We start from the raw sequence: 56,175 nt of genomic DNA on the forward strand, positions 1-56,175 counted from the left end.
ATGCTTTCGCAAACCGATGTGATCGTGATTGGCGCGGGCGTGGTCGGGCTTTCGGCCGCCCTTGCGCTGCAGGCCCGTGGTCTGCGCGTGACGGTTCTGGACCGCGAAGGTCCGGCCGCAGGTGCATCGGCGGGAAATGCGGGGGCGTTCGCCTTTACCGACATTCTGCCTTTGGCCTCGCCCGGGATTCTGAAAAAGGCGCCGAAATGGCTGCTCGATCCACTGGGGCCGCTGAGCGTTCCGCCCGCTTATGCGCTGCAGATCGTGCCCTGGATGTACCGGTTCTGGCGGTCCTGCTCGGCCGGAAGGGTCAGCCATTCCACTTCGGCCCAGACCAGCCTGATGGAGCTGTCGAAAGCCGAGCTCGAGCCATTCCTGCAGGCAACCGGAACCGCGCCAATGCTGCGCAAGGAAGGGAACCTGCAGGTCTATGAAAGCGAGGCCGAATTTCAGGCCTCGATGCCGGGCTGGCGGGCCCGCGAGCGCCACGGGATCGAGTTCCGGCATATGGACGCGGCCGAGATGGCGCAGATCCAGCCGGGCCTTGCGCCGCAATTCGTCAAGGGAACCTTTACCCCTGGCTGGTTTTCGATCGCCGATCCCAGGCTTTACACCCTCGCTCTGGCCGAGCGGTTTGCCGCGAATGGCGGAGTGATGGGGAAAGCAGAGGTTTCCGCGCTGCGCCCGGTGGCGGATGGCATTGAAATCGACGGGGTTTACCGCGCTGGTCATGTCGTATTGGCGGCTGGAGCCTTTTCGCATCACATCGCGCGATCGCTGGGCGAGAACATCCCCCTGGAAACCGAACGGGGCTATAATACCACGCTGCCGACCGACGCGTTCGACCTGCGCACCCAGATCACTTTCGGCGGCCACGGCTTCGTCGTCACGCGCCTGACCAGCGGTATCCGCGTTGGCGGCGCGGTTGAGTTGGGCGGGTTGAAGCTTCCGCCGAATTTCCGCCGCGCCCAGGCCATGCTGACCAAGGCCAAAGCTTTCCTTCCGGCCTTGCGCACCGAGGGTGGGCGGCAATGGATGGGCTTCCGCCCGTCGATGCCGGACAGCCTGCCGGTGATCGGACGGTCGCGGGCGACGCCGCGTGTGATCCATGCGTTCGGGCATGGCCATCTGGGCCTGACGCAGTCATCGGGAACCGCACGGCTTGTCGCGGATCTCGTGACCGGGCAAAGCCCGGCCATCGACCTTACCCCATTCTCGTCTCAAAGGTTCTGAGCCATGACGACCCATACATTTTCCTGCATCGACGGCCATACCTGCGGCAATCCCGTCCGGCTCGTCTCGGGCGGCGGGCCGCGCCTCGAAGGGGCCAACATGCTTGAGCGCCGCGCCCATTTCCTGCGCGAATTCGACTGGGTCAGGACCGGGCTGATGTATGAGCCGCGCGGCCATGACATGATGTCGGGCTCGATCCTCTATCCGCCGACCCGCCCCGATTGCGACGTGGCGGTCCTGTTCATCGAGACCTCGGGCTGCCTGCCGATGTGCGGCCACGGCACCATTGGCACCATCACCATGGCGATCGAGAACGGCCTGATCCAGCCGCGCGAACCCGGCAAGCTGTCGATCGACGCCCCCGCCGGCAAGGTCGACATCACCTATCGTCAGGAGGGCCGCTTCGTCGAGGAGGTCCGCCTGACCAATGTGCCGGGCTTCCTCTACGCCGAGGGCCTGACCGCCGAGGTCGAGGGCCTGGGCGAAATCGTCGTGGACGTGGCATATGGCGGCAATTTCTACGCCATCGTCGAGCCGCAGAAGAATTTCCGCGACATGGCCGATCACTCTGCGACTGAGCTGGTCGGCTGGTCGCCGAAGCTGCGCGCGGCGCTGAACGCGAAATACGAATTCACCCATCCCGAGCATCCCGAGATCAACGGGCTGTCCCATATCCAATGGACAGGTGCTGCGACCGTCGAGGGGGCGCACGCCCGCAACGCGGTCTTCTACGGCGAGAAGGCCATCGACCGCTCGCCCTGCGGCACCGGCACCTCGGCGCGGATGGCGCAGCTTGCCGCCAAGGGCAAGCTGAAGGCGGGCGACGAGTTCTGGCACGAGTCTATCATTGGCTCGATCTTCAAGGGTCGGGTGGAGGCTGAAACCACCGTCGCAGGCCGCCCCGCCATCGTCCCCTCGATCGCGGGCTGGGCCCGGATGACCGGATACAACACCATCTTCATCGACGAACGTGACCCCTTCGCACATGGTTTCGTCGTGAAATGATGACCGATCGCGCCCACCGCATCCTTGACGGCACAGCCCAGGGCCCGGTGCTGGCCCTGTCCGAGCCGCTGAGCTTCTGGGGCGGGGTAGATCCGGAAACCGGGCGCATTATTGATGCCCATCACCCGCAGCATGGCGCCCTACTGACGGGACGGATTGTCCTGATGCCGACCAGCCGCGGCTCGTGCTCGGGTTCGGGCGTGATCCTTGATCTGGTCCTGTCGGGCAAAGGCCCGGCAGCGATCATCTTTTCGGATGCCGAGGATGTCGCGACGCTTGGCGCACTGATTGCGGATCGGCTGTTTTCGCGCAAGCTTCCCGTGCTGCGCGTGTCCTTCGAGATCATGGCCCGGCTTGCCGGTCAAGCCAGCCTGCGCATTGATCGGGACGCGATCCGCAGCGACATGCCGGATCTGCCGATTGACGCCGCGGCCCACGATGGGTTGGAACTGAGCGACGGCGATCAGGCTATCCTTGCCGGTCGCGATGGCGAGGCCGCTGCCCTGTCCATGCAGATCATATGCGAGGTGGCCCGGCTGCAAGGCGCGAGGCGTCTGACGGATATCAGCCGAGGTCATATCGACGGTTGCATCTATGCCCATCCGGCCAACCTGATCTTCGCCGAAAGAATGGCAGATCTGGGCGCCAAGGTTCGCGTTCCGACCACGATCAATGCAATTTCGGTCGACCGGCAGAACTGGCAGCGACAAGGTGTACCGCCCGGTTTCGGCGGCCCGGCCTCTCGGCTGGCCGATGCCTATGTGCGCATGGGATGCCGGCCGACATTCACTTGTGCCCCCTATATTCTGGACGACAGGCCCCAGCGTGACGAAGCCATCGCCTGGGCAGAGTCCAACGCAGTCATATTCGCGAATAGCGTTCTGGGAGCGCGGACGCCGAAGCATCCCGATTTTCTTGACCTGTGCATGGCCGTGACCGGTCGAGCGCCGCTATCCGGGGTCTACCTGGACGAAGGCCGCAAGGCGCGTCGTATTGTCGAGGTGGAGTTGCCCGCAGGTGTCGATGACGCTTTCTGGCCGATGCTGGGCTATCTCTCGGGGCTCAAATCTCCCGATCGCATTCCCCTGTTACGTGGCGTGGCCGAGGCGAAGCCGGCGCAGGACGATCTCAAGGCACTTTGCGCGGCTTTCGGGACCACGTCCGCCGCACCCATGCTGCATGTAGCGGACGTCACGCCCGAGGCGGATGACGCAGCTGCCGCCGATGCCGATCACGTGCGGATCACGCGGGCAGAGCTTGCCCAGGCCTGGCAGCGCCTGAACGACGGTCCTGAAGAAATCGACCTGATCGCGATCGGCAGCCCGCACGCGTCGCTGGCGGAATGCCGGGCGCTCGCCAAAGGCGTTCAAGGGCAGAAGGTCGCGATCCGTGTCATAGTGACCGTCGGCAGGCAGGTCGTCACATCGGCACGGTCCGACGGCACCCTTGCAGCATTGGAGGCATCAGGGGTCACGGTGATCCCTGACCTGTGCTGGTGTTCGATCACCGAGCCGGTCTTCCCTGTCGAATCTCGATCAGTAATGACGAATTCCGGGAAATATGCGCATTACGGTCCGGGCCTGTCGGGTCGGTCAGTGCGCCTTGGCAGCCTTCGCGATTGCATCCGGGCTGCGTTGACAGGTCATGCGCCCCACACTCTGCCTTGCTGGCTAGAGCAGGGCCCCAAAACTTCGCAGAACTGAGCCGTCCATGCCGCTAACTTGAGCGATTGCATGCGCGGCGATGCAGGAGCGAATTTTTTGTCGACACATAAAATAATATGAATATTCTATGAACACAGTCACAATATACAGGGAGCCTGTAATGAAAGGTATCTTGCTCAAGACCGCGCTCGCGGGTGGTCTCTCGGCCATGGCTTTCGGCGCTTCGGCACAGGAAGCCACCTGGCGCGTTCCGACCTCGGTTCCCGAGGGATCGCCCTATTACGAGAATTTTCTCGTGCGCTTTGCCGATAACGTCGAACTTCTGACCGATGGCCGCGTAGAGATCGAACCATTTGGCGCGGGCGTCCTTGTCCCGGCGCTGCAGGTTTATGACGGCGTCAAGGACGGCATCGTCGAAGCCGGTCACTCGACCCCCAGTTACCTGGTCAACCAGAACCCTGAAAATGCCGTCTTCTCGGGCTTCCCCGGCGGAATGGGCCCAGAGGCCTATACCACCTGGATCTATGAGGCCGGCGGGCAGGAAGCCCTGCAGAAGCTGCGTTCGGAAGAGGGGCTGAAGTCGCTCATCGTCGGCATCGGTTCGTCCGAGATCATGGCCCATGCGAACAAGCCGATTCAGAACGCCGAGGATCTCAAGGGCCTGAAATATCGCACCTCCGGTCCATGGGCCGAGGTCATGAAGGATTATTTCGGCGCGGTTCCGACCGTTGTTCCGCCGGGCGAGATCTACACCCTGCTCGAACGCAAGGGCGTCGACGCCATCGAATGGGGTCCGCCCTCGGGCAACCTGCCCGAAGGTTTCCACGAAGCCGCGCCCTATATCGTCGTGCCGGGCGTTCACCAGCCGACCTTCCTTTGGGAAGTCGTCGTCAAGCAGGAAACCTGGGACGCGCTGGCCGACGACCTGAAGCCGAAACTGGAGGCGGCGGCCGAACTCACCACCCTTCAGGCCCTGACCCATTTCTACGATCAGGACATCAAGGCGATGGAATCCTTCCGTCAATCGAAGGCAGAGATCATCAGCCTTGACCCGGCCTTCGTCGAGGAACTGTCGGAGGCGGGTCGCGACTGGATCAGCAAGACCGCTGCGAAAGAGGCCGCCGAAGGCCGCGGCGAGATGCAGGAAGTTCTGACCGGTTATACCGAGTTCCAGAACCGCTGGTCTGCGGAAAGCGGCTATCTGATCCGCAACCAGGACTGAGGCTGAAACGCGAATGACAAAGACCATTCTCTCGGCGGTCGATCGAATCTCTGCGGGTCTTGGACGCATCGCCGAGGTCGTGGTCCTGATCCTTATCGCTGCAATGCTTTACGAAGTGGTGGCGCGCTATGTCTTTGGCGCGCCTACCCTCTGGGCCTTCGACATCGCCTATATGAGCACGGGCGTGCTGTTCGTGCTCGGCGCGGCGCAGGCCCTGCGCGAAGATGCGCATGTGCGCATCGACGTGCTGTCCTCTCGCTTTCCGGCCCGTGTTCGCGGCTGGATCGACGGGATCGCCTTTCTTTTCATCCTGTGCCCCATTTTCGGCAAGCTTGCGCTGATCGCCGGCCAACGCGCCTGGCGTGCCTTCACGACCCATGAAGTCGAACATGTCAGCCCCTGGGCACCGGTCATGTGGCCCTTTTATTCGCTGCTGACGATCGGGCTGATCGCGCTGGCCCTGCAACTTGCCGCCGAGGGCATTCGCGCGTTTACGGCGCCCCGCCAGGACGACGAATTCCGTCTGGAGAACTGACATGTTGACCGCATCCTTGATGTTCCCGGCGCTGTTCGCGCTGATCCTGCTGGGTTTGCCCATTTCGTTTTCGCTGGCTATCGTTTCGGTCGGGGCTGGCCTGATGGCCTTTGGCCCGGCGGCCTTCAATCAGCTTTACGGCTCGTTCTATTCGGCCTCGACCAACTTCATCCTTTCGGCGATCCCGATGTTCATCCTGATGGGTGCGCTGCTCGAACGCTCCGGCGTGGCCGAGCGCCTGTTTCGGGTGATGAGCATGTGGCTGGGCAAGCTGCCCGGAGGCATCGCGCTGGCGACGATCGCCATGGGTGGCATCTTTGCCGCTGCTGCCGGCGTCGTCGGCGCGGTCGAAGTGATGATCGGCATGATGGCCATTCCCGCCATGCAGCGGCTTGGCTATGACAACCGGCTGATCGCGGGCACGATCTGCGCGGGCGGTTCGCTGGGCACGATGATCCCGCCTTCGGTCATCGCGGTCATGTACGCATCGCTCGCGCAGATCTCGGTTGGCAAGCTGCTGGCCGGAATGATCCTGCCGGGTCTGCTCATGGTGGGGCTGTTCCTGGCCTATATCGTGCTTCACGGCATGATCCGGCCTGCACCGGTCCCGCAGGAAGCGGTCGAAGACGAAGTTCCGCTGGGCGAGAAGCTTCGGCTTACCTTCACGACGCTGCTGCCGGTCTGCGCGCTGATCTTCGCGGTGCTGGGCTCGATCCTGGGCGGCATCGCCTCGCCGACCGAGGCGGCCGCGGTTGGTGCGGCGGGTGCCCTGCTGCTTTGCATCTGTTATGGCAAGTTCCGCCCCCTTGTACTTCGGGAATCGCTGTCGATTACCGTGCGAATTTCGGCGATGATCCTTCTGATCGTTGCGGCAGGCACGATGTTCATGGGCGTGTTCGCGGCAAATGGTGGGGCCAAGCTGATCCGCAACGTGATCGAAGGCGCGGGCCTTGGCCCGACGGGCATGATCGTGTTCTTCCTGTTGGTGGTGTTCCTTCTGGGCTTCGTGCTGGACTGGACGGCGAACGTGCTGATCTGCGTTCCGCTTTTCACGCCCTTCATCCGTTCGTCCGGCATCGACCCGATCTGGTTTGCGACGCTCGTGATCATCGTGATCCAGACCAGCTACCTGACCCCCCCAATGGCCTCTGCGATCTTCTATCTGAAATCCATTGCGCCAAAGAACATGACCTATGGCCAGATGTGCCGAGGCGTACTGCCCTTCGTGGGGTTGCAATTGCTGACGCTGCTGATCGTGATCTGTTTCCCGATCCTGGTGACATGGCTGCCCGAACGTATCGTCGGCGTCTGACCCGAGAGAGGAAAAAATGCGCAGCTGCAAGACCGTTCACGTCATTTCGGCCCATGCCGAGGGAGAGGTCGGAGACGTCATCGTGGGCGGCGTGCTGCCGCCCCCGGGCGAGACCATCTGGGAACAAAGCCGCTGGATCGCACAGGACGAAGGCCTGCGAAACTTCGTCCTGAACGAGCCGCGCGGAGGCGTGTTTCGACACGTCAACCTGCTGGTGCCCCCAAAACACCCCGAGGCGGATGCCGCCTTCATCATCATGGAGCCAGAGGACACGCCGCCAATGTCGGGGTCGAACTCGATCTGCGTGTCGACTGTCCTGCTGGACGCTGGGCTGATCCCGATACAGGAACCCGAGACGCATCTTGTCCTCGAGGCTCCGGGGGGGTTGGTTCGCGTGCGGGCCGAATGCCGCAACGGCAAGGCCGAGCGGATCTTCGTCCAGAACCTGCCCAGCTTTGCCGGTCCGCTCGACCAGACGCTCGACGTCGAGGGGTTGGGCAGGCTGACGGTGGACACCGCCTTTGGCGGCGACAGTTTCGTCATCGTCGATGCCGAGGCCATGGGCTTTCGCCTGACTTCTGACGAAGCGCATGACATCGCGCGGCTCGGCGTGAAAATCACCGATGCCGCCAACCAGCAGCTGGCCTTTCATCATCCGACCCTGCCCGACTGGCAGCACTTTTCCTTTTGTCTCTTCGCCGGCCCCGTCGAACGCGGACCGCAAGGCCTGCGCGCGGGCGCAGCGGTCGCGATCCAGCCGGGCAAGGTCGATCGTTCGCCGACCGGCACTGCGCTTTCGGCCCGGATGGCGGTGCTGCATGCCCGCGGCCAGATGACCGAAAGCGACACCCTGACGGTCACGTCGGTGATCGGCTCGACCTTTTCGGGGCGAATACTGGGCACCACAAGCGTTGGCGGAACGGCGGCGATCCTGCCCGAAATTTCGGGACGTGGCTGGATTACCGGCATTCACCAGCACATGCTCGATCCGTCGGACCCCTGGCCACAGGGGTATCGCGTGTCCGATAGCTGGGGCGCAAAGTAAGTTTTGTTGAACGAAGCGGTCTGCAGCCATATACATCCTGTCGACTGGAAGGTGCCAAATGAGCAAGAAATCCGTGCCCCCCGCGACTGAACGCAAACGCGGCGAGGGCGTGAAATACGTCTACGAAATACTGCGGGATGATATTCTGGACCTGGTGCTGCCCCCGGGCAGCCCCATCGACGAAATCCAACTGGCAGAGCGCCTTTCGATGTCCCGCACGCCAATCCGCGAGGCTTTGGTGCGGCTGGCGGGCGAAGGATTGGTGACCACGCTGCCAAACCGCTCGACGGTGGTTTCGAATATCGACTTTCTGAACCTGCACAATTTCTTCGATGCGATCACCCTCATGTATCGCATCACCACTCGCCTTGCGGCCGAAAACCGGACCGAGGATGATCTGCAGAATATCCGTGCACATCAGTCGCGCTTCGCCAATGCGGTGGCTGCGCAGGATGCGCTTTCCATGATCGCGAGCAATCGCGAGTTCCATGCCGCAATCGCTGAAGCCGGGCGCAACCCCTACTATACCAGCCTTTTCTGCCGCCTTCTCGACGAGGGGCGGCGATTGCTGCGGCTTTACTATTCCTCGTTCGACGATCGTTTGCCCGAGGAATATGTAAGCGAACATGACGACATGATTGCCGCCATCGAGACGCGGGACATTCAGGCCGCGGACCGGCTGGCAAGCCAGCATGCCGACCAGATCGTCCACCAGATCCAGAAGCTCATTTCACGGGATCGGCGGCAGCAGGTCGCCTTGTAGCGAAACTCCGCCCTACCCTGCCGATGACCCGCCCGTAGCATCTGCGCGGCGGGTTTTTCTTTGGTTTTGCTGAGCAAAATTTGTCGACAACGAAAATACAATTGGTATTGTGTAAGTCGACCAGATCGAATCACGACAACCGGATTTTGGACCGGCACGGCAATCACAGGAGACTCGAATGAACGCCCAGATCTTTTCCGGCTGCATGCCGGCGCTGATGACCCCCTGCAAAGAAGATCGGACGCCCGATTTTGACGCCCTGGTGCGCAAGGGGCAGGAACTGATCGCAGCGGGCATGTCTGCCGTGATCTATTGCGGTTCCATGGGCGACTGGCCACTGATCACCGATGAAGAACGCATGGAAGGCGTCGCGCGCCTGGTCGGGGCGGGCGTCCCGGTCATCGTCGGCACCGGCGCGATCAATACCGCAAAAGCTGTCGCCCTGGCCGCGCACGCTCAGAAGGTCGGCGCGCAGGGCTTGATGGTGATCCCGCGCGTGCTGTCGCGCGGCCCCTCGGTCACCGCTCAGAAAGCGCATTTCAAGGCCATCCTCGCGGCCGCGCCCGACCTGCCGGCAGTGATCTATAACAGCCCCTATTACGGTTTCGCCACCCGGGCGGATCTGTTCTTTGCGCTTCGCGCCGAGCACCCGAACCTGATCGGCTTCAAGGAGTTCGGCGGCAAGGACGACATGCGCTACGCGGCCGAATTCATCACCAGCCGCGATGAAAGCGTGACGCTTATGGTCGGGGTCGATACCTGCGTCTTCCACGGCTTCGTGAACTGCGGTGCGACCGGCGCGATCACCGGCATTGGGTGCGTCCTGCCCAAGGAGGTCCTGCACCTGACGGCACTTTGCCGCGCGGCGGCCAATGGCGATGCAGTCGCTCGCAGGCAGGCTCTTGAACTGGAGGAAGCGCTGGCGGTCCTGTCCTCATTCGACGAGGGGCCCGACCTTGTGCTCTACTTCAAGCATATGATGGTCCTGAAGGGGAACCCGGAATACAAGCTCCACTTCGTCGAGACGGACGAACTGACCGACAGCCAGCGCGGCTATGTGGAAGCCCAGCTCAAACTTTTCGATGCCTGGTATGCCGATTGGTCGAAAGGTGTGGCCAAAGCGGCCTGACCAGAAAAGACGACGGCGCTGCAATCCGCAGCGCCGCTGGACCCGTTGTTCCCCCTGGCGACGATCGACGGATCATGCCCTTTCAATGCCCCCGACGCCAGCGCGCGGCGGGGGAGACGATCACCGCTTTCGCTTGCCGACAACACTTCTGAGGGCACGAATGGTGTCCGAGCATTCCAGCAGCTTTTCGGCCTTGCGGGACGACATTATCACGCGCGCGCGATGGCGGGCCTCGGGCCAGCGCTTCAGGATCTTCTCGATGCGCATGGGGTAAAGCATCAGTTCGACCTTCGATCCCGCCTGCTCGGCGATGATCCGGAACTTGATCCGCCGATCCACACGACCAAGCAGGCCCGCCTCTTCATAGGCTTCGCGTCGGGCCGAGGCAGGACCGGACATGCCGGGGATCTTGCGCCCCTTGGGAAAAATCCAGCGCTTGCTGCGCCGGCTCGTCACGAGAACGACATCGTCCTGCTTCTTGCCCGGCAGATAGCAGATGACCCCATAGCGCTTCTTCATCGTCTCATCAGCTCCACAAGCGCATCGGCACCCATAACCGCAAGGGCCTTGTTGCGATAGCGCTTGTCCAATGTCACATCCTTGCCAAACCACGCAGGCGGGCTGAATGCCTCGGCAGCGCTTTCGGACGAAAATTCGACCTCGACGGTCAGCAACGGAGCAAGCACGCCTGAGTAGATATCAAGATCGAAAGCCAGACCACCGGGAAGCCTGCCCTTGCAGCGGGTCTTCTCGACGCGACGCCCCGCCGTTTCGGGCCACAGCGCCTCGAACTGCTCAGCCGTGATCGTCACTTCCCGTTCGGTCCGGACCAGCCCTTCGCCGCCCTTGATCGAAAGGAAGTAATCTTCGCCCGACTGGCGGAGCCTCACCTCTGTCGTGTCCTGAAGCGCGGTAATATAGCCTTGCCGGATTTCCACGCGCGGCACCCCGTTCAGATCCGGCAGGTCATCCAGAAGGAACTTGCGCTCTATTTCAAGCGGCCGATCGGTCACTTCTCGTCTCCGTCCATGCAATCGACCAATTGCCGATAGACTTCATCATAGGCCTTCGCCGCCGGGCGCGACTGGGCATAGCTCGCGACGGGGGCGCGATGCGTTCCCATCCGCTCGACATCGGCCGAGAACGGAACCTCGGCCGAAATGAACCGCTTGGGATAGGTTTCACGCATGCGCGCCATGGTTTCTGCATGCAGGGTCTTCTGTTTCTGGACCATCGAGAAGAAGGCGATGATCTTCTTCTTGTCGCCATCCCCCTGATCCTTGATGAAGTCCAGAAGCTGTTCGAAGGTTCGTTCGGAAAGGGTCGTGGGGATGACCGGGACGACAATGTGATCGGCCGCCTCGAACACATTCTCTGCCAAGGTCGATATGTTCGGCGGACAGTCGAGAATGACGATGTCGTAATCATCTCTCACGGCCTTCAGGGATTTCCCCAGCCTTTGCCGACTATGCTTCATGCGCGACAGAAACACGTCGAAATCACGAAAGGTCATGTTGGCAGGGAGAATGTCCAGATTGTCGAAATCGCTGCCACGGATCGCCTTGGCGAAGCGCTCGACATCCTTGAAGAAGGCTTCGTCCAGCAGCTTCTTCGAAGGTTTCATACGGAAGTAGAAACCCGATGCCCCTTGCGGATCAAGATCGCAAAGAAGCACCCGCGCGCCCCCTTTTGCAAAGGAATAGGCAAGGTTTACCGCGGCGGCCGTCTTACCCACACCGCCCTTGTTGCTGTAGCATGCGATGATTTTCACATCACGCTCCTTTCCCGCGGAACAGAGTGAGGAACTGCCGCCTGATGGCAGGACTGTCGAAATGCGCGAAACTCGAGACGACGCGCGCCCGCTCCTGCATCTGGCGCTGGTGCAGCAGCGCGATCAGGGCGCCGATGCTCGTCGCCATCACCCGTTCGTCCCGTTCGCCCTTGGACGGATGGTGGGAAAGGAAATACTGCAGCGAACCCTGCTGGACAGAGTAGTCGTTGAACAGCCCCAGGTTTTCCTGAAGTTCCTTCAGCGGTGTCAGGATCGCCTTCATCTCGCCGCGCGGGAAAAGCGGTGCGAAAAGCTCCATGAGATAGCGGAGCTTCTTGCAGTTGATCCGCAGTTCATGAACCTCCTCGTCGGGTGTCTCGTCGTCAATCGCGGCCGCGATCTTGCAGACCTTGCGATAGCGCTTCCAGATCAGGCCGCAGGCATAATCAAGGGCCGGATGGTCCGCGTCCAATCCGCGGGCAGGCCCTGAACCGGGCGGGAACAGGTTTTCCAGCTCGGCCATTCCGGCCCGATAATGCGGACTTTCTAGCAAGCGCGCGATCTTGCGATGCTCTTGTCGCCGCTCGCGCTTGAAGATGTCGAACATCAGCGCCAAACCGCCATGCAGTGTCTCTGGCAAAAGATCGTAATAGGTGTCGCGCCCCAGCAGATAGACATCAAGATCGCGCAGACGCCCGGTCGGCGCCATCAGCTCGGAAAAGCGGGCTTTCAGTTTCTCGGTCTGCTCAACCTCGTAGACGCCCCTGAACAGGCTGATCACCGAACGGATCTTGCGCAGCGCCACACGGTAGTCATGCAGGAATTCACTGTCGTGATCCGCAATGATCCCCGCCTCGTTTTGGCGCGCGACGCTCAGATAGACCCGGATGATGTCATTGGCCGCATCATATGCGCCTTGATCCGGTGCGATGATGGTTTCCGGCTTGGGGTCGTAGGGTTCGTGCTTCGGGAACAACATCCCCACGAGATCCCCGAGCAGGTGGCTGCCCTGCGCCTCGGCGCCCCGCAAATGGTCGGCAAGCGACGCCAGAGCCTTGTCATATCCCCTGAGCCCATGAAGCGAAGCCAGGGTCACGTCACGACCTTCGCCGGCGGGACGCAAGTGGCTGAGATCGGCGCGGGCATGGGTCTTGCCCTCGTCATCGATCAGCGCGATCTGCGAATGGCTGAGCGTGCCTGACCCGACCACGAGCAGGCTGCGCAATGGAGAGGTTCCGTTGAGCGCCCGCTTCACCGGACCATCCGCCAGGTCGGCGACAAAATTCGCTTCGCGCCGCGCCGGCTGTGTCAGGGTTTCGTCCCTGCGATGCAGAATCAGCATCTGGCCCGCCTCGATCAGGATCTGCCCCGACTTCTGGATCGACTCGTCATGACAATCGAGCAATGCAAAGGGCACCGCGTCCCTTCGCTCGCTGAGCTTCGTTGCCAGTTTTCCGATACGATCGTCCGTCTCCGGCATGCCTTCCAGAATGATCACGTCATTCACTGCCTTTTTCACGATTCCCTCTTGGCCGGTTTCTTGAGGTAACCTTCGATCAGCTTCTCAATGATCTTCTGCACACTCGTATCTTCTTCGATCGCCCGGAGTTTCAGCGCCTTGAGCGTCTTGCGGTCAAGGCGGAGCGAGGTGTTCGCCTTGCCTTCCTTCGAGTCTCCGGAACCTGTCTTCTTTGGTTTGGGCATCTCTCACCAAAGTCCAATAATGACGTCATGATGTCATCATTCTCGGGCATGTCAAGGATGCGGGGCGGGTTGCCGAAAACTGGTGGAAGCAAGCCCGGATGATTGCGCGAAATCGTCTGACAAGCTGGGATTGCGCAAAGACAGGCCCTTCCATCCGATCCTCATCACCATTGATCAAGGCCACAGGGTCGCCTGCGGGTCACAATTAAGCCGTGGCGAGGTTCAACAAAACCTTTGCAATCAAGCTAAATCAGAGCCCCACCCAACGGTGGCCAGAAACTCGCTCGGCTCCCGCCTGGGCAGGCCCTGGGCAGGATTCGACCTTCCGGCGAATGCCATTGCGCGGGCGACCGATCCCGGCCGGCTCGTTTTTCTGGAACGACGTCTCCATGCGGCCAGGAGGGATCTATCCGAGCGTGTATCCAGATCCAATTCAGCACGGTCATTGAGCGTTCGCCGCGCGATTCTGAACGGGCGTCTGACACCGGGTCACTCGGGCCCCGAAACATCGCCGACCATGTGCGGCAATATCGGGACAAGGGCCCGTTCGCGACCTGAAAGCCGCGGCCATGACCCTAATGGCTGACGATGTGCCGTGTAGCATTTGCGATGGCCTGCATTTGCGCTATCGGTTTACGTATCACTATACCGCAGGTGGATGATGTCCCGAACTGGTAGATACCCCCCCGGACTGACAGCGCTTTTCCTGGTCGAGATGTGGGAGCGCTTTAGCTATTACGGGATGCGCGCCATCCTGGTTCTATACCTGATCGACGCGGTGGCCGATGGCGGGCTCGGGCTTGCCACGGCGGAAGCGGTCGCCATCTACGGGATCTACACCTCGGCGGTCTATATCCTGGCCTTGCCCGGCGGCTGGGTAGCCGACCGCTTCTGGGGGGCGCGGCGTGCCATTCTCGTGGGCGCCGTCATCATCATCGTCGGCCATGTACTTCTGGCCATCGCAGGCTCTGCGGTCGCGGTCTTCATGTCCGGGCTCGCCTGTATTGCGATCGGGACAGGCCTGCTCAAACCCAACATCTCGAGCATGGTGGGCGAGCTTTATGACAAGGACGACATCGGCGGCCGGGATGCGGGCTTTTCGTTCTTCTACATGGGGATCAATGTCGGCGCCATTCTTGGCGGTTTCGTGGCGGGCTATCTGGGCGAAAGTTGGGGATGGCACTGGGGATTCGGGGCGGCGGCGGTCGCGATGCTGGCGGGTCTGCTCAACTTCATCCACGCTGGGCGCGGCGCGCTGCAAGGCAAGGGCGCGCGGCCGCCCATTCATCACCACCCCGATGCCGCGTCCGCGAGTTTCGATCACCGCGCGACAGCCGCGCTTGTCGGCGCGGCGGCAGTCCTGATTCTCGGTCTCATGCTGAGCGGCTGGCTGAACCTGTCCAGCGCCGAAGGAATCGCGGGTGCAATGGGCGTCCTGATCGCGACCGTTGCGATCGGATTCTTCCTGAACATCTTCCTGGCTGGCGACCTCACGGCCGATGAAAAGCGACGCATGGTGGTGCTGGGCATTCTGTTCCTGGCGGCGGCGGTCTTCTGGTCGCGCTTCGAACAGGCCGGCTCATCGCTGTCGATTTTCGCCGCCGACCTGACCGATCGACAGATCGGCATGTTCGAAGTTCCCGCATCATGGTTCCAGAACCTGAACCCGGCGTTCATCATTCTCCTGACGCCTCTTTTCGCCGCCTTCTGGCTGATGGCTCAGCGACGCGGGTGGGACATTTCGGTCTTCGTCAAGTTCGGTCTGGCCCTGATTCTGGTTGGCGTCGGGTTCCTGCTTCTGGTTCCGGCCGCCAAGATCGCGGCAACAGGAACGAAGGTGTCCTTCCTGTTCCTGTTCGGGACCTTCCTGATCCATACCTGCGCCGAATTGCTGCTGAGCCCGGTCGGCCTCAGCACATTCTCCCGGCTCGCGCCCGAGCGGTTCGTCAGCCAGATGATGGGGTTCTGGTTTCTAGCGGCATCGCTGGGCAGCCTGATCGCGGGTCTCTTGGCTTCGGGCATGGACACTTCGACGCCAAGCAGCCTGCCGGCGCTATTCAACCGCCTGTTCTGGGGCAGCGTAGCCCCGGGCGTGCTGCTGATCCTTATCGCACGCCCCTTGAGCCGATGGGCAATGCTGAAGAACGAGGCTTCGGAACCGGGCAAGAACGCCAGGTGACACGCGCTTTTGCGCGCGACGCATTTCCCGTTGAACAGCAGTTTCCCTGATCCACGCGAAATGCTGACTGGATGTTTTGGAACCCGGTTTAGCTCGGGCCGATTATCTTCACGTCTCGTGCCCAATGCGCGATCTTGCTGTTATACGGATCCCGCTCCTGCTTCATTCTATAGTTCTTTCGTCTGATATCTGACCCCCGATTGGATGAATTTCGAACAAGTTGTTGCGTTTTCAAATCTACGATTACAGACTTCTCGGAAAAGAGAGCCATAAATCGGCCATCATCGTCTGGGAGGACAACGAATGACTGACAGCAATGATTCAGCGCGATTTTCGCGCCGCTCTTTTCTGCGCAAAAGTGCAGTCGGTGGATCCGCAGCAGCTGCCACCGCACTTTCGGCACCGGCCGTTCTGGCGCAATCCGCTCTTGTTATGAAAATGCAGACATCCTGGCCGGCATCGGACATCTGGATGGATTTTGCGCGCCAATATGTGACCCGGGTAGAGGAAATGTCGGGCGGTCGCCTCAAGATCGACCTGCTGCCCGCCGGAGCGGTAGTGGGCGCGTTCCAGGTCATGGACGCGGTCAGCGACGGGGTGATCGACGCGGCCCATTCGGTCAGCGCCTACTGGTACGGCAAGCACAAGGCGGCGTCCTTCTTCGGTACCGGCCCGGTCTTTGGCGGAAATGCCCAGACCATGCTTGGTTGGTTCTACCAGGGTGGCGGCAAGGAGCTTTACGACGAACTCACCCAGGAAGTCCTTGGACTGAACGTCTACGGCCTGATGGGCATGCCCATGCCCGCCCAACCTTTCGGCTGGTTCAAGCAGGAGGTGAATACGGTCGCCGACCTGCAGGGCTTCAAGTATCGCACGGTCGGCCTGGCCGCGGACCTCTTGCAGGGCATGGGGATGTCGGTAGCGCAACTGCCCGGAGGCGAGATCGTGCCCGCGATGGAGCGCGGCGTCATCGACGCGTTCGAGTTCAACAACCCTTCGTCGGACAGTCGGTTCGGCGCCCAGGACGTGGCAAAGAACTATTACCTGTCATCCTATCACCAAGCCTCGGAAGCCTTCGAGTTTCTGTTCAACCGGGACTTCATGGATGATCTGCCGCCCGATCTGCAGGCCATCCTCCGCTACGGCGTCGAGGCATCGGCAACCGCAAACCTTGCCCTCGCGATGAAGGAATACTCGACTGATCTGCAAAAGCTCCAGGATGAGGCCGGGGTGACGGTCCACCGCACGCCCAAGGAAATCCTGAACGGGCAGATCGAGGCCTGGGACAATGTCATCGCCTCTCTCGAAGAGGACGAGTTCAACAAGAAGGTCATGGACAGCCAGCGCGCCTGGGTTGAAAAGGTCGGCTATTACGAACTCATGGGCGGGGCCGATCTGTCCATGGCCTATGAACATTACTTCCCGGGCAAGTTGAAGCTCTGACGAGAGATGGGGCGCCGCGACAGGCGCCCCTGCCCTGCCCTGCCCGGGCAATGCTTCGGGCGAGTCTCGTGCAACGGAGTTGCTATGGTCCGTTTCATCCATTTTGCAGACCACTTGTCCGCGTGGTTCGGCAAGACCTTCGGTTGGCTCATCATCCTGATGACCTTCGGCATGAGCTATGAGGTGCTCGTGCGCTACTTCTTCAATTCGCCCACCCCCTGGGCGCTCGATCTGAGCTTCATCGCCTATGGAACCATTTTCATGATGGGCGGCGCATATACCCTGTCACGCGGCGGCCATGTCAGGGGTGATTTCCTTTACCGGACGTGGTCGCCACGCGTTCAGGCCAGTGTCGATCTGGCGCTCTATTTCCTTTTCTTCTTTCCCGGCATTCTCGCGCTGATCTTTGCGGGTTGGAAATATGCCGCGCGATCATGGCGATATGCCGAGGTATCGGTCAACAGTCCGGCCGGTGTTCCCATCTATCAGTTCAAGACGGTGATCGTCGCCGCGGGTGTGCTTTTGCTGATCCAGGGGATTGCACAAGTATGTCGTTGCCTGATTTGCATCCGGGACGGAAGCTGGATGGAGGTCGAGGCCGATGTCGAAGAAACCGAAGAACTTCTGATCAAGCAGGCTGCGCATCACTCGCATCCGGAATGAACCTTCCCTTTACGCCCGGCACGGAGTTTCAACCTTGACTGACCCCCAGATCGCCATCCTGATGCTGGCGATATTCATCGGCCTTGTCTTTCTGGGCTTTCCGATTGCCTTCACCTTGATGGCTCTGGGGATTGCCTTCGGATATTACGCCTATTTCGATCCAAGCCGGATGTGGCGCGCCTTCAACAGGCTGGACGATACGGCAAGCTGGTGGGACAGCACCTCGCTCTGGCTCGAAGGGCTCTACAACAATCGAATATTCGACCTCTTCGTGAACCAGACCTACACAGTCATCTCGAATGAGGTGCTGACGGCGATTCCACTCTTCCTGTTCATGGGTTATGTGGTCGAACGCGCCAACATCGTCGACAAGCTCTTTTCCACACTGGCTTTGGCCACGCGCAACATCCCCGGATCGATGGGCGTTGCAGCGCTTCTGACCTGCGCGTTGTTCGCCACGGCAACCGGCATCGTCGGCGCGGTCGTGACGCTGATGGGCCTTCTGGCGCTGCCCCAGATGTTGAAAAGCCGATACGACAACTCCTTCGCCAGCGGAATCATCTGCGCGGGCGGAACGCTCGGCATCCTGATCCCGCCGTCGATCATGCTCATCGTCTACGCGGCGGCATCGGGCGTTTCGATCGTCAGGCTTTATGCCGCGGCGCTTCTGCCGGGCTTCACGCTGGTGGGGCTCTATCTCATCTACATCTTCGGACGGGCGCTGATAAATCCCAAGCTCGCCCCCAAGCCCTCGAAGGACGAACTTCCCGAAGTGCCACTGGCACAGATGCTCTGGATGCTCGTGACAAGCTTCCTGCCGCTGGCGCTTCTGATCCTTTCGGTCCTGGGATCGATCCTGTTCGGTCTCGCGACCCCGACAGAGGCTGCCTCGATCGGCGCGCTTGGCGGCATGGTCCTTGCCATCGCCTATCGCGCGATGACCTTTCAACGGCTTCGGGAATCCGTCTATCTGACCGTTCGAACGACGGCCATGGTGTGCTGGCTTTTCGTGGGGTCATACACCTTTTCGGCCGTGTTCAGCTACCTGGGCGGGGAAACCGTCATTGCCGAATTCGTTCAGGGGCTCGATCTGACCCCGATCCAGTTCCTTCTCATTGCGCAGCTGATCATCTTCCTGCTGGGTTGGCCGCTGGAATGGTCCGAGATCATCATCATCTTCGTCCCGATCTTCTTGCCGCTGCTGCCCATCTTCGGCATCGACCCGCTGTTCTTTGGCGTGTTGGTGGCGCTGAACCTGCAGACCAGCTTCCTGACACCCCCGATGGCCATGAGCGCCTATTACCTGAAGGGGATCGCCCCGCCTCAGATCAGGCTGACGGAAATCTTCAGGGGCGTGCTGCCCTATTGCGCGATGGTGCTGATCGCGATGGTCCTGATGTATCAGTTCCCCGAGATCGTCTTTGCCCTTCCCGACGCCTTCTACGGGTCTCGGTGATCAATTGAACGGAGTAAGATGATGAACATCCTGCTTGCCGGCCTCGCCTTCGCGTTCCTTGCCGCCTTTACGGCCGTCCTGCTGGTGCACCTGCCCCGGCCGGACCTGATCTGCCTGGTCGTCATCACCCTGGCGCTCGCGGCCTGGGACATCTTTCTTTCCCTCAGGGATAGCAGGAACAACCCGCCACCGAGGACAGACTGACCGGGGCCGCATCGCGCGTCTCGGTTGCGCGAAACCTTGGACGGAGCAAGGCGAAGTCCTTCTTGTCGGCTGTCACCATCGGCCCCGCGATCCCGACAGCCTTCGCCGCGCCCTCTATCAGGCGATGAATATCACCGTTTTTCTCGATTTGCCTGTCGCGTCGAACTGAAAAGGTCAGCGGCGCAGGGCGTTCATAATTGTAGAACATTCCCCTTTCTGAGCGGGAAAAACAACGCACCGTTCGCCAAAGCAGCTGGAATGATCGCCGATTCAAGTGCCTTACATTCCAAATGTTGAACAAAAATCCGGCGCGCGATATGCCTTCCTTCGCGATCTTGATCGCCACTCTTGCCGGAAGAACATGACGCAGTCCGGCATTACTAGGACTTATTGTTGAACAAGTTGGACATTCGGGAACGCTGATGCACCCCGGTTCTGCGCCCGCCCTGCCGCCCTCCGTCGCGACCCGTTTGCGGACCGTGATCCTAAACGGAGAATTGGCGCCTGGAACCTTCCTGCGCGAGGTCGAATGGGCCAAGCGCTTGAACGTGTCGCGCAACACCCTGCGCGAGGCGATGCGGGATCTGATCGCCCAGGGGCTGGTCGAACACCGCCCGCATCATGGTGTGGCCATTCGCAGCCTCATGGAAATCGAGATCCGCGAGATCTACGCCATCCGCATGACATTGGAATTGCGAGGGGTTTGCCACAGCGCCTACGCCTCGGTTGATCAGATGAACACGTTGATCGCACAGGTCGGCGCCATGCAGGAGGCCGCCAGGATCGACGACTGGAATGAAGTCGCGACCGCCTCGCTGCGCTTTCACCGGCAGATCGTCTCCTTCATCGGCAGCCCCCGACTGAACGATCTTTTCACTTCGGTCGCGACGCAGGCACGTCTTGCGTTCTCATACGCTCCCGACATGCGCCGCTTCCAGGAACCATGGATCGCGCGCGACAGCCAGACGACCCGGCGCCAGAGTCGCCCGAACTTGCAGGAGAAACCGAATGAAACCCCTGGCCATCAATCCGGCGCCGCGGGATGCGCAGGCCCGCAGAGCGGTCGCTCCGGTGATCTGCTACCCGGTCGAGACATTGCCACGGCCCGACCTGCCCGCCTATCGCGCCCTTCGCGACGATCTTGAGCTGGTCACAACGCTGATCGTGCCGCCTCGCGATGCACGATGCTGGACGATCCCCGCCGGACATTTCTGCCGGATCGTCAGCCATGAGGGGCCGCAGGTCGGTGACCTCAACCTTTTCAATACCCATAACCTTGATGAGCGGCTCTTTACCGGCAAGACCCGCGCCTTGAACGGGACGCATGTCGGCCCGGGCGACCAGCTTTTCTCGAATTTCCCCTATCTGCGACCGATGGCGACGATCACCCATGATACGCTTGACTGGTACGGGTTCGACGAATTCGGAGGGGCCGTGCATGACGTGATCGGGACGCGCTGCGATCCCTATACGCACAATCTGCTGAGTGATGGCGGCCAGTACCATCACTGCTGCCATTCCAACCTGACCCGGGCCTTGGCGCAGCATTGCGACATGACCCCAGAACAGGCCGAGCGCCACGTTCATGATGTCCTGAATGTCTTCATGTGCACGGGTTTCACACGCGACACCGGTCAGTATTTCATGAAGGCAAGCCCTGTCCGTCCCGGCGACTATCTCGAATTCTTCGCCGAATTCGAGCTGCTGGGATGCCTTTCGACCTGCCCCGGCGGGGATTGCTCAACCGGGCATTCATCGGACGCAGCCGCTTGCTATCCGTTGGTCGTCGAAGTGATGAAGCCGACGCGGATGCCCTCGGGTTGGACGGCTCCGCAGGTCAATGGATATGATCGGTGCCACGGGATCTGACGCTCCCTGCGGGTTTTCGCAGCCCTCAGCGCCGGACGGTCAAGCACCACCGGCGCTGCAAGACAGTGCCGCCCGAGCTTTTTGGCCAACGCTTGGCGCGTCTTTCGGTTTACGAAAGCCCAAGGGTCCCCTAACATTCTCGGGCTCATCTGACGGAGACCCGAGCATTGGTCAGCTCGCCCGAAGCCAGTGAACCCCGCCGCTATGCCCCTGCCGCCAGGCTGCTCCACTGGCTGACGGTTCTTCTGGTGTTCTCCACGATCCCCGCCGGGCTTGTGATGGTTCAGGAAGGGCTGCCGCGTCCCCTGCAGGACAGCCTTTTCCTTTATCACAAGAATATCGGACCGGTCATCCTGATCCTTGTTGTGCTTCGGCTGCTGCTGCGACTGGTCCTCAAGACGCCGCCGCTGCCTGAAACCCTGCCGCGCCTGCAAGCACTTGCCGCGATCAGCGTGCATTGGCTGCTGTATCTCAGCCTTCTCGTGATGGCCCTCTCGGGCATCGTACGCGTCCAGGCCGGCGGCTATCCGATCGAATTCTGGGACCCGCTGATCGGCGGGATGATTGCGAAAAACGAAGCCCTTGCCAAGACCGCAATGACCATCCATGCCCAGTGCCGATACGTTCTCATTGCGCTTATCTTTGTCCATGTCGGGGCGGCAGCCTTGCACGGGCTCATCAAGCGCGACGGCGTTATAAGGCGGATGTGGCCACCGATCTGATCCCCCTGCCCGATATGGGGGATCAAGCCTTTCATGGCGGAACTTCCCCACGGGGACGAACATTTGATTGTGCCGAACAGCTTCGGGATGCGACATGACAGACTTGCAGTTGAAGGCCGGCCAAAACTGCTGGCGGGTCGAAAACGCCGATAGGTTCGCCTTCATCATCGACGGCCAGGACTATTTCCGCGCCCTGCGCGAATCCCTGATGCAGGCAAAGCGGCTCATCCTCATGATCGGTTGGGATTTCGATTTCGAAATCGAGATGCTGCCCGGCGAAAGCGACGAAAACGGGAATGCGCCCGACGGGATGCCGAACAGGGTCGGCGAATTTCTCGATGCCTTGGTCGATCGTCGCGAAGGGCTCGACATCTACCTGCTGAAATGGAGCGGAGGAGCGCTTGTCGCGCCCGGCGGGGCGCTTCCCGCCATCCGTGTCAAGTTCCTCTCACCCGATCAGATCCACCTGGCCTTCGACGGCTGTCATCCGATCGGGGCCTGCCACCATCAGAAGATCGTCGTGATCGACGACTCGCTGGCGTTTTGCGGTGGCATCGACGTCACCGACGGTCGCTGGGACCGCCCCGCTCATCGCCATGCCGATCCGCTGCGGCTGTCTCGAGCGGGCGAGATCTCCCAGCCCTGGCATGACGCGTCGGCCATCATGTCCGGCCCGGTCGCAGCATCGCTCAGCGAACTTGCCCGAACCCGCTGGAAGCGCGCGCAGGGGCGCGAGGTCGATGAATCATTCGAACCCGGTTCTTCGATCTGGCCTGAAAGCGTGCCTCCTGCCCTTGAGGATGTTCGCATTGCCATCGCCCGGACCGAGCCTCCGGAAAACGATCGCCCCATCGTCACGGAGATTGAACAACTCTATCTCGACAGCATCGCGGCGGCGCGTGACATCATCTATCTCGAGTCGCAATATTTTTGCGCCGAAAGCGTGACACAGGCGATCCTGGATAGGCTGCAGGAACCGGACGGGCCCGAGGTCGTCATCATCAATCCCGACGCCGCGCAGAAATATGTCGAAGATCAGGCCATGCATGTCACACGATCGCGCATGGTGCGAACGCTGCGTGCCCATGACCCTCATGACCGGTTCCGCATTGTCCACCCTGTCAATGACGCCGAGGAATCGATCTATGTTCACGCCAAGATCGCGATCATTGACGACCATCTGCTGCGAGTGGGCTCCAGCAATATCGACCAAAGATCGATGGGATTCGACACAGAGTGCGATGTAGCCATCGTGGGCGATGGAACAGATACACGTGCTTACATCCGCAAGATCAGGCTCAAACTCCTGTCAGAGCATCTTGGCCTTTCCCCCGACGAGGTCACGCACTCCATCGAGCGCTTCGGAAGCCTGGTGGCAGCGATCGACAATCTGGGTTCCGGGCCGGGACGTGGGCTGCGGCCCTTGCCTCTCAGAGAAAAGGACTGGCTTGGCGAAATCCTGTCCTCGACGCGGCTGTTCGATCCGCGCTACCGCGCAAGTGCCCGCGCAAGGATCGGCATTACGTCCCGCCATGTCTTTGTCGGGGCGGGTGTTCTGGCCGCAGGCGCGCTTCTCTGGCGCCTCAATCGGCGAAGAACGCGCGACTAGGAAGAAATCACCCGCAACCGCAACACCGATGCATCGCAGCGCCGGACCGTGCTGCGCAGCCGTTCCAGAAGATGCGTCTCGACATAGGTCGCGTGAAACCGGCTGGGCGCAAGCAGGGTAAGACACCCCTCTTGATGGCCCGCCTCTACCAGGGCGGCAAGCCAGCCTTCGTAAAGCGATCTATCCTCCTCGGCCAATATCCGGCAGGCTTCCGACCAGACCCCCTGCCCTTGCGGGACGGGGGCGGGCGAACGATGAAGCGGGACGACATTGCTTCTCTCGGTTTCGGTTTGCCCGCTCAGCCGGGACACGAGGTCCGGTCCGACATGATCCCATTCGGGGCGGGTATCGCTCAGGATGCGTTCAAGGTTGAGCCCGTGCACAGAGACCCGCCCGCGCGCGCCTTGCTGGCGGATCTCGACCCAGCCCATCGCCCGCAGCTTTGCCATTTCGCGTTTCACCGTCCGCTCGTCGACACACCAAAGCCGCGAGATTTCTCGCTGACCAACCGTAAGCTCGTCACGTTGCCAGTTGTACCGGCTGGTGATCAGGGACATCAATCGCAGGATAAGGCGCTGGCGATGCTTGTCGCCCGCCAGGGCGTGGGCCATCATGGCCGAAAGCAGATCATATTTCTTCGTCGCGGCATCACGCCCGACTGCACGGATCACCTGCATACCTGTCCCTGCCCGGCTTTCCCGGGTTCTGTCTCATGCCTCGCCGATCAATCTCGGCCTGCTCCTGTGACGAGACGATCTTGCCGTCGTCCAAACGCTTTTCATCGCCACTCGGCTATTTGCGTCCTGCAATTCGATTCTGTCAAGCGGGTAGCGTCCGGCGCGTCAAATCTGCCTCAAAACCATTTGAATAAACGGTAACAATGGTAAAGCGGGACATTCAGTATGTCCCCCCCATATGGCAGAAATGTCCCCCAATCGGTCTGGAACGCGATTTGCGACGTCCCCCATTTCAACGCCGGGGCCATCCAATCCGCAGTGCCGCGGCAAGAGCCCGATTCGCAGCGATTTCCCCGTAAAATCACCATTTCGAAAGAAATTTCCGTTTCAATGAAATACGGTTTTGTCAGAAAGGCAAATCCAGCGTAAAACAGAAACACGACAAAATTTGCGTCCAGATAAAACAGGCAAGACATGTATACGCATGAAGACCTCGCGAAGCTGCAGGCTCAATCGCTGAAGATGCAGGGATGGATCCGGCGGCAGACCTTCAGCCCCGCGAATGAAAAGACCTTGCGGCGCTTCTCGAGTTGGGAGGTGTCGGAGCTGATCTTCCGGATCAACCAGTCGACCTTCCGCGGCAAGCTCGCGGCGGACCCGAACCTTCCCCTCGGGGAAGTTGAAGAGGACGGTCGCCAGCGCTGGTTCTCGCTTGATGAGATCAACGAACTGCGCCGCCGGATCAAGGTGAACCGCAAGTCGCTGATGCCGCCCCGCCCCGAAGGCAAGCGGGCGTTCCGGGCTGCGATCGCCAACTTCAAGGGGGGCGCCGGCAAGTCGACCGTCGCCTTGCACTTTGCCCATGCCGCTGCCCTGGATGGCTACCGTGTGCTTGTCGTTGATTTCGACCCGCAGGCGACGCTGTCCCATTCGATGGGCCTGACCGATGTGGGTGAGGATCATACGGTCTGGGGGATCATGGCGCGTGATCTCGAGCGTGAGACCGATCGGATGAATGCCGCGATCTCGGGTGCGGAAAGCGGCACCGCCCTGCCCCGGCGCAAACTTCCCGCCTCGATCCGCGACATGGGACTTGGCACGTTGCGGCCGGCCGACTTCATCAAGCCGACGGCCTGGCCGACGATCGACATCGTCCCGAGCTGCGCCAATGCCGCCTTTGTCGAGTTCGCGAGCGCGCAGTACCGCCACCTCAACCCCGAATGGACGTTCTTTGGTGCGGTGTCCCGCTTCCTCGACAGCCTCGCCGATGATGCCTATGACCTCATCCTGTTCGATTGCCCGCCGGCCATCGGCTATCAGTCGATGAACGCGGTCTTTGCCGCCGATATGCTCTACATTCCCTCCGGACCCGGTTATTGGGAATATGATTCGACCACGAGTTTCATCGGCCAGCTTTCCGAGGCGCTCGAAGATCTGTCGCATGGGTTCGAAACCTTCCCCACGGGGAAGATCCGCCTGCCGAAAGCCTTTGCCGAGATCCGCTTCCTGATGACCCGCTACGAGCCATCGAACGATCTGCACCAGGCAATGCTGAACGCCTTCCGGCAGGTCTTCGCGGATCACATGACCGAACATCCGATCGAATTGACGCGGGCAGTCGAGCAATCGGGCCGCTTCCTTTCGTCGATCTACGAGATTGATTACCGCGAGATGACACGGGGAACGTGGCGGCGGGCGCGTGCGACCTTCGATCAGGCTTATGAAGAATTCCGCAACCACGCCATCGCCGCATGGCACAAACTGGAGGACGCGGCATGAGCCGGAAGCGTCGGATGTTCGACATCGAGATTCCGGATGAGCCGGAGACTACCTTCCCCGTGGGGAAGGCCGAAGCCGACGAACCGGCAGCGGCCAAGGAAGGCCGCCGCGGACCGATGGCAACGGCGATCAGCGAGACGGTCGAATCCAGTCGCGAAAGAGCCCGGATCGAGGCCGAGATCCGGGCCGAGAATGATGCGCTCGCGACGGAACATGTGAGGCTGAAGCGTGCCGGTCTGGTGACGGACCTGATCCCGCTGGACGCGATCGATACGCAAAAGCTGATCCGAGACCGCGCGCATGGCGCCGATTTCGAACTGGCGGAACTGATCGAGTCGATCCGCGAGATCGGCTTGTCGAACCCGATCCGGGTCGAGCCGACGGGGCAGGGGCGTTACGAGTTGATCCAGGGCTGGCGCAGGCTTTCGGCCTATCGCGCGCTGCTTGCGGAAACGGGCGACGCCGAGACCTGGGGTCGGATTCCGGCGGGCATCGCGGCCAAGGGGGACGAGCTTGAGCGGCTCTATCGCCGCATGGTCGACGAGAACATGGTGCGCAAGGACATCTCGTTCGCCGAGATGGCGCAACTTGCGCTGCATTATGCGATGGACCCGCTGACGGAGGAACATGACCCCGAAAAGGCGGTGGCGATCCTGTTCAAGTCGGCAGGCTACCAGAAGCGCAGCTATATTCGCAGCTTCATCCGTGTGGTGGAATCGCTGGGCGAAACGCTGCTTTACGCGCCCGAGATCTCACGTGCGCTGGGGCTCGCGCTTGCTCAGAAGCTCGACGAGATACCGGGGCTGGCGGCCGCGATCCGGACCGAGCTCAAGGATTGGGACACGCGCAGCATCAAGGATGAGCTTGAAGTCCTGCGCCGCTTTGCCGGCCAGTCGATCGGGCAGGGTGAGGACGCGGCTGTCGTCGAAGCAGCGAAGCCAAAGCCAACGCCGGCACCTGCTGCAAAGGCACGGACCACGTTCCAGATCCAGCGTCCCCAGGGAAGCGCGAAATGCACGGCGGCCAATGGTCGGTTGGAGATCCGGTTGCCACGCGATTTCTCGGCGATCGACAGGCGGAAGCTTGAGGCGGCGGTCAGCGCCATGCTTGAGCGGCTGGAGTGATCTTCCCCACGGGGAAGGTCCCGCAGACCACCTGCTTCAAGTTAACCGCATTAATGGGATATTATGCGGATTAAATGAGGGCAGCCCCTAGACTGGTGAAGACGATCTGTGTGCATGTGATGACGCCTTGATACCCGTTCCTGCGGTTATCCCGGGGAATGACAGCAAGGTCAGGGGTGATGTGGCAGGAGGTAAGGTGTTCGAGTCTCGTCCGTCGAGCCAGACCTGCCAAGGCGGGAAATTCCTGACGCGGATTTTGCATCGCCCGATACGCTGGCTCCGCTCTGCCGCGCTCGCGCGCCCGGGCCTCGCTATTCCACGCAACGGGAAGAGCTGGGCCATGGCACGACGAAAGTGACCGGAGGGCGGTGTTTCTTCCATGGAGCGGACGGCGAGCCATGTTGCCTGGGGGTGGCTTGCAGCGAGGCCTGAAACGACATCGCGGCCCCCAGGCGGCGGGCCGTGACGCGCGCCAGTTTCCGAGCACTCGCCGATGGCAACGGCCTCGTTCATATTCAGGCCTGAGGCCAGAGAGGATTGGCGCAGAGCAGCCGACATCGTATGTCGCCCGCGCGAGGGTTGCGCGCCAGCGGGTCATGCAGCCGCCCCGCCCGGGGGCGCGGCGCGATCAGGCGAAGGCCATAGAAGAGCGGGCCTGCCGAGAAGGAGTGGCGGATGGTGCGCGCCCCTGATTTCCGGGGCGATCGCGAAGCCGGATCTGGGGCAGGGGGAACCGACGGGCGGGCCAGGCCGACCGAGGCGCTTGCCTTGCACCGGGCGCGCGCCGATACTCGGGGTGGTTTTCACACGCAATTAGGCAGCCATGGCGCGACACCGTCACATCCGCCGACCTCTTGCGTCCGCGCGGGTTCTGGTCGGGCATCGACGCTCGATCGGAACGGATTTCGCGTTGGCGACGATCCTTGCCTTCATCGCAGGCGCAGCAAATGCCGGAGGCTTCTTCGCGCTGGGGAAATACACGTCTCACATGACGGGTTACCTGTCGCAATTCGCCGACAACCTTGCCTCGGGCAGCTTGCTGCTAGCGGGCTCGGCATTGCTGGCGATCCTGTCCTTCGTAAGCGGGGCAGCCGCCAGCAGCCTGATGATCAATTGGGGGCGCAGCCGGCGAAGCAGGGAGCGCTACGCCTATCCGCTGGCGGTCCAGGGCGTGCTTCTGGCCAGCTTCTCGACCGGCGGGATGCTGGAGAGCGGGCTGTGGCGCCTGTCCGCGCTGGCCGGTCTGTGTTTCATCATGGGGATGCAGAACGCCACGATCACCAAGATCTCATATGCTCGCGTGCGGACGACCCATGCCACGGGCATGGTCACCGATATCGGCATAGAGATCGGCCGCGCGATCTGCGGCAGGGTGTTTCCGGGATCGGGCATTGCGGCCAATCGCGACAAGCTGCGCATTCTGTTGACCTTGGTGCTGGCCTTCCTGATCGGGGGCATCACCGGGGCTCTTGGTTATGCCGTGATGGGGTTCGGCTTTTCGCTGCCGCTTGCCGGGCTGCTTTTTGCACTTTCCCTGCCGGTCCTTGTGCCGCGCAGGTCGGGCATCAGGACGGCTTGAACCCTTTCGAAACCGGCCGGCGCGGCGGGCGGGGCCGATGAGGGGCCGGGTTTTTCTTTTTCTGTCATTCGATTCGCCCCTAAGCTAACCCCGGTTAGGCAGCTTCGCAGTTGGGGAATGGCTTTGTGAGTGGCGACGAGCTTGATGCGACCGATCCCCTGCACGCCGAGGTCAAGCGTCTTGCGGATGCGCTTGACGATGCGCTTGAGAAGGTCGAGAAAAGCGAGGAGGGAGCGGACTGGAAACGGCGTTCGCGACTGCTGCGGCTTGAGGCCCAATACCTTCTTTCAAACCAGCCCAAGCCCCGGACGCAGCCAAAATCGAGGGGCCAGCGGCTGTGGTCGGGGATCACGGGGGCATTTTCAGCGCTGTTCGGGTTTCTGCTGCGGCTCGCGCCGGTTTTGCCCCCGCTGGTCGTTGCGGCTTTCGGTTTCATGCTGACAGGAACGACCAGGGAGTTTCTTGAACTGCGCAAGGTCGAGTTGGAAGAACAGAAGCTTGATCTTGCGACGATTCAGGCGATCGACGATCATCTGGAAAAACTGCGGGCCAGCAATATCGGCCAGGACGAAGCGGACCAGATCGCAAGCCGCATCGCCTATTTCGGCACGCGCGCCATCGTGCCGCTGGTGGCAGAGTTGCGCACGATCAGGACCGAGGTCGATCCGCGCGCGAAGGCCATTGCCGGGGCGCTTGAAGTTTCCGCGCTCTACCCCGGCCAGCGCGACCGCATCTGTGCTATTCTGAAGGAAGCCGGCTCGGAAAGCATGAGGGGGGTTCTTTCCGAAGCAGGGCAAAAGGTGGGCAGCCAGATCTTTGCCAGGATCGGCTGCGACGGATGATCGGAGGCCCGTCATGCGAAATGCAGAGCCTTTGCTGGAATGCCGGCCGTTGGGTCGGATGACGATCGTGCTTGCCGTTTGCACGAGCCTGGGGGGCCTGTGGGGCGGCGAAGCGCAAGCACGGGTCAGCGACTGCATGGATGCACGGGACGCGGTGCCCGGCACCGGGCCGGGTGATGTTGTCTTCAAATTGATGCTGGACGAACTGGCCGGGACCGCCAGCGCAGGTGATGCCGAGATTGTTCATCGGGCGCTGCGGACCAAGCTTCAGGACAATTTCGACAAGGCCCAGCTTGAACTCGGGCGTTTCCATGTCGTGCTTTGCCTGGGCCGTTCGCCGTTACAGGTCAACGACATCATGCCGGGCGTCAGGGATTTCGCGGATCACGGCGTGGTGATTGAAACTTGGGGCTTCTTCGACAGCGAGGAAGCGACGCTGGACCACGCGCTTGTCCCACCCCTTGCCGAGGTTTCGGGGATCTGGCCATCAAGCGTGAAACATCTCAGCATGTCCTATCCCTACGATGGCAGCGGGGAGTTGAGCTTTCTCAAGTCGCTCGTTCATTCTTCGCCCGAGATCCGCATGCTGGCGGCGCTCGGGGCGGCAAGCGCCTCCTACGAGGCTGCCGATTACGACAACGCGCGCGCCTATTTCTGCCGAACGCTTCTGATGCTGCGGCAATATCAGGATGCAGCAAGCATGCGGATAGATCCGGTGCACCGGCAGGTCCTGGACAGCTTTCTCGAGGAAATGACAACGGTGAGGGTGATCGAGGAGGCGCGTGCCGCGCGGGCCGCCGGGACCTATGACGGCATGCTGGGTTCCCCGATCATCCCGCAAGGGACGACCTGCGAGGGGGTGCGCCCATGAGGAAGCGCAATCGTGGCAACTGGCGCAGACTGGCCCTGGCTGCCGTGACGGCCCCCGCGATCCTGGTCGCGACCGTGGTGACAGAGGCACGGGCCGGGATGGTGGCACCATGTATCGAGCCGCTCATCTTTCAGAATGCGGATGTCAATCTGGTGCTCTTGCCATATGCCCTCAACTCTCCCGATCTTCGGCTGCGCCAGGACAGTTTCGCGCTTTGGGAAAACGAGGGGGCAGGGGCGCTGGCATCGCTGATCCAGTTCGAGACGCTTTATTCGCTGCGCTATCCCGCCTCTTTGGCGGTGGTACAGCTTTTCGCGGAAGGCGGTGACTGTCCGCTGGAGGACGTGAAACGCAAGGTCGCGGATCAGCTCGGACCCGGCAAGGGCGCGGTATTTCTGTGGGGCGGGCTTGTCGAGCATGGGGGCGAGATCTTTATCCAGAGCTATGTGGAGTTCTTCCGCAAGGATCGGGCCGATCTGTTGCATCTTCAGATGCCTGCGCCGGTCGGGGCCGCCAGATACGAAGGCGGAATTCCCCAGCGCGGAATCGGCTTTCCGCCGAAGATCCTGACGGCGGAAGATGTTGGGGCAATCCGACAAAGCGCCGAGACGAGCCGAATGCTGTCCAGTTCACCCGGGGGTCCGCCCGAGATCCGCCTGCCGGAAGCGCCTTTCGAGCCTTTTGCCTTCACCGTCCTTGAAATCAATCCCAATGGATGGATGCGGATCAAGGCAGCGGCCAGCGAGGAGCATTTCCGTGAGCCCGGATCGATGGCGTTCGAAGGGTGGCTGTCCGCGCGTCCCGGTGGATCGCTGCGCGGGCTCTTGCCAGAGCTTGATTTCGTGGATGGTGCAATCGGCTTCCTCGTCGGTCAGATCATCGAGGAAGAGCGGACGAAGGAGCACTGGGCGGGCGATTGGGTGAGCCGGTATTACCGGGCGAGAAATGCAGGTTCCGCCGCGCTGGGGCATTATGTCGACGCGGTGCGTTCGGATGGCGGAGAGGTCGATATCGACGTCGCGAGTTCGGTTTCGCTGGCCGAGACGATGCGCGCCGCCATGGCGCTGAACGGCCCCCCGGTCGAGCCTGCCGGGTCCGAAGCCCCCGCCAAGCCGACAGCGGCCACGCTGATCGAAGCCGCCATCGACGATCTCAGGGATGCGAACCGGTTGGTGCCCTACCAGGCCGCAACCCGAAATCTGCTGGCGATCGGGCTCTCTGCCTTGGCAGCGGTTGAGGGTGACGAAGAACTGGCCAAGGACGCCGTGGCGGAGTGGTCTACGGCGCTTTCCCTTGCGCCGAACGATCGCGCGATCGCGGGAAATGTCGCCACCTACTATCTCTCTGCGAAAGAGGCCGGGCGGCCCGATCTGGTCGGGCTTACCGCTACCGAAATCGATGATTGGCTGACATTCCTGCCGCGCTGAAGGCGGGCGCTGATGGTTTTTGCAGTTAAGCCGGATCAGCGTGCTCCAGCACATGCGCAGAACACGGAAATCGGGTTCAACAACGGGGCATCAGCAGGCGCGACAGGCCAAAAACGACCGCGACGAGAGACACTCTGACCTTTGTCCCGGCCCGACCGGCGCAGGACACTTGCGGCCGCATCGCCCACGGGGCAATCGTCTTGATCGGAAGGCGGCAGCGATCTTCCATGGACCATCAGCAAGGAAATCCGAATGCCCGTGCTTGAAAACGATCTGATCCGGGTCGAAATTGCCGAAGAAGGTGCCGAGCTGCGCTCGATCCGGACGGGTCCGGACAAGTGCGAATGGCTTTGGCACGGGGATCCCGCATGGTGGAGCGGACGCGCACCCTTGCTGTTCCCGGTGGTCGGTCAAAGCCCGCAAGGGCAGGTCACGATAGCCGGGCAGAGCTTTCCGATGAAGCCGCACGGATTTGCGCGCAACAGCCGATTTCGCGTCGTCTCGACCGATGCCCACCGTGCCGAGATGGAACTGCTGGCCGATGATGACACGCGCGCGTCCTTTCCCTTTTCCTTCCGCCTTTCCATTTCATTCGAACTGGACGGCTGCGGGCTTCGATGCCTCGCGCGGGTCGCCAATCTTGGCGCGGACCCGATGCCGTTCCAGTTCGGCTATCATCCGGCCTTTTGCTGGCCGCTTCCGGGTGCCGCAGGCGCGCCGCATCGCCTGATCTTCGAGGATGGTCAACCGTTGCGGATGGTGCATCCCGGCCCGGATGGCCTGCTGATTGATGATCAGCATCCAGTTCCAGCCGAAGCGGGGGTGATCGAACTCGACCCCCGGCTTTTCGCCAATGGTGCGTTGGTCTTTCCCGAAGCGGCGGGCCGCGCCTTCACATATGAGGGCGGGGAGGCCCGGATGCGGATGACGACGGCGGGTCTGCCCAATTTCGCGCTGTGGCAGAAGATGGGCGCACCGTTTCTGTGCCTTGAACCTTGGCAGGGCATGGCGCCGTTTCCTGCGCAGGGCGCGGCGATCGAGACGCGAAACTACAGTCTTAATCTGCTGCCCCAGGAAGAACGCCAGTTCGCGATGAACCTTGCCTTTCATGCCGCCGGTGGCTGAACAGTTTGACGCGCCCCTAGCTCATGTCTTCGAGCGTGGTCTTCAGGAATTCGCGCGTGCGTTCCTGCGACGGCGCGGTGAAAAGCCGCTCGGGCGAACCCTCCTCGACGATGCGGCCGCGATCGAAGAACAGGACGCGGTCCGAGATTTCGCGCGCGAAACGCATCTCATGCGTGACGAGCAGCATCGTGAGATCGTGCTCCTCGGCCAGTCGCCCGATCACGTTGAGCACCTCGCCGACCAGTTCCGGGTCCAGGGCCGAGGTCGGCTCGTCGAACAGCAGGATGCTGGGACGCATCGCCAATGCGCGCGCGATCCCGACCCGTTGCTGCTGGCCGCCGGACAGCTGATGGGGGTATTTCCGGGCATGTTCGCTTAGGCCGACCAATTCCAGAAGCTCGTCGGCGCGTTCGCGGGCCTCGGCTTTTGACAGACCAAGAACCTTGACCGGGGCCTCGGTGATATTGCGCAGGACCGTCATGTGGGGGAAAAGATTGAACTGCTGAAAAACCATGCCCAGCTGCCCGCGCATGTGGTGCAGATGCGCCTCTCCTGCCGGTTCGAGGCCGTTCGGCCCCCGCTCGTGCCAAAGCGGCTCGCCGCCGACATAGACCACGCCGCCGTCTATGCCTTCGAGCGTCATCAGGATGCGCAGCACGGTCGACTTGCCCGAGCCGGAGGGGCCGATGATGGTGACCTTTTCGCCCTTGTTGATCTGGAAGCTCAATTGGTCGAGCACGGTGTGATCGCCATAGGTCTTGACGACCTTGTCGAAGGTGATGATGGGCTCGTTCATTTCAGCGGTATCCCCTGTTTGGGAAGTCGGGTGTCAAGCCAGCGCACCCCGGCCGAGGCGACCAGTGTCAGGATCAGGTAGATCCCCCCGACCATCGAAAGCGGGACGAGGTAATCGAAGGTCCTGTCGCCGACGATCCGGGCGACGTTGAGCAGTTCGAGCACGGTGACGACCGACAGCACCGGCACGTCCTTCATGATCGAGACAAGGTAATTGCCCATGGCGGGAACGATCCGGGGGATCGCCTGCGGGATGATGACATGGGTGAAGGTGCGGGCCGGGGGCAGGTTCAAGGCGCGGGCGGCTTCGCGCTGGTCTCGGCCGACCGCCTCGAGCCCGGCGCGATAGACCTCGGACGTATAGGCGCTGTACTGGATGCCAAGCGCCAGGGCCCCGGTCAGGAAGGCGGGCAGGACGATGCCGTATTCGGGCAAAACATAGTAGAGGAAGAACAGCTGGACCAGCAGCGGAGTGTCCCGGATGAATTCCGTGATTGCATTGGCCGGCCAGGATATGAGGCGCGATGGCGCGCCCTTGAGCACGGCGAAGACCAGCCCCAGGACCAGCGCGACGAAGAAGCCGAGAAAGGTTGCCTGCACCGTCACCCAAAGCCCGACCAGCAGAATCGGGAGGATCGAGATGGCAAGCGTCAGCGCATTCGTCGTGTCCCATTCGAAACCGAAAAGCATGGTTCAGCCCCTGGCCGGGCGCCATCGGCCGACCCGGCGTTCCAAGAGACGCATGATCGCGGTCAGAACCAGCGCCATGCCGAAATACATGAAGAGAAGCATCGTATAGATCACCGTGCTGTCCTGCGTGAAATTGCGGATCTGCTCGGCCCTGAACGTCATGTCGCCGAGACTGATAAGCGATACGAGCGCGGTGTCCTTCAGGTTCTGGACCGCGAGATTGCCGAATGCGGGCATCATCTCGGGCACGGCCTGCGGAATTGTCACACCCAGAAGTGCCTGGCGCCGATTGAAATTCAGGGCAATCGCTGCCTCGTGCTGTCCGGGATGCACCGCCTGGATCGCGCCGCGCACGACCTCGGCGCCATAGGCGCCGATATTCAGTCCCAGCGCCAGGATGCCGGCCAGGACAGGGGGCAGGCGCAGGTCAAGCCCGATGGCCTGCCCGGCCAGCGGCAGGGCGAAATACAGCCAGAAAAGCTGCACCAGCAGCGACGTGCCACGAAACAGTTCGATATAAGCGACAGAAAGGCCGCGCAGGAATGGATTGCGCGCCAGTTTCCCGACGCCAAACAGAAAGGCCAGAACCGCCCCCAGCAGCGTCGAAAAGACGGTGAGCTGGACGGTGACCCATGCCCCCTCGAGTAGAGGGGGCAGGTATTCGGTCCAATGCGGGATCATCCGGCGTTACCGCGAGCCATTCACGCGCCGCAAAGCTCGGAGGTGTCGTGCGCGCCGGAACCCTGGACATCAGCCTCGGTGAAACCGTAGCCGGTGAGCGTCTCGGCCCATTCGGGGGATGACTTGACCTCGGCGAGTGCCTCGTTCACCGCGTCGCGCAGGTCCTCGTTCCCGCTGGCAAAGGCGAAGCCGCCCCAGCTGCGGACCTCTTCACCCTCGATCACCGGGTCGGAAAACTCGCTGGCGACCTCGACATCATCGCTTTGCCCGGCCAGGCCCGAGGCCGTCAGGCCCGTGGCCGCATAGGCGTCGGCCCGACCCGTCGCCACGGTCGAGATGGCATCGGCGTTCGAGGCGATCATGACCATGTTCGATTCCGGCACGCCAAGCGCCTGCATCATTTCCAGCTGGTCGGCGCCCGACATGATCGCGACCTTCAGATCCTTGTTTTCGGCGAAGTCGCCATAGGCGTGGATGTCCTTGGGGTTGCCCGCAGCGACAAGAAGCCCTTCGCCATAGGATGTGTTCGGTTCGGAAAACAGGACCTGCTTGCAGCGGTCCGGAAGGATCGCCATTTCGGCGGCAACCATGTCGAAGCGGTCGGCCTGAAGCCCGGGGATCAGCGACGAGAAATTCGTGGTGATCCATTCGATCTTCTCGACGCCCAACTTGGCGGCGATCAGTTTCGCCACATCCGGACCCGCGCCGGCGGCCTTGCCGTTCATGTCCATGTAGCCATAGGGGATCTCGTTCGCGACGGCGATCCGGATCGTGCCGCTTTCCCGGATACCGTCCAGGTCGGCGGCATTCAGGGTCGAGGCCATGCCCGCAAGGGCAAGCGCGAAGCTGTAGGTGAACTTGATCATCTTTTCTCTCCTGTTGGTTCTTAGGCCACCGCGCGCATGGACGATTCCGCGCGGACCGGGGCTTCAATCAGGCCGCGATGCATGGCGACAATCGCGGCATCGTGGTCCTCGTCCCTGACGACGACCTGCAGATCGACCCTGCGCATCAGGTCATGGATGCCGAGCGGTTCGATCCCCGCGGCATTCAGGACCGATACGGTTTTCGACAGGACCGAGGCGGTTCCAAGATCGCGGCCGATGGCCGAGACAAGCGCCACTTTCCGAAGCGAAACAGCGGCGTCGGGAAAGCGATCGGACAGGTCTTTCTCGACCCGGCGGATCGCTTTCAGAGATCCCTTTACGAAATGCGTGATGGTGTTCGCGTTCGAGGTCTTGGAAATGATCCAGACCTTGTGGCGCTGCATCGCATCCAGGATGGCCGCATCATATCCCTTGACCCCCACCATGTCGGGATCGTGGAATTCGAGGGCGATGACATTGCGGATGCCGGTCACGATCTCGACCTGCGACGTCCGGGCGGCAAGGTCCGACCGGATCAGCGTTCCTTCATGTTCGGGCTCGAAGGCGTTCTTGACCCGCAAGGGAATACCGGCCTGACGCAGGGTCTTGGCCGCACCGGGGTGGATCGCCTCCATCCCGAGGTTCGAAAGCTGGTCGGCCACATCGTAATTCGTCTCGCCGATCACGCGAACGGCATCTGTCCCGACGATGCGCGGATCTGCCGAGGACAGGTGGAATTCCTTGTGGATGATCGCCTCACCCGCGCCGGTGACGGCCGCGATACGGGCCAAAGTGATTTCGCTGTAGCCGCGATCATAGCTGCGCATCAGCACTTCGCGGCAACGTGCATATCCGGTGACGATCGGCAGCTCTCGCGTCAGGTCGATGCCGTCGAAGGCGGCACGAATGACATCCTCCAGATCATCGCAGCCGGCCTCCTGCCAGCCCGACAGATCCACGAGACGCGCATTGACGCCCTTGCCTTGCAGCAGAAGGACCGTGTTGAAGGCAGAATGTGCCTCTCCGACCGAGGCCAGCATTTCGCGCACGGTCATCAGATATTCGTCGAGCTGGAAATGCCCGAAGGAACACAGGCGGGACAGGTCGATCAGGCAGGAACGCACGGCCTCGACGCGTTCGGTCGCGAACCGGTCGGCTGCCGCGCGCGCCGTGGCGCTGCCAAAGATCCGGGCGTTGAGGGCCATCATGCTTTCGCACAAATTGTCCAGCGTCTCTTGCCAGACGTCTCCGTCCTCGCCTGAAGCAAAATTGGCATAGACACCGGGTGCGCCGGATTTCTTGTGCTCCAGCAGCATGTCGGTAACACCGGCATAGGCCGAGACGACGAAGATGCGCCGGTAGAGATCTGCACCCCTGCGCGGGCCGATCAGCACGGTGTCCAGCAGTTCCTTGCTGCGCGACATCGAAGTGCCGCCGATCTTTTCGACCGTGTGTAGTTCAGTCATAGGTTCTCCATGCGCGCCCCGTGGTCAGGGGCGCGTCCCGGGTTTGCCGTTGAGGTCGATCAGACGAGCGAACCGTCTTCGATAGCGATCGGAGCTTGCGGATCGCGCTCGCTCAGAAAGGCCGGACGCGGCTTTGCGGCGGCAAAAGGTTCCGTGACCCGGTTCGACCACGCATTATAGACGAAGAACGCATTCGAGCGGGGAAACGGCGTGATGTTGCCGTTCGAGCCATGTATCGTGTTGCAGTCGAACAGGATCACGGTGCCCGTCGGGCCCGATGCGTAATCGATGCCGAACTGCTCGGCCAGCCGTGCCAGGCTTTCGGGCTTGGGCACGCCGACTTCCTGCTTTTTCAGCGAGGTGGCGTGGTTGTTCTCGGGCGTCGCGCCCTCGCAGGCCACAAAGCTGCGATGCGAACCGGGCATGAGCATCAGCGGGCCGTTCAGCGCGCTGTTGTCGGTGAGCAGGATCGAGGCCGAGATGGCACGCATCCGCGGCATCCCGTCCTCGGCATGCCAGGTCTCGAAATCCGAGTGCCAGTAGAACTCCTTGCCCGTGAAGCCGGGTTTGTAGTTCAGGCGGGACTGGTGAAGATAGAGGTCGTCGTCGAGCAGGTAACGCACGCGACCTGCGACGCGCTTGTCACGCGACAGGCGATCGAACAGCGCGCTGTGCCCGTCAAGACGGAAGATTGTACGCACCTCGTCGGAATTCGGCTCTGTGATCACGTCCTCGGCCGGAAGGTTTCGCCCCCCCGTGCGCAGCCGCGCGGATTCGTCGCGCAACGAGGCGATCTCGTCCGACGAAAAGAGATCGCGCAGGACAAGATACCCGTTCCTGTCGAAGAATTCGAATTCCTCGCGGCTCAGCCGGGCATTTTCGGACCATTCCTGCCAGGTGACGGGGTCTTGACGTTCCAGCCAGCGCTCAGTCGTCAGGCGGGTCGGGTAATCGTCCCGATTGGCGGTTTTCGTGTCGAGCATGATTGCGCCTTTCTTCGATCTGTTTCGTGTTCAGGCAAGTTCTTCGGCGACGGGGGCGTATGAGCCGTCCTCGCGATGTACTTCCTGGCCGGTCACTGGCGGGTTGAAGCAGCAGGCCAGAACCAGTTCCGAGGCGGCGTTGAGACGGTGTTTGTCGTGCTGGTCGAGCGCATACATCACGCCCGGAGTGATCGGGTAAACCTTGCCCGTCGTGAGGTCTTCGATGCTGCCCTCACCCGAGACGCAATAGACGCTTTCGAAATGATGCTTGTAGTGGAAGACATGCGAAGTCCCTGGCGCGATGCGGGTGATGTGGAAGCTGAAGCCCATGTTATCGCCCGCAAGCAGCAGACGCGTACTGTCCCAGCCGTCGGCCTTGACGAGGCGATCGGTCTTGCGGGCTTCGTTCAGGTCTCTGACGATCATGTTGTTCTCCTTCTTATTCGGCAGCGATGCGCCAGTGGTCCATCTGGGAGCGTACGGCGGTCTCAAGCGTGTCGAGGCCGGCTGCGAACTGGGCGCGGGGAATGGTCAGGGGGGCGAGTACCTTGACGATTTCGTCATGGCTGCCCGAAGTTTCGATGATGAGGCCGTCGGAGAAACACGCGCGGCAGATGGCGGCGGCCGCCTCTCCGCTGCCGGTGTCGATGCCCATCATCATTCCGCGACCTCGCAGCGAAAGGCCATTTGTCTCGGCCATGGCGCGCAGACGCTGCTCGAGATAGGCGGCATTGCCTGCGATTTTCCGGGCAAAGCCTTCGTCGGCCCAGAATTTCTCGAGCGCGGCGCGCGCGGTCACGAACGCATGGTTGTTGCCCCGGAACGTGCCGTTATGTTCGGCGGGCGACCAGATGTCGTGTTCGGGACGCAGCAGGGTCACGGCCAGAGGAAGTCCCATGCCTGACAGCGATTTGGCCATCGTGATGATATCGGGCGAAAGGCCCATCCCCTCGAACGAGAAAAACCCGCCGGTGCGGCCGCAGCCGGCCTGGATGTCGTCGATGATGAACAGCGCGCCGTGCTTGCGGGCGATTGTCTCGATCCGGCGCAGCCATTCGGGAGAGGCAGCATTCAATCCACCTTCGCCCTGGACCGTCTCGACGATGATGGCGGCCGGCGCGTCGAAACCGCTGGAAGGGTCCGAGAGCTGGCGGTCAAGCATTTCGGTCGTGTCGATGTCAGCGCCGAAATAGCCATCGAAGGCCGCGCGCGCGACGCCGCCCAGCGGGATTGCAGCGCCGCCGCGATGCTTGCCGTTGCCGGTCGCGGCAAGTGCGCCCAGCGTCACCCCGTGGAAACCGTTCGTGAAGGCCACGACACTATGGCGGCCGGTCACCTTGCGCGCGAGTTTCAGCGCGGCTTCGACGGCGTTTGCGCCGGTCGGGCCGGTGAATTGCACGCGATAATCCATGTCGCGCGGCTGCAGGATGATGCGTTCGAAAGCGGCCAGGAACTGTTCCTTGGCATCCGTGAACATGTCGAGCCCATGCGCGATGCCATCGCGCGACACATAGTCGATCAAGGCTTGCTTCAGGTCCTGATCGTTGTGGCCGTAATTCAGCGACGAACAGCCGGACAGGAAGTCCGTATAGGATCTGCCGTTCTGGTCATAGATCGTGGCGCCCTGAGCGCGGTCGAACATTTTCGGGAAGCTGCGGGAATAGGACCGCACCTCACTTTCGACGCGTTCGAAAGTGCTTGTTTTCATATCCATTTGGGTTCTCCCAGATTGTCTTCAGGCCGCGCGCAGCCGTTCGCGTTCGGCAGGGTCGAAGGGACCGATGCTCACCAGATGTTCGCTGGCGTGGCGATTGTCGAAATGGTGCTGACAGTCGAAGTGCAGCCCTGAACCGAGCGGGGCTCCGAGCACACGCGCCATGGCCTTGAACAGGCCCCACGAGGCCGCGTTGTCCGGCGTGATCGTGCATTCGAGGCGATTGACGTTCCTGCAGGCGCTCCTGTTCAGGGCCTCGGTGATGAGGTGACGGGCAAGACCCAGCCCGCGCGCTTGCGGCGAGACGCAGATCTGCCAGACGAAATAGGTGTCGGGCTGTTCGGGCGGGATGTAACCGGACAACCAGCCGACCGGCTTTCCGTCCATTTCGGCCAGCACGCAGGTTTGCGCGAAATGGCTGCACTGAAGAAGGTTGCAGTAAAGCGAATTCTCGTCAAGGGAACCGGAATCCGCGATCAGCTGCCAGACTGCGGACCCATCCGACTTGCCAGGGGTGCGCAAGGCGATCCCCGAAGGGCGAACATGTTGGCTGACTGTGGTCACAAACTCTCTCTGCTCGTTTCTTTGCGCCATATGGTTAGTTTGAACGAACTAAGTGTCAACTAAATTTCGCCAATCACAATGAGAGTTCCGGTTAAACAACTGAATATAAGTAAATAATTTTTGCAAAAATGCTATGAATTCCATGCCTGAAGTAAGAAATTTCTGGGCGCGTGGAATCTGGAATTCGCGATTTAGTTTGATAAAACTTGGCAATTGTGCGGCGGTTTCCGTCTTGGGTTCGACCCGCGCCAAAGATATGCTTCGCCCATGGATCAAGGCACGGACATCGCGTTGGAAGACAGAACGAAGTTGGCACTGACCGCATTGCGGCAGATCCTGCGCAGCACCGAGAACAACAGCAAGGCGGTGATGCGCGAAACCGGGCTGACGCCGTCGCAACTGGTCTTCATGCATCTGCTGGAAGAAGCCGGCGAGCAGACGGCAGGCTTCATCGCGGGGCGAATGGGGATCACCCAGGCGACGATGACCGTCCTCATTCACAAGCTTGAAAACCTGGGCATCGTGCGCCGCCGCAAGGGCGAACATGATCGACGGCAGTCATGGCTGTCATTGACAGACCATGGCCGCGCGCTGCTCGCCATCGCCCCGGACGGATCGAACGCACGGTTCCATCAGCAATTCGCGGCGCTCGATGGTTGGGAGCAGTTGATGTTGATCTCGGCGCTGGAACGCGTGGCGGCCATGCTGGCCTTGCCGGTGGTCGATGAGGGGCAGCCGATCGAGCCACCGCCAATCTGACCCTGACAAAGCCATTGGTCGGCAGGGAGGGAAGCCAGGGGAGGCTGTAGCTACTCCAGGTCCCGGTCCTCGACCCCGTGGTATCCAAGATCCAGTGCGGCGCCACGTTTGCTCCATTCGCGGCTGCAGATCAGATTGGGGCAGGAACTTGCCAGCGGGCAGGGTTTTCCGTCTGCAGCGGGGCATTGAATCGTTGTGGGACGGGATTTGAACAGGGAGAATTTCATTCTTGCCTCCAATCAGGCAGGCCTGCGCCAGCGCGACGCAGAAGGAACGGCGCCATCGTGATCGACGGGTACATCGCTCGGTGAAGGGGTCCCGAACCGATAGATGCCGCTGGGAATTCGGTGCGGATCGCGCGCTCGAGCAAAATGAGATGAAGCAGCCCCCTGCGCGTGGTCCGAGACATGCGCGGCGGTTCGAAGCCCGAACGTCGCGATGTGCCCTGGGGCTTGTGCGGCCACGACAGCAGTCGTTTCATGTGATGAAGGGTTTCGTCGTTCATGGCTATGACGCTGCGTTGGGTGCTTCTGATGACCCTTTGTCGCAGAGAGACGTCATCCGGCCGTGAAACTGCCGTTCCGTCCCCGTTAAAAAGGCGTGAAAACGTCATCGGGCAGAGGAAAACCGATTTCACGGTCGGGTCGGACGCTTGCAATCGACGCGATCTCACGCGCAGCGATTTCGAATACAGCTGTGCCGGCGGAACCAGTCAGCTGTTCACGAACAAATGTGTGCGGCGCATTCCTTTCTGTCTGGACTGGGGCTCAGGGGCAACAGCAGAGGTGGGTGATCAGGTCGCTCGAACCCGATCACCAAGTGTCAGGGTGAACGCCTGGACAGGTCGGGCCAATAGACCTTCCGGGCAGTCAGGGGATGTGGGGCTTCCGACGCCGGAGATCAGCTAATTCATGCCCCTAACCGACGGTGCCCGTCAGGCGGAACCAGCACATTCGCCGCCCCGCAGAATGGGGACAAGGCAGTTCCTGGGTTACGCCGGACGTTCCTTCGATGGTCGATCCGGCCCGAATGTTCCGACCCCAAGGTGCATTGCGCCGTCACTTGACCATTAATACAGCCAGCAGACGCATATCGGCGGTTTACCGCCTACGGAAAGGTTTGCTAGGCTTGGGGTACCGATAGGCCGCCAAGCAAGACAAACAGAGCAGAGCGGCGGAAAACTCGAAAAATGTGCCGAATTCGGCCCACAGGCGACTGCGCGTCGCTGTGGGAAAGTGTGGCCGTGCCTCGGCACCAATGAGGCAGCGCAGGTGAAACGTCTAAGTGGTTTCTGGGGTCTTCTGTTCGCGTACTGGCTATCAGAACGCTGGCGAGAGGCTTGGCTGCTGACCGTGATCATCCTGTCGATGACCACTCTGCTCAGCAAGGCAAGCGTCTGGGTGGCCCTTGCAAGCGCCGATTTCCTTGCGTCGCTGGCAAATTTCCATGACCCCGAGGCCAGCGTTCATCCTGCCCGCGCCGTGCTTGTAGCGGCCTCGATCTATCTTGCGATCTTTCTTGGCCGCGCGGGAGGCGTTGCGCTCAGACATTTCCTTTCGGCGACGCTGCACCGACGCGCACGCGGATGGATGGTCGGCCAGTTCAACAATGCAATCCTTGCCGATGAACGCGTCGCGCTTGATCTGATGAGCGACCGCTCCGAGGCCGGGGATGGTCCCCGGATGCCTGATGCCATCGACCAGCGTGTCGACGAATGTTCTGCGGGTCTTTATGGCGGCGTCATCGGGCTTGCCATGGGGCTGTGGGGTGCCGTCACCTCGATCTATTTCGTCTTTGCAGCGCTGCTCGACCGAAGCCAGCCTGTGCCGTTCCTCGACCGCTGGGGGGAACAGGCAAACGCGGCGCTGTCACTTTGGCTAGATCCAGGGTTCGGGGGGCGGATTGATCTGGTGCCCGGTCCCTATGGCTCGGCGCTGCTCTGCCTGCTGCTTGTCCTTGTCTATGTCCCGACGATCACCTTCGTCGCCTGGAAGCTGGGTCGTATCCTTGAAAGGCTCAGCATCCAGAGACAGCGCCGCGACGGAGCCTGGCGCGGCGAATGGGGTGTCATGCTGAACCGGGTGAGCCAATTGGCGGCCGGTCGGGGCGAGCGTGCGCAAAGCCGGATCAACACCCGGCTTTACGGGGATCTTGATCAGACCTGGGGCAAGCAGAACTGGCTGGCCGCCGCGATGCTGCTTTTCACGAATGCTTACAACTTCCTGTCTGCCCGCCTGCTGGCCTATCTGCCGGCACTGCCGTCCTATATGGCGGGGAACCTGAATTTTCGCGATTTCGTGGCCAATAGCGAATTGACGGCCGAGCTGATCGCAGACATGTCCTGGTTCATCAATGTCATGCCTGCCATTGCCACGCTGAAAGCCAATGCCGTGCGGCTGACCGAACTGGCCGTCGCCGTCGAACGCGTGCGCGAACGCCAGGAGTTCTATGCCGAAACCGGCGTGAGCCGTTTCGAACGCGTGCGCAGCCAGAAAGGCCCGCTGCTCGCGCTCGAGGACCTGCAGCTTCACCATCGCGGACATCACACACAGGCTTTCCTGACGGTCGCGCGGCTGCGGCTTTATCCCGGCGACAGGGTCTATCTGAACGGGGAAAACGGTTGTGGCAAAAGCAGCCTTCTCAAGGCCGTGGCGGGCATCTGGCCCTATGGCAGCGGGCAGGTTGCGCTGCGCGACGGCGCGCGGCTGTTCTTCGCGGGGCAAGAGCCCGATCTGCCCGATCGTCTGTCACTGAAGGCCCTTGTCACCTATCCGGATCACCCCGAGCAGCATTCCGATATCGCGGCAGCCGCTGCGCTTTCGCGCGTGGGTCTGGGCAGCTTCATCAATTGCCTCGATGATGATCTGCATCAGGGGAAGAACTGGCGCAATGTCCTGTCCGGCGGGCAGAAGCAGCGGCTTGTTCTTGCACGCATCCTCTTGGCCAAGCCAGAGGTGCTGTTGCTTGATGAAGCCACTGCTGCGCTTGATGTCGACGCGGTCGTGGACTTCCACCTGACGCTGTGCGAGTGCTTGCCCAATACTGCAGTCCTGGCAGTGCTGCACGGCGAATCCGCGCCTTGTTCCCCGGATGGCGAGCCGTTCTATTCATCCGCGCTCGAAATCCGAAGCGGCGTCGGGCAACTCCGCCCGGTCCTGCGGGCCGGTTTCGACGCCGCCCTTCACGCGGCCGAGTGAATGCGACGCTGCAAGGGAAGGTGAATGGAAAAGCACGACGTTGTCGAACGTCTGATCTCCGGCATGACGCTCGGCGAAAAGATCGGGCAGCTCAACCTCTTGCCGGCAGGCGAGGGGCTGGTCACCGGGGCCGCGCAGCCGACATCGCTGTCAAAGCGGCTTGATGCGGGTCAGGTTGGTGCGATTTTCGGCACCAAGTCGCTTGCGACCGCCCGCGCCATGCAGGAACGCGCGCTTGCCGGATCGCGACTTGGGATCCCGCTTTTCTTCGCAGAAGACGTGATCCATGGGCATCGCACGGTCTTTCCCCTGAACATCGCATTGGCCTGCAGCTGGGATATGCAGCTGATCGAGGACACCGCTGCCTTTGCCGCGGCCGAGGCTTCTGCTGAAGGTTTGCATCAGGTCTACGCCCCGATGATCGACATCAGCCGCGACCCCCGCTGGGGACGCGTGGCCGAAGGTCCCGGTGAAGATCCATTGCTGGCGTCCCGGATTGCAGCTGCCGCCACGCGTGGGTTTCAGGGGGCGGGTCTTGGCAGCCCGGGCCGTGTCTTGGCCTGCCTCAAGCATTTCGTGGGATATGGTGCGCCGCAGAGCGGCCGAGATTACGACAATACGAGCCTTGCCTGGGAAGACCTGCTTGAAACCTACCTGCCTCCCTTCGTTGCTGGCACCAAAGCCGGGGCGGCAAGCGTCATGGTGGCCTTCAACGCGGTGAACAAGGTCCCGATGCATGCGCACCATCAGCTTGTGGAAGGTTGGCTGCGTGGCCGGCATGGCTTCGATGGCCTGGTGATTTCCGACTATACCGGCGTGCAGGAGCTTGTGGCGCACGGGCTGGGCTCGGCCGCCATCTCGGTGGCCCGCGCGATTCACGCGGGGATCGACATGGACATGGTGGGGGAAGACTACCTGCGTGAACTTCCCACGCTTGTCCGCGATGGGCTGCACGCGCCCGAGGCAGGCGTTTCCCTTGGCCCGGATCGGATGATGGATCTCGTGGACAAGGCTTGTCGCCGCGTCCTGACCTGCAAGGCAAGATTGGGCCTGCTTGACGATCCGTTCCGGGGGATGCACGCCACGCAGAAGCCGCCCTCCCGCATGGAAGGGCGCAAGCTGGCACGCGAAGCTGCGGCGCGTTCGGCGGTGCTTTTGAAAAATGAAGGGTTGCTGCCGCTGTCGCGCGACGCAACGGTTGCGTTGATCGGGCCCTTCTCGGCCGATCGGGCCAACATGCTGGGTACATGGGCCGTTTCGGGGCGGGCCGAGGATGTGATGCCGCTGCACGAAGCCGTCGCGGCCCTGACGGGGCGGCCCGCCGCCGTCGCTTGGGGGGCGAACATCGTCGAGGAAGGCTGGCTGGAACAGCGACTGAACGTGCATGGTGTGACGGTGACGCGCAATCCCAGAGATGAGGCCGAATTGCTGGCCGAGGCCGTTGCGACCGCCCGTTCGGCGGACGTGATCATCGCGGCGGTGGGCGAGGCCAAGGAACATGCGGGGGAATCGTCATCCCGGCTCGCGCCGGATCTGCCTGCGCCGCAGCGGCGATTGATCGCGGCTCTTGCGGGCACGGGCAAGCCGCTTTTGGTCGTGGTCTTTGCGGGTCGCCCGCTTGCCCTGGGCGACGTCGCGAAGCATGCCAATGGCCTGCTTTATGCGTGGCATGGTGGCGTTGCCGGGCCCGAGGGCGTGGCCGATCTGATCTTCGGAGCTGCCGATCCCACAGGCCGCCTTGCCGTATCATTGCCCGCGCATGCAGGCGAGACGCCATTGACCTATGCCTGCGATCCGACGGGGCGGCCTTTTCCCGGCCGCTTCGCAAAGTTCCGGACAGGCTGGCTGGACCTGCCCGATGATGCCCCGCAATTTCCTTTTGGTTTCGGCCTTGGCTATGGTCAGGTGCGCTACGCGGCGCCCCGCCTGTCGCTTGACGAGGCGAGGGCGGACCAGACGATCGAGTTATGCGTCACGGTCGAGAATACCGGTTCCCGCAAAGCGATCGAGACCGTCCAGCTTTACGCCAGCGACCCGGTCGCGCGCGTCACGCGCCCGGGTCGGAAGCTGATCGATTTCGCTCAGGTGGCGCTTGGGCCGGGGGAAAGCCGCGAAGTCAGGTTCCAGATCAGCGCGGATCAGTTCCGCTATCCGATCGCCCCGTCGCTTGAGCTTGCGGAATGGGTGCGCGATCCGGGAATGATCGAATTGCATGTCGGCGCGAACAGCCGGGATACTCAGATGGCAGAGCTGAAATGGCTGAACTGATCCGGGGTCTGGACGACGCTCAATTGCGCGATCGTGTGGCTCAGGCCACGGCGCTGTACTTCCTCGACTGGAGCCACCCGATCAGCGGCATGGCCCGAGAACGCAGTGCAGGCGCCTTCGGCTACGATGTCGAAGAAACGGTATGTACGGGTGGGACAGGGTTCGGCCTGCTAGTCCAGATCGTGGCCGCAGATCGCGGATGGCGGCCAAGGCGCGAGATCCTTGACCGCACCGAACGCCTGGTGACATTCCTTGAAACCGCCGACCGGTTCGACGGTGTGTACCCGCATTTCATGAGCGGTTCGAGCGGCCGCGTCCTGCCCTTCATGGCCGGGGACGATGGCGGTGACCTTGTCGAGACCGCGTTCCTGATGCTTGGCCTGCTGGCGGCGGCCGCCTATTTCAACGAGGAAGCGTCGCTTGTCGCGCGGATCCAGACGCTGTTTGACGAGGTGAACTGGGCCGCCCATTTGCGCGACGACGGCGCGGTCATGTGGCATCGTCATCCGCACCGTCCATGGAAACCGAACGCCTTGCCGATCCGGGGCTGGAACGAGGCATTCCCTGTCTTCGTCCTGTCTGCCGGATCGCAAAGCCATCCGATCCCGCCAAGCTCATATCATCGAAGCTGGGCAAAGGCCGAGGCCTTCCGAAACGGTCGGACATATGGTGGGACAGAATTGCCGCTTGGGCCCGATTGGGGCGGGCCGCTGTTTCTCTCGCAATATCCGTTTCTCGGGATTGACCCACGAGGGCTGCGCGATCGCTATGCCGATTACGGGATGCAGGCCCGTTCGCATGCGCTGGTCAATCGTCACCACTGCCTGCTCAATCCGCATGGCTGGCCGGGATATGGCCCAAATCTCTGGGGGCTCACCGCCAGTGACGATCCGACCGGCTATGTCGCGCATTCGCCATTGTCGGACACGGGGGTCATCACCCCGACCGCGGCGCTCGGATCATTTCCCTTCGTGCCGGGTGAGGCGATGTCCGTGCTGCGTCACCTGCATGATGACCTGGGCGATCGGATATGGGGCGAGGCGGGCTTTGTGGACGCCTTCAGCATGGCACAGGACTGGACGGCCGAAAGCAGGCTTGCGATCGATCAGGCGCCCATCGTCATTGCGCTTGAAAACCATCGTTCGGGGCTGCTGTGGCGACTGGTTTCGGCCCGTCCCGAGGTGCAGCGGGGGCTTTCTGCCCTTGGCTTCACGGCACCCTATCTGGCAGCGCCCATCGCCTGAATCGCCGCGTCGCGCGCTGCGGCGGCCTCCAGGAAGGCGGCTGCCGACCAGGTCAGATCAAGGCATGATGTCGGTGCACCCGTGCGTCGATGAAACTGCTCGGGCAGTGGGCCCGCCTTTCCTGCCACCATTTCCTCGATCAAGTGCATTTGTTCCTCGGCCCGGGCGAAGGCATCGGGATCGCGCGTCAGGGTGCTGATGCGATAATGCAGTTCCGCGAAGCCCAAGGTCGTCGGATACCAGGGATTGCCATCGAAATAGACATCCTCGGCCCAGCGTCCGATAGCCGGTGCACGCCTCGCTTCGTTGATCGGATAGAGCCGTGCGAAGCGTTTCTCAAGTGCGGCAATCGTCGCGAGGGAGCGCGAGCTGGTCATGGCGAACGGTCCGTCCTTGCGGCGGGCATGCAGGATCGCGAGGCAGGTGGCGCTGTCCAGATGGCCCGCGGGGGCCTCGATGCTTTCGCGCCAGCCGCCTGTTGCAGCATCCTCTGCCGCTTGCATCAGGCTGGCGATCCGATCGGTCGCGTGCCGCATCACCTCTGCTTTTGCACCCTCGCGGCGGCTGCCCCGTTCCAATGCGTCCCATTGGACGATCAGGGTGAAAGTGGTCCGGCGCGCCGGTGCTTCTTCCCAGGGACCGATAGAGGGACGACCCGCGACCTTGAGGAGATGCGCAAGGTCCCTTGCGATCAGGTCTTCGCCACCCGGACAATCGGCATCGGGCAATTCGGCAAGCACCGATATCAGGGCCGAGGCCCGAAGCGCAGGGCCATCGTCCTGTGGTCGTCCCCATTTTTCGGGGTCGGGTGATCCGTCTGCCGCCACGCGCGGTTCGCCCTGCCAGTCATCCCCCGTCAAGGCGGCGAGCTCGGCATCGGGACGAAGAAACCGGAGATGGCTCTGCCGGGTCGTACCGCGCAAGGGATTGACCGACGGGCCAGTCCGGCCGGGGTCGGAGATGAAGAGCGAGAACCTGACGAAATCGGCGATGAAGCCCAGCCAGAACGGACGTGAACCCGGCTCTGCTTGTAGTGCCAGAGGGATGGCCCGAAGGATGATCGCCGAATCGCGGATCCAGTGGTGGAAATAATCCGGCTCGGGGTCCCAATTCGCGATGCGGGGCGAAGCGAGAATCGAGCCCGCAGCAGGTCTGACCGTCCAGCCAAAGCCGTCGCGGTGGCGGGCCAGATGCGTCGCGGAACAGGCATTGCGCATGGCACCCGCAGAGGCGAGGCGCTGTGCTTCGATCCAGTCGGGGTCGGGTCTGCCCATTTCAGGCACCAAGCGCGGCAAGCGCCGCGGCAAGCATGCGGCCATAAGCTTCCCCCGCCGGGCAATGATGTTCGTCCGGCACTGCGGCGAAGAAGCGGCCGTTGGGCGACGCAGCAAAATACGCGCGCGCGTCCTGCAGGGGAATGAGCCCATCGGCTGCCCCTGTGACAACCGCAAGCGGGCTCACCGCCCGCTTCAGCGCCGGTTCCGCGTCTGCCGTCTGCATCTCGTCGAAATAGGTCGGCGCCTCGCGCCGAACCTCGTCCAGCGCGGCGGGCCCCATGGCCTCACGGGCGCGCAAGAGCACCCGTCCTGAAATCGGAGGCGAGACGGCAAGGATATGATGGGCAGCGGGCGACCCGGCCGCGAGATGGGCGACGGCGAAAGCGCCAATGCTATGGCCTGCAAGGGCGCGCCGCGATGCGGACCATTGTGCGTTGACCCAAGCCCAGACCTCCGCCGCAGCTTGGACATGGCCTGCGAAGGTGATCTCTGCCGGAGATCCCGAGTCGGGCGACGCTGCAGAATGCGGCAGTTCCGGGGCGGCGACCCTCCATCCGCTGCCAAGATATGCCTCGGCGATCGCGGCGATCTGGGGCTGCCCCGGTGCGCCATTCCTGCCGTGAACCAGAAGAACCGTCCCTTTGGGCTCGCCCTTCGGCCCGGCCACGAATACGGGAATGGGGCTTTGAGAGCCCTGCATTTCGAAGCGCCGGGCTATGTCCAGCCATGATTTGCGTGGCGTCGTCATGGTGCTGTTCCAACTCCGATCGGTTGTCGGGCTGCATCCCGTGCAAGGGTTATGGACTGTGCGGGACGACTGCAAGGCCGCGCCGGCGAAAAAGCCCGCGCCCGGCTGCGTCGAGCCTTTCTGCTGGATGGCCGATGTTCGTGACCAAGGTTTGGCCGAGATCGGAAATTGCTATCAAGATCGTGACCTGATCCGTTTTTGGACTGTGTGCATCAAATATTTTTTTGCTGCACACTTGTCGCGCATGTGCAGCGAAAGCATATTTGATGCACACAAAACGGGTTGATACGGATGAACCTCGTCTCACATTCGCGCGTCGCGCAGGTGGCCTATCAGGATCTTCTGAGACTGCATCTTGACGAAACCGCGTCAGGGCTTGTCGGAAGCATCGAGGAACGCCATCGCAACGGGCGAAGCTACATTTACGACAAGTTCCGCATCGGCACCGAGATGAAAAGCCGCTATCTGGGGGAGGGCACGCCAGAGTTGCGCGCGCGCCTTGCCCGCGCATCGGAATTGAAGGCCGATGCGGACGAGCGGCGCAAGACGATGTCACGCCTGGCACGGACCTTGCGCGCGGAAGGCTTCATCAGCACGGACAGGGATACCGGATCGCTGCTCCTGGCGTTTTCCCGGGCTGGTGTATTCAGGCTTGGCGGAACATTGGTCGGGACTGGTGCCTATGGTCTTTACCAGGGCGAATTGGGCGTGCGTTTCGATTCCGAGGAACTGGCGCAGACGGGCGACATGGATTTCGCGAGCTTCGAGCGGCTGTCGGTCGCGCTAGGCGATCGTGTCGAAGAAGACCCCGGCGAGATCCTGCAGGCACTGAAATTCGATCCTGTTCCCGGAATCGGTGACAGGCAGATCTGGAAATGGCGGCAGAACCGGGGGCAGGCCATGGTCGAGTTCCTGACCCCAGCTTTTGGCGGTGAAAGCGTGAAGCCACTTCCGGCGCTCGGGGTAAGCGCGCAGGCGCTGAACTATCTGAACTTCCTGATTGCCGAGCCGATCCACGCCATCGCGCTTTATCGCTCGGGCGTGCTCGTGCAGATACCGCGGCCCGAGCGCTATGCCATCCACAAGCTGATCGTGGCGGATCGGCGCCATGGCGGGCCGGACCAGGCGAAGTCGCGCAAGGATCGAGGACAGGCCGAGTTCCTTGTCACGGTTCTCGCCGAGGATCGACCGGACGATCTCGCAGAGGCTTATCAGGACGCGCTCTCGCGCGGGCCACGCTGGCGCGATCGGATCGCGGCAAGCCTGACGCGCATGCCCCGCACGGCAGAGATCCTGGGCGATCTTTCGTAACCGGAACCTGCCCGGCCTGCTCGCGCTGCGAAAGCCCGCCTTGCACGGTGGTCCGCTCTGGCTCACAATCCGCAGCGCAGGATGAAGAGGGGGAGACACGCGCATGGCCCGTCGGGATTTTGATCCGGACAGCGTGCGCCCAGACGGGCGCCGCGCCGCGAAGGCTCGCCTATTCGACACCGAAGCCGCGGGCCCATGGCGCGGCTCCTGTCCCGGCGAGAAGATGGAAGCTCCGGTCACGGTTCTGGCCTATGGCACCGACAAACCCGGAGAGGGGCCGCGTCTGCATGTGCATCCCTATGACGAAACCTTTGTCATCATTGCCGGCCGAGCGCGGTTTTTCGTCGGTGATGAGGTGATAGATGCGGTTGCAGGAGAGGTGGTCTTCGGACCCAAGAGCGTACCCCACAGATTCGAAAATTTGGGACCGGGCAGGCTGCAGACAATCGACATCCATCATTCGCCCCGCTGGATCCAGACTGATCTTGACTAGGCCAGCCCCGTAGCCGGTTGCGCCGACATATGGCGCACCGCGCCGCCATCGTCCCAAGCCAGAAATTCTTGGTCCTTTCGCGCTTGGCCATGGTCGATCGTTATCCTGCTGCCGTGCTTGCCCGGCAACCCGCCCGATATGATTGCGCTTGATCAGTGCCCGCGTGGCACGGGCATCGGACGTCTTTCGATCGGCCTTTTCCACTGTCCAGGGCGGTCAAACAACCTTGACGGCAATCTCCGAAACACCCTCGATCCGCCCCGAGATCTCGTCTCCCGGAACAATCGCCCCGACACCTGCAGGCGTTCCGGCGAAGATCACGTCGCCCGGCTTCAACTCGAACAGACGCGAGAGATATGAAATCATTTCCGGCACCTTCCAGATCATCTGATCCAGATCTCCGCTCTGGCGGATTGTCCCATTGACCTTGGCCCAGATCGCGCCCTGTGTCGGATGCCCGATCAGCGAGACGGGATGGATGGCGCTGCACGGCGCCGATGCCTCGAAGGACTTCGCGACCTCCCAAGGCCTTCCCATTTTCTTGGCCGAAGCCTGCAGGTCCCGGCGGGTCATGTCGAGGCCAGTGCCATATCCGAAGACGCAATCAAGCGCGCTTTCCAATGGAATGTCCGTCCCCCCGGATTTCAGCGCGACCACCAGCTCGATCTCGTGGTGAACGTCGCTGCTGCAGGGGGGGTAGGGGAAGTCCTGTCCCGGCGGCACGATCGCGTCTGCGTTCTTCTGGAAAAAGAAGGGCGGCTCCCTGTCGGGATCGTGACCCATCTCGATTGCGTGCTCGGCAAAGTTGCGACCGACGCAGTAGATCCGACGCACCGGGAAAAGCTTGTCGCTGCCCGCGACCGGGATGGTCGGCGTTGGAGTGGGGGGGAAGACATATTCCGCCGACTGCGTCATCTCGTTCATCATCGTGCTCCCTGCGGTAGGCTGATTGGCTTCTTCGGCCTTTTCGAGGGTTGCCGACAAGAGCCTTTTCGTCACGCCGCGACATCCCCCTGCAGCGTTTCGCAGGCGATCTGCGTGAACCGCGTCATGGCCTCGGTCGGTTCAAATCTTGCCGCCCGGACAAGCACGACCCGGCTTGGAGGCAGCGGTCCCGCCAGGCTGCGCATGACGACGCGCCGGCCGTCATAGGTCTGTTCATAGGGCAATTCCGTCGCGAGCAGGCCAACACCGTGCCCATTCGCAACGAGAGCGCGAAGCATTTCGATGGACCCTGTCTCGGCGGCGATCGCGGGGCGGGCCCCAGCCATCTGGAAAAGCGAAAGGAAATATCCGCGGCTGTGCGGCAGGCCGATCATGATCAGCGGATCTTCGGCCAGATCCCTCAGGTCGATAGTAGTCCGATCAGCCAGTCGGTGCTCCGGTGGAAGCACTGCGCAGGGCGGGATCGCCGCCAGTTCGGTCGAAACGAGCCCCGCTGGCAGACCGACATCATAGACGAGCGCAAGGTCCAGTTCCCCCGCGAGGATCGCTTGACCGAGCGATCCGATATCCCCTTCGACAAAATCGAGAGTCGCACCCGGACAGGACTCTGCGAACCGACGCATGAGCATGGGAGCATATCGAGGACCGAGGGTTGAAAAGACCCCTAGTCGCAATTGCTGTGGGGTGTCGCCTGCCGTGCCGAAGATGCTGTCCGCCTCGGTTCGAAGGTTGCGCAGGCGCGCGATCCTGTCTCGTCCGTAAGGCGTTTGTTTCATGCCCTGACCGGGAAGCCGGATGAACAGCGCGGCGCCAAAATGAGCCTCGAACTGAGCGATGGCGACGGAGATTGAAGGTTGCGACACGTTCAGCGCCCTGGCAGCGGCTGCGGTCGATCCTGTCTGCGCCACTGCAAGCAAATAGTCGATCTGCCGAAATCCGAATGGTATAGGTTTCATCAATTTAGGATATACCAAACCATTGTTTCTGCCTATTGGGTAAATTCGCCTAGCCTGTGCCCGATACTGCGCCACAGGAGACGTCATGGCAGCACGAACGAAACCTCTTTCCGGTCTTCAGGTCCTGGATTTCACCCGGGTTCTGGCAGGCCCCTATGCCTCGGCGCTGATGGCGGATCTTGGCGCAGAGGTCATCAAGGTCGAAGGGCCAGGGGGCGATGAATACCGCCATGTGGGCCCCTTCCGCGAGGGCGAAAGTGCCCTGTTTCAGGCGGCGAACCGTGGAAAGCGATCGATCCTTCTCGATCTCAAGGACCCGGCGGACCGGAAGGTCGCGATTGCCCTTGCAAGCCGGGCCGACGTGGTCATCGAGAATTTCCGTCCCGGAGTGATGGCCAGGCTGGGACTGGGGCCAGACGAATTGCGCAGGCGCAATCCTCGCCTTGTCTATGCCTCGATCTCGGGCTTCGGGCAAACTGGCCCAAATCACGCGCGCCCGGCCTATGACATCGTGCTGCAGGCGATGAGCGGAATGATGGCCCTGACCGGCGATGCGGACGGGCCGCCGATGATGGTGGGCGAGGCGATCGCCGATGTGGCGGGCGGTCTTTTTGCAGCTTGGGGGATCATGGCCGCGCTGTTCGAACGTGAGCGCACGGGCGAAGGGCGGGTCATCGATCTTGCGCTATTCGATGCGCTGGCCTCGATGATGCCGACCGCCGCAGCGCGCGTCCTCGTCTGCGGGCAGGACCCTTCACGCGTGGGAAGCCGCCATGCCCTTTCGGCACCCTTCGGGGTTTATCCCGCTGGCAAAGGGCATTTCGCCGTCGCAGTTCTGAACGACCGTCTTTTCATCCGCTTTGCGCAGGCGATCGGTCGGCCAGAGCTGGCTGCCGATCCGCGTTTCGCCACGGATGCCGAGCGTCGCCTTCATGAGCCTGTTCTTGCCGAGGCGATTACATCCTGGGCGTCCGATCGCGATGCTGCAGAAGTCGTGGCAGCCCTGACCGAGGCGGGCATTCCCGCAGCACCCCTTTCGACCGCGCGCGAGGCCTGGAGTTCAGGGCAGGTGGTGTCTCGAGGGCTCGCGTCGCCGGTCGATCATCCCATCTTGGGGCAAGTCGCATTGCCCGAGCAACCCGTGCATTTTTCCGATGTGCCGCGCGGCAATCGCCGTCCCGCGCCGGCGCTCGACGAACATGGCGCGCAAATCCGCGCCGAACTGGAGAAGTAGTCAATGGAGTGGAATGACGACGAAGCAGCGATCCTCGATCAGATCGGGCGTTTTGCCGCGGAAGTGCTTGAACCCCGCGCGGCGGGGCTGGACGAAGCCCAGACCTTCGCCACCTGCCACCTTCCCATGATGGCCGAGCTGGGGCTGATGGGGCTTAACCTTCCGGAAGAGGAAGGCGGGCTTGGCCTGTCCGGCCCCGCGCTTTACCGTGCGGTCGAAATCATTGCCGGGGCCTGCGGATCAACCGCCTCGATGTTGACGGCGCATTACCTCGCCACGGATAGCCTTCATCTGGGCGCCGATCCTGAACTCAAGGCGCGGCTCCTGCCGCGCGCGGCATCGGGTGCGTTGGGCGCCTTTGCGCTGACCGAGCCCGAGGCGGGGTCGAATCCTGCCGACATGCGAACGACGGCCCGTCGCGAGGGGAGTGGCTATCGCATTCGCGGGACGAAGGCCTTCATCTCGAATGCGGGCGCGGCCGATTTCATCGTGGTTTATGCCAAGTCCGACCCCGAAGCCGGCGCGCGTGGCGTCTCGGCATTCCTCGTCGAGCCAGGTGTGACGCCGGGTGTGAGCGTCGCCCCGGCCGAGCGGACGATGGGCCTGCGGGGAGGCCATGTCTTCGGCGTCACGTTCGATTGCGTCGTCCCCGAAGAAAACCGCATCGGTCCCGAAGGAACGGGCTTTCGTACGGCGATGCGCGTTCTGGACAATGGCCGCATCGAAGTCGCGGCGCAGGCCACGGGGATCGCGGCCGCGGCCCTTGAGGCGTCGATCCGCTACGCACGAGAACGCCGGGTCGGTGGACAGCCGATCGGGGAATTTCAGGGTCTGCAATGGATGCTGGCGGATAGTGCCAACGATCTCGCTGCCGCGAGGGCACTGGGATATGCGGCGGCACGGCTGCGCGGGACCGGGGCGCGACATGCGACCGAAAGCGCTCATGCCAAGCTTTTTGCATCCGAGGCGGCATTTCGCATTGCCGATCGCGCCCTGCAGATCCATGGCGGCTACGGTTATTGCCGGGACTTC

At 62.0% G+C, this 56,175-nt stretch carries 53 protein-coding genes (1 of these 53 only partly in view); 34 read left to right on the plus strand and 19 right to left on the minus strand.

The window, feature by feature from the left end:
* From RGQ15_RS16625 to RGQ15_RS16665, 9 genes are all read left to right on the plus strand, one after another.
* Nucleotides 1-1,233, plus strand: coding sequence for an NAD(P)/FAD-dependent oxidoreductase (locus RGQ15_RS16625; protein ID WP_311161744.1), 1,233 nt, complete (start codon nt 1-3; stop codon nt 1,231-1,233).
* 3 nt (nt 1,234-1,236) lie between these two features.
* Nucleotides 1,237-2,238: a 4-hydroxyproline epimerase gene (locus RGQ15_RS16630; RefSeq protein ID WP_311161745.1), complete on the plus strand. Its 1,002-nt coding sequence runs from the start codon at nt 1,237-1,239 to the stop codon at nt 2,236-2,238.
* A complete protein-coding gene (gene lhpI, locus RGQ15_RS16635) occupies nt 2,238-3,941 on the plus strand; it encodes a cis-3-hydroxy-L-proline dehydratase (protein ID WP_311161746.1) in 1,704 nt (567 codons plus the stop codon). The genes RGQ15_RS16630 and lhpI overlap by 1 nt, the downstream gene beginning before the upstream one ends.
* 121 nt (nt 3,942-4,062) lie before the next feature.
* On the plus strand, nt 4,063-5,124 hold the full coding sequence (gene dctP / locus RGQ15_RS16640) for a TRAP transporter substrate-binding protein DctP (RefSeq protein ID WP_311161747.1): 1,062 nt from the start codon (nt 4,063-4,065) through the stop codon (nt 5,122-5,124).
* A gap of 13 nt (nt 5,125-5,137) precedes the next feature.
* Nucleotides 5,138-5,659 (plus strand): TRAP transporter small permease subunit, encoded by a 522-nt coding sequence (locus RGQ15_RS16645; RefSeq protein WP_311161748.1) that lies wholly within the window; start codon nt 5,138-5,140, stop codon nt 5,657-5,659.
* Nucleotide 5,660: 1 nt separating this feature from the next.
* Nucleotides 5,661-6,971, plus strand: coding sequence for a TRAP transporter large permease (locus RGQ15_RS16650; RefSeq protein ID WP_311161750.1), 1,311 nt, complete (start codon nt 5,661-5,663; stop codon nt 6,969-6,971).
* A gap of 16 nt (nt 6,972-6,987) precedes the next feature.
* On the plus strand, nt 6,988-8,016 hold the full coding sequence (locus tag RGQ15_RS16655) for a trans-3-hydroxy-L-proline dehydratase (RefSeq protein WP_311161751.1): 1,029 nt from the start codon (nt 6,988-6,990) through the stop codon (nt 8,014-8,016).
* Nucleotides 8,017-8,074: 58 nt separating this feature from the next.
* Complete coding sequence (locus RGQ15_RS16660; protein WP_311161753.1) at nt 8,075-8,779, plus strand: GntR family transcriptional regulator; 705 nt, start codon at nt 8,075-8,077, stop codon at nt 8,777-8,779.
* Nucleotides 8,780-8,957: 178 nt separating this feature from the next.
* Entirely contained in the window at nt 8,958-9,908 is a 951-nt protein-coding gene (locus RGQ15_RS16665) for a dihydrodipicolinate synthase family protein (protein ID WP_311161754.1), read from the plus strand.
* Between the two features lie 120 nt (nt 9,909-10,028).
* Here RGQ15_RS16665 and RGQ15_RS16670 read toward each other — a convergent pair whose 3' ends face one another.
* The 5 genes from RGQ15_RS16670 to RGQ15_RS16690 are packed head-to-tail and all read right to left on the minus strand — an operon-like array spanning nt 10,029 to nt 13,383.
* Nucleotides 10,029-10,427: an NUDIX hydrolase gene (locus tag RGQ15_RS16670; protein ID WP_311161756.1), complete on the minus strand. Its 399-nt coding sequence runs from the start codon at nt 10,425-10,427 to the stop codon at nt 10,029-10,031.
* Nucleotides 10,424-10,921, minus strand: coding sequence for a CYTH domain-containing protein (locus tag RGQ15_RS16675; protein ID WP_311161758.1), 498 nt, complete (start codon nt 10,919-10,921; stop codon nt 10,424-10,426). Before RGQ15_RS16675 ends, RGQ15_RS16670 begins: the two co-directional genes overlap by 4 nt.
* Entirely contained in the window at nt 10,918-11,679 is a 762-nt protein-coding gene (locus RGQ15_RS16680) for a ParA family protein (RefSeq protein WP_311161760.1), read from the minus strand. Before RGQ15_RS16680 ends, RGQ15_RS16675 begins: the two co-directional genes overlap by 4 nt.
* A 1-nt stretch (nt 11,680) precedes the next feature.
* Nucleotides 11,681-13,198, minus strand: a complete 1,518-nt coding sequence (locus RGQ15_RS16685; protein ID WP_311161761.1) for a CHAD domain-containing protein — start codon at nt 13,196-13,198, stop codon at nt 11,681-11,683.
* Nucleotides 13,195-13,383, minus strand: a complete 189-nt coding sequence (locus tag RGQ15_RS16690) for a ribbon-helix-helix protein, CopG family (protein ID WP_311161762.1) — start codon at nt 13,381-13,383, stop codon at nt 13,195-13,197. The genes RGQ15_RS16685 and RGQ15_RS16690 overlap by 4 nt, the downstream gene beginning before the upstream one ends.
* A 661-nt stretch (nt 13,384-14,044) precedes the next feature.
* Between RGQ15_RS16690 and RGQ15_RS16695 the strand changes: the two genes are divergently transcribed.
* The 9 genes from RGQ15_RS16695 to RGQ15_RS16735 all read left to right on the plus strand — a co-directional run bounded on the left by RGQ15_RS16695 (nt 14,045) and on the right by RGQ15_RS16735 (nt 23,528).
* A complete protein-coding gene (locus tag RGQ15_RS16695) occupies nt 14,045-15,562 on the plus strand; it encodes a peptide MFS transporter (protein WP_311161764.1) in 1,518 nt (505 codons plus the stop codon).
* Nucleotides 15,563-15,865: 303 nt separating this feature from the next.
* Nucleotides 15,866-17,005, plus strand: a complete 1,140-nt coding sequence (locus RGQ15_RS16700) for a TRAP transporter substrate-binding protein (RefSeq protein WP_311161765.1) — start codon at nt 15,866-15,868, stop codon at nt 17,003-17,005.
* Nucleotides 17,006-17,089: 84 nt separating this feature from the next.
* Nucleotides 17,090-17,668 (plus strand): TRAP transporter small permease subunit, encoded by a 579-nt coding sequence (locus tag RGQ15_RS16705; protein WP_311161767.1) that lies wholly within the window; start codon nt 17,090-17,092, stop codon nt 17,666-17,668.
* Between the two features lie 34 nt (nt 17,669-17,702).
* Nucleotides 17,703-19,124 carry a TRAP transporter large permease gene (locus tag RGQ15_RS16710; RefSeq protein WP_311161768.1) on the plus strand — a complete coding sequence of 474 codons (1,422 nt, stop codon included), beginning with the start codon at nt 17,703-17,705 and terminating at the stop codon, nt 19,122-19,124.
* Between the two features lie 21 nt (nt 19,125-19,145).
* Complete coding sequence (locus tag RGQ15_RS16715) at nt 19,146-19,328, plus strand: hypothetical protein (RefSeq protein ID WP_311161769.1); 183 nt, start codon at nt 19,146-19,148, stop codon at nt 19,326-19,328.
* Nucleotides 19,329-19,750: 422 nt separating this feature from the next.
* Nucleotides 19,751-20,473, plus strand: coding sequence for a GntR family transcriptional regulator (locus tag RGQ15_RS16720; RefSeq protein WP_311161770.1), 723 nt, complete (start codon nt 19,751-19,753; stop codon nt 20,471-20,473).
* Entirely contained in the window at nt 20,400-21,197 is a 798-nt protein-coding gene (locus RGQ15_RS16725) for an urea carboxylase-associated family protein (RefSeq protein ID WP_311162212.1), read from the plus strand. The genes RGQ15_RS16720 and RGQ15_RS16725 overlap by 74 nt, the downstream gene beginning before the upstream one ends.
* A gap of 167 nt (nt 21,198-21,364) precedes the next feature.
* Nucleotides 21,365-21,919 (plus strand): cytochrome b, encoded by a 555-nt coding sequence (locus tag RGQ15_RS16730; RefSeq protein ID WP_311161771.1) that lies wholly within the window; start codon nt 21,365-21,367, stop codon nt 21,917-21,919.
* Nucleotides 21,920-22,013: 94 nt separating this feature from the next.
* Nucleotides 22,014-23,528 (plus strand): phospholipase D-like domain-containing protein, encoded by a 1,515-nt coding sequence (locus RGQ15_RS16735; RefSeq protein ID WP_311161772.1) that lies wholly within the window; start codon nt 22,014-22,016, stop codon nt 23,526-23,528.
* On the opposite strand, the gene RGQ15_RS16740 is transcribed toward RGQ15_RS16735, so the two are convergent.
* A complete protein-coding gene (locus RGQ15_RS16740) occupies nt 23,525-24,205 on the minus strand; it encodes a hypothetical protein (protein WP_311161774.1) in 681 nt (226 codons plus the stop codon). The two genes, RGQ15_RS16735 and RGQ15_RS16740, sit on opposite strands and share 4 nt — an antisense overlap.
* A 474-nt stretch (nt 24,206-24,679) precedes the next feature.
* Here RGQ15_RS16740 and RGQ15_RS16745 point away from each other — a divergent pair, with 474 nt between their 5' ends.
* The 7 genes from RGQ15_RS16745 to RGQ15_RS16775 all read left to right on the plus strand — a co-directional run bounded on the left by RGQ15_RS16745 (nt 24,680) and on the right by RGQ15_RS16775 (nt 32,952).
* Nucleotides 24,680-25,984 (plus strand): AAA family ATPase, encoded by a 1,305-nt coding sequence (locus RGQ15_RS16745; RefSeq protein WP_311161776.1) that lies wholly within the window; start codon nt 24,680-24,682, stop codon nt 25,982-25,984.
* Nucleotides 25,981-27,108, plus strand: a complete 1,128-nt coding sequence (locus tag RGQ15_RS16750; RefSeq protein WP_311161777.1) for a ParB/RepB/Spo0J family partition protein — start codon at nt 25,981-25,983, stop codon at nt 27,106-27,108. The genes RGQ15_RS16745 and RGQ15_RS16750 overlap by 4 nt, the downstream gene beginning before the upstream one ends.
* An 823-nt stretch (nt 27,109-27,931) precedes the next feature.
* Entirely contained in the window at nt 27,932-28,687 is a 756-nt protein-coding gene (locus RGQ15_RS16755) for a YoaK family protein (RefSeq protein WP_311161778.1), read from the plus strand.
* A gap of 125 nt (nt 28,688-28,812) precedes the next feature.
* On the plus strand, nt 28,813-29,529 hold the full coding sequence (locus tag RGQ15_RS16760; protein ID WP_311161779.1) for a hypothetical protein: 717 nt from the start codon (nt 28,813-28,815) through the stop codon (nt 29,527-29,529).
* 13 nt (nt 29,530-29,542) lie between these two features.
* Nucleotides 29,543-30,400, plus strand: coding sequence for a hypothetical protein (locus RGQ15_RS16765; RefSeq protein ID WP_311161781.1), 858 nt, complete (start codon nt 29,543-29,545; stop codon nt 30,398-30,400).
* Entirely contained in the window at nt 30,397-31,827 is a 1,431-nt protein-coding gene (locus tag RGQ15_RS16770) for a hypothetical protein (protein ID WP_311161782.1), read from the plus strand. Before RGQ15_RS16765 ends, RGQ15_RS16770 begins: the two co-directional genes overlap by 4 nt.
* Nucleotides 31,828-32,079: 252 nt before the next feature.
* On the plus strand, nt 32,080-32,952 hold the full coding sequence (locus RGQ15_RS16775; protein WP_311161783.1) for an aldose 1-epimerase family protein: 873 nt from the start codon (nt 32,080-32,082) through the stop codon (nt 32,950-32,952).
* A gap of 16 nt (nt 32,953-32,968) precedes the next feature.
* Here the strand turns inward: RGQ15_RS16775 and ehuA are convergent, their stop codons facing one another.
* Genes ehuA through ectA form a run of 9 tightly spaced genes read right to left on the minus strand, consistent with a single transcriptional unit; the run spans nt 32,969 to nt 40,711 of the window.
* Nucleotides 32,969-33,748, minus strand: coding sequence for an ectoine/hydroxyectoine ABC transporter ATP-binding protein EhuA (gene ehuA, locus RGQ15_RS16780; RefSeq protein ID WP_311161785.1), 780 nt, complete (start codon nt 33,746-33,748; stop codon nt 32,969-32,971).
* Nucleotides 33,745-34,437: an ectoine/hydroxyectoine ABC transporter permease subunit EhuD gene (gene ehuD / locus RGQ15_RS16785; protein WP_311161787.1), complete on the minus strand. Its 693-nt coding sequence runs from the start codon at nt 34,435-34,437 to the stop codon at nt 33,745-33,747. The genes ehuA and ehuD overlap by 4 nt, the downstream gene beginning before the upstream one ends.
* Nucleotides 34,438-34,440: 3 nt before the next feature.
* Nucleotides 34,441-35,118 (minus strand): ectoine/hydroxyectoine ABC transporter permease subunit EhuC, encoded by a 678-nt coding sequence (gene ehuC, locus RGQ15_RS16790; protein ID WP_311161788.1) that lies wholly within the window; start codon nt 35,116-35,118, stop codon nt 34,441-34,443.
* 20 nt (nt 35,119-35,138) lie between these two features.
* The gene (gene ehuB / locus RGQ15_RS16795; RefSeq protein WP_311161790.1) at nt 35,139-35,984 is read right to left on the minus strand and encodes an ectoine/hydroxyectoine ABC transporter substrate-binding protein EhuB; all 846 of its coding nucleotides are present in this window, start codon (nt 35,982-35,984) and stop codon (nt 35,139-35,141) included.
* Between the two features lie 20 nt (nt 35,985-36,004).
* On the minus strand, nt 36,005-37,450 hold the full coding sequence (locus RGQ15_RS16800; protein WP_311161791.1) for an aspartate kinase: 1,446 nt from the start codon (nt 37,448-37,450) through the stop codon (nt 36,005-36,007).
* A 59-nt stretch (nt 37,451-37,509) separates the two neighbouring features.
* A complete protein-coding gene (thpD, locus tag RGQ15_RS16805; protein WP_311161792.1) occupies nt 37,510-38,433 on the minus strand; it encodes an ectoine hydroxylase in 924 nt (307 codons plus the stop codon).
* A 30-nt stretch (nt 38,434-38,463) separates the two neighbouring features.
* Entirely contained in the window at nt 38,464-38,859 is a 396-nt protein-coding gene (locus RGQ15_RS16810) for an ectoine synthase (protein ID WP_311161793.1), read from the minus strand.
* A 13-nt stretch (nt 38,860-38,872) separates the two neighbouring features.
* Nucleotides 38,873-40,141, minus strand: coding sequence for a diaminobutyrate--2-oxoglutarate transaminase (gene ectB, locus RGQ15_RS16815; RefSeq protein ID WP_409201357.1), 1,269 nt, complete (start codon nt 40,139-40,141; stop codon nt 38,873-38,875).
* A gap of 27 nt (nt 40,142-40,168) precedes the next feature.
* Nucleotides 40,169-40,711, minus strand: a complete 543-nt coding sequence (gene ectA, locus RGQ15_RS16820) for a diaminobutyrate acetyltransferase (protein ID WP_311161796.1) — start codon at nt 40,709-40,711, stop codon at nt 40,169-40,171.
* Nucleotides 40,712-40,978: 267 nt separating this feature from the next.
* Here ectA and RGQ15_RS16825 point away from each other — a divergent pair, with 267 nt between their 5' ends.
* The 4 genes from RGQ15_RS16825 (at nt 40,979) to RGQ15_RS16840 (ending at nt 48,179) form a co-directional block, all read left to right on the plus strand.
* Nucleotides 40,979-41,470, plus strand: coding sequence for a MarR family winged helix-turn-helix transcriptional regulator (locus RGQ15_RS16825; RefSeq protein ID WP_311161798.1), 492 nt, complete (start codon nt 40,979-40,981; stop codon nt 41,468-41,470).
* A 1,271-nt stretch (nt 41,471-42,741) separates the two neighbouring features.
* Nucleotides 42,742-44,667: an ATP-binding cassette domain-containing protein gene (locus tag RGQ15_RS16830; RefSeq protein ID WP_311161799.1), complete on the plus strand. Its 1,926-nt coding sequence runs from the start codon at nt 42,742-42,744 to the stop codon at nt 44,665-44,667.
* Nucleotides 44,668-44,691: 24 nt separating this feature from the next.
* Nucleotides 44,692-46,935, plus strand: coding sequence for a glycoside hydrolase family 3 N-terminal domain-containing protein (locus RGQ15_RS16835; protein ID WP_311161801.1), 2,244 nt, complete (start codon nt 44,692-44,694; stop codon nt 46,933-46,935).
* A complete protein-coding gene (locus tag RGQ15_RS16840; RefSeq protein WP_311161802.1) occupies nt 46,923-48,179 on the plus strand; it encodes a glucoamylase family protein in 1,257 nt (418 codons plus the stop codon). Before RGQ15_RS16835 ends, RGQ15_RS16840 begins: the two co-directional genes overlap by 13 nt.
* On the opposite strand, the gene RGQ15_RS16845 is transcribed toward RGQ15_RS16840, so the two are convergent.
* Both RGQ15_RS16845 and RGQ15_RS16850 read right to left on the minus strand, forming a co-directional pair.
* The gene (locus RGQ15_RS16845; protein WP_311161803.1) at nt 48,155-49,453 is read right to left on the minus strand and encodes a glycoside hydrolase family 15 protein; all 1,299 of its coding nucleotides are present in this window, start codon (nt 49,451-49,453) and stop codon (nt 48,155-48,157) included. The two genes, RGQ15_RS16840 and RGQ15_RS16845, sit on opposite strands and share 25 nt — an antisense overlap.
* A 1-nt stretch (nt 49,454) precedes the next feature.
* Complete coding sequence (locus tag RGQ15_RS16850; RefSeq protein WP_311161804.1) at nt 49,455-50,204, minus strand: alpha/beta hydrolase; 750 nt, start codon at nt 50,202-50,204, stop codon at nt 49,455-49,457.
* On the opposite strand from RGQ15_RS16850, the gene RGQ15_RS16855 reads away from it, so the two are divergent.
* From RGQ15_RS16855 to RGQ15_RS16865, 3 genes are all read left to right on the plus strand, one after another.
* Nucleotides 50,173-50,490 carry a hypothetical protein gene (locus RGQ15_RS16855; RefSeq protein ID WP_311161806.1) on the plus strand — a complete coding sequence of 106 codons (318 nt, stop codon included), beginning with the start codon at nt 50,173-50,175 and terminating at the stop codon, nt 50,488-50,490. The genes RGQ15_RS16850 and RGQ15_RS16855 overlap by 32 nt on opposite strands.
* A gap of 5 nt (nt 50,491-50,495) precedes the next feature.
* Nucleotides 50,496-51,515, plus strand: a complete 1,020-nt coding sequence (locus RGQ15_RS16860) for a nucleotidyltransferase family protein (RefSeq protein ID WP_311161808.1) — start codon at nt 50,496-50,498, stop codon at nt 51,513-51,515.
* Nucleotides 51,516-51,618: 103 nt separating this feature from the next.
* Nucleotides 51,619-52,008: a cupin domain-containing protein gene (locus RGQ15_RS16865; RefSeq protein WP_311161809.1), complete on the plus strand. Its 390-nt coding sequence runs from the start codon at nt 51,619-51,621 to the stop codon at nt 52,006-52,008.
* Between the two features lie 216 nt (nt 52,009-52,224).
* Here the strand turns inward: RGQ15_RS16865 and RGQ15_RS16870 are convergent, their stop codons facing one another.
* Together RGQ15_RS16870 and RGQ15_RS16875 are read right to left on the minus strand one after the other, a co-directional pair.
* Nucleotides 52,225-52,935: a fumarylacetoacetate hydrolase family protein gene (locus RGQ15_RS16870; protein WP_311162213.1), complete on the minus strand. Its 711-nt coding sequence runs from the start codon at nt 52,933-52,935 to the stop codon at nt 52,225-52,227.
* A gap of 68 nt (nt 52,936-53,003) precedes the next feature.
* Nucleotides 53,004-53,909, minus strand: coding sequence for a LysR family transcriptional regulator (locus RGQ15_RS16875; protein WP_311161810.1), 906 nt, complete (start codon nt 53,907-53,909; stop codon nt 53,004-53,006).
* Between the two features lie 85 nt (nt 53,910-53,994).
* On the opposite strand from RGQ15_RS16875, the gene RGQ15_RS16880 reads away from it, so the two are divergent.
* Nucleotides 53,995-55,143, plus strand: a complete 1,149-nt coding sequence (locus RGQ15_RS16880) for a CaiB/BaiF CoA transferase family protein (protein WP_311161811.1) — start codon at nt 53,995-53,997, stop codon at nt 55,141-55,143.
* A 3-nt stretch (nt 55,144-55,146) separates the two neighbouring features.
* On the plus strand, nt 55,147-56,175 hold the 5' portion of the coding sequence (locus RGQ15_RS16885) for an acyl-CoA dehydrogenase family protein (RefSeq protein ID WP_311161812.1). 99 nt of this gene lie beyond the right edge of the window; 1,029 of the gene's 1,128 nt are visible here — the first part of the coding sequence; its start codon is at nt 55,147-55,149; its stop codon lies off the right edge, out of view.

The organism is Paracoccus sp. MBLB3053 (genome assembly GCF_031822435.1).
Classification (GTDB): domain Bacteria; phylum Pseudomonadota; class Alphaproteobacteria; order Rhodobacterales; family Rhodobacteraceae; genus Paracoccus; species Paracoccus aurantius.

What these genes read in the sequence shown, in the direction of transcription:
- RGQ15_RS16625 (WP_311161744.1), top strand. Translation starts at nt 1, where the DNA reads ATGCTTTCGCAAACCGATGTGATCGTGATTGGCGCGGGCGTGGTCGGG.
- RGQ15_RS16630 (WP_311161745.1), top strand. Translation starts at nt 1,237, where the DNA reads ATGACGACCCATACATTTTCCTGCATCGACGGCCATACCTGCGGCAAT.
- lhpI (WP_311161746.1), top strand. Translation starts at nt 2,238, where the DNA reads ATGACCGATCGCGCCCACCGCATCCTTGACGGCACAGCCCAGGGCCCG.
- dctP (WP_311161747.1), top strand. Translation starts at nt 4,063, where the DNA reads ATGAAAGGTATCTTGCTCAAGACCGCGCTCGCGGGTGGTCTCTCGGCC.
- RGQ15_RS16645 (WP_311161748.1), top strand. Translation starts at nt 5,138, where the DNA reads ATGACAAAGACCATTCTCTCGGCGGTCGATCGAATCTCTGCGGGTCTT.
- RGQ15_RS16650 (WP_311161750.1), top strand. Translation starts at nt 5,661, where the DNA reads ATGTTGACCGCATCCTTGATGTTCCCGGCGCTGTTCGCGCTGATCCTG.
- RGQ15_RS16655 (WP_311161751.1), top strand. Translation starts at nt 6,988, where the DNA reads ATGCGCAGCTGCAAGACCGTTCACGTCATTTCGGCCCATGCCGAGGGA.
- RGQ15_RS16660 (WP_311161753.1), top strand. Translation starts at nt 8,075, where the DNA reads ATGAGCAAGAAATCCGTGCCCCCCGCGACTGAACGCAAACGCGGCGAG.
- RGQ15_RS16665 (WP_311161754.1), top strand. Translation starts at nt 8,958, where the DNA reads ATGAACGCCCAGATCTTTTCCGGCTGCATGCCGGCGCTGATGACCCCC.
- RGQ15_RS16670 (WP_311161756.1), bottom strand. Translation starts at nt 10,427, where the DNA reads ATGAAGAAGCGCTATGGGGTCATCTGCTATCTGCCGGGCAAGAAGCAG.
- RGQ15_RS16690 (WP_311161762.1), bottom strand. Translation starts at nt 13,383, where the DNA reads ATGCCCAAACCAAAGAAGACAGGTTCCGGAGACTCGAAGGAAGGCAAG.
- RGQ15_RS16695 (WP_311161764.1), top strand. Translation starts at nt 14,045, where the DNA reads ATGTCCCGAACTGGTAGATACCCCCCCGGACTGACAGCGCTTTTCCTG.
- RGQ15_RS16700 (WP_311161765.1), top strand. Translation starts at nt 15,866, where the DNA reads ATGACTGACAGCAATGATTCAGCGCGATTTTCGCGCCGCTCTTTTCTG.
- RGQ15_RS16705 (WP_311161767.1), top strand. Translation starts at nt 17,090, where the DNA reads ATGGTCCGTTTCATCCATTTTGCAGACCACTTGTCCGCGTGGTTCGGC.
- RGQ15_RS16715 (WP_311161769.1), top strand. Translation starts at nt 19,146, where the DNA reads ATGAACATCCTGCTTGCCGGCCTCGCCTTCGCGTTCCTTGCCGCCTTT.
- RGQ15_RS16720 (WP_311161770.1), top strand. Translation starts at nt 19,751, where the DNA reads ATGCACCCCGGTTCTGCGCCCGCCCTGCCGCCCTCCGTCGCGACCCGT.
- RGQ15_RS16735 (WP_311161772.1), top strand. Translation starts at nt 22,014, where the DNA reads ATGACAGACTTGCAGTTGAAGGCCGGCCAAAACTGCTGGCGGGTCGAA.
- RGQ15_RS16740 (WP_311161774.1), bottom strand. Translation starts at nt 24,205, where the DNA reads ATGCAGGTGATCCGTGCAGTCGGGCGTGATGCCGCGACGAAGAAATAT.
- RGQ15_RS16745 (WP_311161776.1), top strand. Translation starts at nt 24,680, where the DNA reads ATGTATACGCATGAAGACCTCGCGAAGCTGCAGGCTCAATCGCTGAAG.
- RGQ15_RS16750 (WP_311161777.1), top strand. Translation starts at nt 25,981, where the DNA reads ATGAGCCGGAAGCGTCGGATGTTCGACATCGAGATTCCGGATGAGCCG.
- RGQ15_RS16755 (WP_311161778.1), top strand. Translation starts at nt 27,932, where the DNA reads ATGGCGCGACACCGTCACATCCGCCGACCTCTTGCGTCCGCGCGGGTT.
- RGQ15_RS16765 (WP_311161781.1), top strand. Translation starts at nt 29,543, where the DNA reads ATGCGAAATGCAGAGCCTTTGCTGGAATGCCGGCCGTTGGGTCGGATG.
- RGQ15_RS16770 (WP_311161782.1), top strand. Translation starts at nt 30,397, where the DNA reads ATGAGGAAGCGCAATCGTGGCAACTGGCGCAGACTGGCCCTGGCTGCC.
- RGQ15_RS16775 (WP_311161783.1), top strand. Translation starts at nt 32,080, where the DNA reads ATGCCCGTGCTTGAAAACGATCTGATCCGGGTCGAAATTGCCGAAGAA.
- ehuA (WP_311161785.1), bottom strand. Translation starts at nt 33,748, where the DNA reads ATGAACGAGCCCATCATCACCTTCGACAAGGTCGTCAAGACCTATGGC.
- ehuD (WP_311161787.1), bottom strand. Translation starts at nt 34,437, where the DNA reads ATGCTTTTCGGTTTCGAATGGGACACGACGAATGCGCTGACGCTTGCC.
- ehuC (WP_311161788.1), bottom strand. Translation starts at nt 35,118, where the DNA reads ATGATCCCGCATTGGACCGAATACCTGCCCCCTCTACTCGAGGGGGCA.
- ehuB (WP_311161790.1), bottom strand. Translation starts at nt 35,984, where the DNA reads ATGATCAAGTTCACCTACAGCTTCGCGCTTGCCCTTGCGGGCATGGCC.
- RGQ15_RS16800 (WP_311161791.1), bottom strand. Translation starts at nt 37,450, where the DNA reads ATGACTGAACTACACACGGTCGAAAAGATCGGCGGCACTTCGATGTCG.
- thpD (WP_311161792.1), bottom strand. Translation starts at nt 38,433, where the DNA reads ATGCTCGACACGAAAACCGCCAATCGGGACGATTACCCGACCCGCCTG.
- RGQ15_RS16810 (WP_311161793.1), bottom strand. Translation starts at nt 38,859, where the DNA reads ATGATCGTCAGAGACCTGAACGAAGCCCGCAAGACCGATCGCCTCGTC.
- ectB (WP_409201357.1), bottom strand. Translation starts at nt 40,141, where the DNA reads ATGAAAACAAGCACTTTCGAACGCGTCGAAAGTGAGGTGCGGTCCTAT.
- RGQ15_RS16825 (WP_311161798.1), top strand. Translation starts at nt 40,979, where the DNA reads ATGGATCAAGGCACGGACATCGCGTTGGAAGACAGAACGAAGTTGGCA.
- RGQ15_RS16835 (WP_311161801.1), top strand. Translation starts at nt 44,692, where the DNA reads ATGGAAAAGCACGACGTTGTCGAACGTCTGATCTCCGGCATGACGCTC.
- RGQ15_RS16840 (WP_311161802.1), top strand. Translation starts at nt 46,923, where the DNA reads ATGGCTGAACTGATCCGGGGTCTGGACGACGCTCAATTGCGCGATCGT.
- RGQ15_RS16845 (WP_311161803.1), bottom strand. Translation starts at nt 49,453, where the DNA reads ATGGGCAGACCCGACCCCGACTGGATCGAAGCACAGCGCCTCGCCTCT.
- RGQ15_RS16855 (WP_311161806.1), top strand. Translation starts at nt 50,173, where the DNA reads ATGTCCAGCCATGATTTGCGTGGCGTCGTCATGGTGCTGTTCCAACTC.
- RGQ15_RS16850 (WP_311161804.1), bottom strand. Translation starts at nt 50,204, where the DNA reads ATGACGACGCCACGCAAATCATGGCTGGACATAGCCCGGCGCTTCGAA.
- RGQ15_RS16860 (WP_311161808.1), top strand. Translation starts at nt 50,496, where the DNA reads ATGAACCTCGTCTCACATTCGCGCGTCGCGCAGGTGGCCTATCAGGAT.
- RGQ15_RS16865 (WP_311161809.1), top strand. Translation starts at nt 51,619, where the DNA reads ATGGCCCGTCGGGATTTTGATCCGGACAGCGTGCGCCCAGACGGGCGC.
- RGQ15_RS16870 (WP_311162213.1), bottom strand. Translation starts at nt 52,935, where the DNA reads ATGATGAACGAGATGACGCAGTCGGCGGAATATGTCTTCCCCCCCACT.
- RGQ15_RS16875 (WP_311161810.1), bottom strand. Translation starts at nt 53,909, where the DNA reads ATGAAACCTATACCATTCGGATTTCGGCAGATCGACTATTTGCTTGCA.
- RGQ15_RS16880 (WP_311161811.1), top strand. Translation starts at nt 53,995, where the DNA reads ATGGCAGCACGAACGAAACCTCTTTCCGGTCTTCAGGTCCTGGATTTC.